The 56,285-nt window shown below is 54.7% G+C and carries 64 protein-coding genes (2 of these 64 running past the window's edge); 58 read left to right on the forward strand and 6 right to left on the reverse strand.

The window, feature by feature from the left end; genetic code table 11:
- Positions 1-311 carry the 3' end of a hypothetical protein gene (locus G3M56_RS08995; protein ID WP_164363372.1) on the forward strand. Its footprint begins 1,168 nt before the window's first position, so only the last 311 of its 1,479 coding nucleotides appear in the window; its start codon lies off the left edge, out of view; its stop codon occupies positions 309-311.
- A 174-nt stretch (positions 312-485) separates the two neighbouring features.
- On the opposite strand, the gene G3M56_RS09000 is transcribed toward G3M56_RS08995, so the two are convergent.
- The 5 genes from G3M56_RS09000 to G3M56_RS09020 form a co-directional block, all read right to left on the reverse strand.
- On the reverse strand, positions 486-1,004 hold the full coding sequence (locus G3M56_RS09000; RefSeq protein WP_164363370.1) for a hypothetical protein: 519 nt from the start codon (positions 1,002-1,004) through the stop codon (positions 486-488).
- Between the two features lie 212 nt (positions 1,005-1,216).
- Positions 1,217-2,650, reverse strand: a complete 1,434-nt coding sequence (locus G3M56_RS09005; RefSeq protein WP_235203340.1) for a glycoside hydrolase family 75 protein — start codon at positions 2,648-2,650, stop codon at positions 1,217-1,219.
- A gap of 117 nt (positions 2,651-2,767) precedes the next feature.
- Positions 2,768-3,586 (reverse strand): SDR family NAD(P)-dependent oxidoreductase, encoded by an 819-nt coding sequence (locus G3M56_RS09010; protein ID WP_235203341.1) that lies wholly within the window; start codon positions 3,584-3,586, stop codon positions 2,768-2,770.
- A 166-nt stretch (positions 3,587-3,752) separates the two neighbouring features.
- Positions 3,753-4,181, reverse strand: a complete 429-nt coding sequence (locus tag G3M56_RS09015; RefSeq protein WP_164363366.1) for a DUF6941 family protein — start codon at positions 4,179-4,181, stop codon at positions 3,753-3,755.
- 102 nt (positions 4,182-4,283) lie between these two features.
- Complete coding sequence (locus G3M56_RS09020; protein ID WP_164363364.1) at positions 4,284-6,470, reverse strand: peptidoglycan D,D-transpeptidase FtsI family protein; 2,187 nt, start codon at positions 6,468-6,470, stop codon at positions 4,284-4,286.
- 170 nt (positions 6,471-6,640) lie between these two features.
- On the opposite strand from G3M56_RS09020, the gene G3M56_RS09025 reads away from it, so the two are divergent.
- The 42 genes from G3M56_RS09025 to G3M56_RS09230 all read left to right on the forward strand — a co-directional run bounded on the left by G3M56_RS09025 (position 6,641) and on the right by G3M56_RS09230 (position 43,990).
- Positions 6,641-8,389 carry a Na/Pi cotransporter family protein gene (locus G3M56_RS09025; RefSeq protein ID WP_164363362.1) on the forward strand — a complete coding sequence of 583 codons (1,749 nt, stop codon included), beginning with the start codon at positions 6,641-6,643 and terminating at the stop codon, positions 8,387-8,389.
- Between the two features lie 194 nt (positions 8,390-8,583).
- A complete protein-coding gene (gene dapA, locus G3M56_RS09030) occupies positions 8,584-9,471 on the forward strand; it encodes a 4-hydroxy-tetrahydrodipicolinate synthase (protein ID WP_164363360.1) in 888 nt (295 codons plus the stop codon).
- 44 nt (positions 9,472-9,515) lie between these two features.
- The gene (dapB, locus tag G3M56_RS09035; RefSeq protein WP_164363358.1) at positions 9,516-10,250 is read left to right on the forward strand and encodes a 4-hydroxy-tetrahydrodipicolinate reductase; all 735 of its coding nucleotides are present in this window, start codon (positions 9,516-9,518) and stop codon (positions 10,248-10,250) included.
- 25 nt (positions 10,251-10,275) lie between these two features.
- Positions 10,276-10,788 carry a 2-amino-4-hydroxy-6-hydroxymethyldihydropteridine diphosphokinase gene (folK, locus tag G3M56_RS09040; RefSeq protein WP_164363355.1) on the forward strand — a complete coding sequence of 171 codons (513 nt, stop codon included), beginning with the start codon at positions 10,276-10,278 and terminating at the stop codon, positions 10,786-10,788.
- Between the two features lie 52 nt (positions 10,789-10,840).
- Entirely contained in the window at positions 10,841-11,626 is a 786-nt protein-coding gene (gene panB / locus G3M56_RS09045) for a 3-methyl-2-oxobutanoate hydroxymethyltransferase (RefSeq protein WP_164363353.1), read from the forward strand.
- A 62-nt stretch (positions 11,627-11,688) separates the two neighbouring features.
- Complete coding sequence (locus G3M56_RS09050; protein ID WP_235203343.1) at positions 11,689-12,663, forward strand: thiamine pyrophosphate-dependent dehydrogenase E1 component subunit alpha; 975 nt, start codon at positions 11,689-11,691, stop codon at positions 12,661-12,663.
- A gap of 54 nt (positions 12,664-12,717) precedes the next feature.
- A complete protein-coding gene (locus tag G3M56_RS09055; protein WP_164363351.1) occupies positions 12,718-13,683 on the forward strand; it encodes an alpha-ketoacid dehydrogenase subunit beta in 966 nt (321 codons plus the stop codon).
- Positions 13,684-13,707: 24 nt separating this feature from the next.
- The gene (locus G3M56_RS09060; RefSeq protein ID WP_164363349.1) at positions 13,708-14,976 is read left to right on the forward strand and encodes a dihydrolipoamide acetyltransferase family protein; all 1,269 of its coding nucleotides are present in this window, start codon (positions 13,708-13,710) and stop codon (positions 14,974-14,976) included.
- A gap of 157 nt (positions 14,977-15,133) precedes the next feature.
- Entirely contained in the window at positions 15,134-17,371 is a 2,238-nt protein-coding gene (locus G3M56_RS09065; protein WP_164363347.1) for a glycoside hydrolase family 95 protein, read from the forward strand.
- Between the two features lie 832 nt (positions 17,372-18,203).
- The gene (locus G3M56_RS09070) at positions 18,204-19,580 is read left to right on the forward strand and encodes an integron integrase (RefSeq protein ID WP_164363346.1); all 1,377 of its coding nucleotides are present in this window, start codon (positions 18,204-18,206) and stop codon (positions 19,578-19,580) included.
- A gap of 1,565 nt (positions 19,581-21,145) precedes the next feature.
- A complete protein-coding gene (locus G3M56_RS09075) occupies positions 21,146-21,622 on the forward strand; it encodes a hypothetical protein (RefSeq protein WP_164363344.1) in 477 nt (158 codons plus the stop codon).
- 115 nt (positions 21,623-21,737) lie between these two features.
- Positions 21,738-22,397, forward strand: coding sequence for a hypothetical protein (locus tag G3M56_RS09080; protein WP_164363342.1), 660 nt, complete (start codon positions 21,738-21,740; stop codon positions 22,395-22,397).
- A gap of 132 nt (positions 22,398-22,529) precedes the next feature.
- Positions 22,530-22,955 (forward strand): hypothetical protein, encoded by a 426-nt coding sequence (locus tag G3M56_RS09085; protein ID WP_164365771.1) that lies wholly within the window; start codon positions 22,530-22,532, stop codon positions 22,953-22,955.
- A gap of 140 nt (positions 22,956-23,095) precedes the next feature.
- On the forward strand, positions 23,096-23,515 hold the full coding sequence (locus tag G3M56_RS09090) for a hypothetical protein (protein ID WP_164365764.1): 420 nt from the start codon (positions 23,096-23,098) through the stop codon (positions 23,513-23,515).
- A 135-nt stretch (positions 23,516-23,650) separates the two neighbouring features.
- Entirely contained in the window at positions 23,651-24,145 is a 495-nt protein-coding gene (locus G3M56_RS09095) for a hypothetical protein (protein WP_235203344.1), read from the forward strand.
- 223 nt (positions 24,146-24,368) lie between these two features.
- Positions 24,369-24,602, forward strand: coding sequence for a hypothetical protein (locus G3M56_RS09100; protein ID WP_164365774.1), 234 nt, complete (start codon positions 24,369-24,371; stop codon positions 24,600-24,602).
- 59 nt (positions 24,603-24,661) lie between these two features.
- Positions 24,662-25,510, forward strand: coding sequence for a hypothetical protein (locus G3M56_RS09105; protein WP_164365719.1), 849 nt, complete (start codon positions 24,662-24,664; stop codon positions 25,508-25,510).
- Between the two features lie 1,753 nt (positions 25,511-27,263).
- Positions 27,264-27,632 carry a hypothetical protein gene (locus tag G3M56_RS09110; RefSeq protein ID WP_164365718.1) on the forward strand — a complete coding sequence of 123 codons (369 nt, stop codon included), beginning with the start codon at positions 27,264-27,266 and terminating at the stop codon, positions 27,630-27,632.
- Between the two features lie 439 nt (positions 27,633-28,071).
- Positions 28,072-28,632, forward strand: coding sequence for a hypothetical protein (locus G3M56_RS09115; RefSeq protein ID WP_164365717.1), 561 nt, complete (start codon positions 28,072-28,074; stop codon positions 28,630-28,632).
- 142 nt (positions 28,633-28,774) lie between these two features.
- Positions 28,775-29,377 (forward strand): hypothetical protein, encoded by a 603-nt coding sequence (locus tag G3M56_RS09120; RefSeq protein WP_164365716.1) that lies wholly within the window; start codon positions 28,775-28,777, stop codon positions 29,375-29,377.
- Positions 29,378-29,447: 70 nt separating this feature from the next.
- Positions 29,448-29,732: a DEAD/DEAH box helicase family protein gene (locus G3M56_RS09125; protein ID WP_235203345.1), complete on the forward strand. Its 285-nt coding sequence runs from the start codon at positions 29,448-29,450 to the stop codon at positions 29,730-29,732.
- Between the two features lie 145 nt (positions 29,733-29,877).
- Positions 29,878-30,522, forward strand: coding sequence for a HEPN domain-containing protein (locus G3M56_RS09130; RefSeq protein ID WP_164365714.1), 645 nt, complete (start codon positions 29,878-29,880; stop codon positions 30,520-30,522).
- Between the two features lie 132 nt (positions 30,523-30,654).
- Complete coding sequence (locus G3M56_RS09135; protein WP_164365713.1) at positions 30,655-31,164, forward strand: hypothetical protein; 510 nt, start codon at positions 30,655-30,657, stop codon at positions 31,162-31,164.
- Positions 31,165-32,548: 1,384 nt separating this feature from the next.
- Positions 32,549-33,013 (forward strand): WapI family immunity protein, encoded by a 465-nt coding sequence (locus tag G3M56_RS09140; RefSeq protein ID WP_164365712.1) that lies wholly within the window; start codon positions 32,549-32,551, stop codon positions 33,011-33,013.
- 52 nt (positions 33,014-33,065) lie between these two features.
- Positions 33,066-33,572, forward strand: coding sequence for a hypothetical protein (locus G3M56_RS09145; RefSeq protein ID WP_164365711.1), 507 nt, complete (start codon positions 33,066-33,068; stop codon positions 33,570-33,572).
- A gap of 98 nt (positions 33,573-33,670) precedes the next feature.
- Positions 33,671-34,132 (forward strand): DUF6869 domain-containing protein, encoded by a 462-nt coding sequence (locus G3M56_RS09150; RefSeq protein ID WP_164365710.1) that lies wholly within the window; start codon positions 33,671-33,673, stop codon positions 34,130-34,132.
- On the forward strand, positions 34,111-35,040 hold the full coding sequence (locus G3M56_RS09155; RefSeq protein ID WP_235203346.1) for a hypothetical protein: 930 nt from the start codon (positions 34,111-34,113) through the stop codon (positions 35,038-35,040). The genes G3M56_RS09150 and G3M56_RS09155 overlap by 22 nt, the downstream gene beginning before the upstream one ends.
- 132 nt (positions 35,041-35,172) lie before the next feature.
- Positions 35,173-35,598, forward strand: coding sequence for a hypothetical protein (locus G3M56_RS09160; protein WP_235203347.1), 426 nt, complete (start codon positions 35,173-35,175; stop codon positions 35,596-35,598).
- Between the two features lie 65 nt (positions 35,599-35,663).
- A complete protein-coding gene (locus tag G3M56_RS09165; RefSeq protein ID WP_235203348.1) occupies positions 35,664-36,155 on the forward strand; it encodes a hypothetical protein in 492 nt (163 codons plus the stop codon).
- 58 nt (positions 36,156-36,213) lie between these two features.
- Positions 36,214-36,525 (forward strand): hypothetical protein, encoded by a 312-nt coding sequence (locus G3M56_RS09170; RefSeq protein WP_164365766.1) that lies wholly within the window; start codon positions 36,214-36,216, stop codon positions 36,523-36,525.
- A 121-nt stretch (positions 36,526-36,646) separates the two neighbouring features.
- Positions 36,647-37,150 carry a hypothetical protein gene (locus tag G3M56_RS09175; protein WP_164365765.1) on the forward strand — a complete coding sequence of 168 codons (504 nt, stop codon included), beginning with the start codon at positions 36,647-36,649 and terminating at the stop codon, positions 37,148-37,150.
- 52 nt (positions 37,151-37,202) lie between these two features.
- Positions 37,203-37,697 (forward strand): hypothetical protein, encoded by a 495-nt coding sequence (locus G3M56_RS09180; protein ID WP_235203349.1) that lies wholly within the window; start codon positions 37,203-37,205, stop codon positions 37,695-37,697.
- Between the two features lie 56 nt (positions 37,698-37,753).
- Entirely contained in the window at positions 37,754-38,290 is a 537-nt protein-coding gene (locus tag G3M56_RS09185) for an SRPBCC family protein (protein ID WP_164365736.1), read from the forward strand.
- Positions 38,291-38,343: 53 nt separating this feature from the next.
- Positions 38,344-38,754, forward strand: a complete 411-nt coding sequence (locus G3M56_RS09190) for a hypothetical protein (RefSeq protein WP_164365735.1) — start codon at positions 38,344-38,346, stop codon at positions 38,752-38,754.
- A gap of 594 nt (positions 38,755-39,348) precedes the next feature.
- On the forward strand, positions 39,349-39,942 hold the full coding sequence (locus G3M56_RS09195) for a hypothetical protein (RefSeq protein WP_164365734.1): 594 nt from the start codon (positions 39,349-39,351) through the stop codon (positions 39,940-39,942).
- Positions 39,943-40,460: 518 nt separating this feature from the next.
- Positions 40,461-40,769, forward strand: coding sequence for a hypothetical protein (locus G3M56_RS09200; protein WP_164365733.1), 309 nt, complete (start codon positions 40,461-40,463; stop codon positions 40,767-40,769).
- A gap of 167 nt (positions 40,770-40,936) precedes the next feature.
- On the forward strand, positions 40,937-41,221 hold the full coding sequence (gene bamE / locus G3M56_RS09205; protein WP_164365732.1) for an outer membrane protein assembly factor BamE domain-containing protein: 285 nt from the start codon (positions 40,937-40,939) through the stop codon (positions 41,219-41,221).
- 119 nt (positions 41,222-41,340) lie between these two features.
- On the forward strand, positions 41,341-41,694 hold the full coding sequence (locus G3M56_RS09210) for a hypothetical protein (RefSeq protein WP_235203350.1): 354 nt from the start codon (positions 41,341-41,343) through the stop codon (positions 41,692-41,694).
- Positions 41,695-41,768: 74 nt separating this feature from the next.
- Positions 41,769-42,332, forward strand: coding sequence for a hypothetical protein (locus tag G3M56_RS09215; protein WP_235203352.1), 564 nt, complete (start codon positions 41,769-41,771; stop codon positions 42,330-42,332).
- Positions 42,333-42,384: 52 nt separating this feature from the next.
- Positions 42,385-42,924 carry a hypothetical protein gene (locus G3M56_RS09220; protein ID WP_164365731.1) on the forward strand — a complete coding sequence of 180 codons (540 nt, stop codon included), beginning with the start codon at positions 42,385-42,387 and terminating at the stop codon, positions 42,922-42,924.
- Positions 42,925-42,975: 51 nt separating this feature from the next.
- The gene (locus G3M56_RS09225; protein WP_164365730.1) at positions 42,976-43,440 is read left to right on the forward strand and encodes a hypothetical protein; all 465 of its coding nucleotides are present in this window, start codon (positions 42,976-42,978) and stop codon (positions 43,438-43,440) included.
- 52 nt (positions 43,441-43,492) lie between these two features.
- Positions 43,493-43,990 (forward strand): hypothetical protein, encoded by a 498-nt coding sequence (locus G3M56_RS09230; protein ID WP_164365729.1) that lies wholly within the window; start codon positions 43,493-43,495, stop codon positions 43,988-43,990.
- 211 nt (positions 43,991-44,201) lie between these two features.
- Here the strand turns inward: G3M56_RS09230 and G3M56_RS09235 are convergent, their stop codons facing one another.
- Complete coding sequence (locus tag G3M56_RS09235; protein ID WP_164365767.1) at positions 44,202-45,152, reverse strand: IS110 family RNA-guided transposase; 951 nt, start codon at positions 45,150-45,152, stop codon at positions 44,202-44,204.
- Between the two features lie 625 nt (positions 45,153-45,777).
- Here G3M56_RS09235 and G3M56_RS09240 point away from each other — a divergent pair.
- The 15 genes from G3M56_RS09240 to G3M56_RS09310 form a co-directional block, all read left to right on the forward strand.
- Positions 45,778-46,128, forward strand: coding sequence for a hypothetical protein (locus tag G3M56_RS09240; RefSeq protein WP_164362619.1), 351 nt, complete (start codon positions 45,778-45,780; stop codon positions 46,126-46,128).
- Positions 46,129-46,249: 121 nt separating this feature from the next.
- Positions 46,250-46,657, forward strand: a complete 408-nt coding sequence (locus G3M56_RS09245) for a hypothetical protein (protein ID WP_164362617.1) — start codon at positions 46,250-46,252, stop codon at positions 46,655-46,657.
- A gap of 78 nt (positions 46,658-46,735) precedes the next feature.
- Entirely contained in the window at positions 46,736-47,149 is a 414-nt protein-coding gene (locus tag G3M56_RS09250) for a hypothetical protein (RefSeq protein ID WP_164362616.1), read from the forward strand.
- A 101-nt stretch (positions 47,150-47,250) separates the two neighbouring features.
- Positions 47,251-47,748, forward strand: a complete 498-nt coding sequence (locus tag G3M56_RS09255) for a hypothetical protein (RefSeq protein WP_164362614.1) — start codon at positions 47,251-47,253, stop codon at positions 47,746-47,748.
- A 79-nt stretch (positions 47,749-47,827) separates the two neighbouring features.
- Complete coding sequence (locus G3M56_RS09260; protein ID WP_235203353.1) at positions 47,828-48,241, forward strand: hypothetical protein; 414 nt, start codon at positions 47,828-47,830, stop codon at positions 48,239-48,241.
- A gap of 51 nt (positions 48,242-48,292) precedes the next feature.
- Entirely contained in the window at positions 48,293-48,745 is a 453-nt protein-coding gene (locus G3M56_RS09265) for a hypothetical protein (RefSeq protein WP_164362611.1), read from the forward strand.
- A gap of 125 nt (positions 48,746-48,870) precedes the next feature.
- Positions 48,871-49,380 (forward strand): PDDEXK family nuclease, encoded by a 510-nt coding sequence (locus tag G3M56_RS09270; protein ID WP_235203354.1) that lies wholly within the window; start codon positions 48,871-48,873, stop codon positions 49,378-49,380.
- 149 nt (positions 49,381-49,529) lie between these two features.
- The gene (locus G3M56_RS09275) at positions 49,530-49,937 is read left to right on the forward strand and encodes an SMI1/KNR4 family protein (RefSeq protein WP_164362607.1); all 408 of its coding nucleotides are present in this window, start codon (positions 49,530-49,532) and stop codon (positions 49,935-49,937) included.
- Positions 49,938-50,064: 127 nt separating this feature from the next.
- Complete coding sequence (locus G3M56_RS09280; RefSeq protein ID WP_164362605.1) at positions 50,065-50,676, forward strand: hypothetical protein; 612 nt, start codon at positions 50,065-50,067, stop codon at positions 50,674-50,676.
- 51 nt (positions 50,677-50,727) lie between these two features.
- Positions 50,728-51,348 carry a hypothetical protein gene (locus tag G3M56_RS09285; protein ID WP_164362603.1) on the forward strand — a complete coding sequence of 207 codons (621 nt, stop codon included), beginning with the start codon at positions 50,728-50,730 and terminating at the stop codon, positions 51,346-51,348.
- 917 nt (positions 51,349-52,265) lie between these two features.
- Positions 52,266-52,796, forward strand: coding sequence for a hypothetical protein (locus tag G3M56_RS09290; RefSeq protein WP_164362601.1), 531 nt, complete (start codon positions 52,266-52,268; stop codon positions 52,794-52,796).
- A gap of 60 nt (positions 52,797-52,856) precedes the next feature.
- On the forward strand, positions 52,857-53,426 hold the full coding sequence (locus G3M56_RS09295; protein ID WP_164362599.1) for a hypothetical protein: 570 nt from the start codon (positions 52,857-52,859) through the stop codon (positions 53,424-53,426).
- Between the two features lie 1,534 nt (positions 53,427-54,960).
- Positions 54,961-55,332 carry a hypothetical protein gene (locus G3M56_RS09300; protein ID WP_164362597.1) on the forward strand — a complete coding sequence of 124 codons (372 nt, stop codon included), beginning with the start codon at positions 54,961-54,963 and terminating at the stop codon, positions 55,330-55,332.
- Between the two features lie 108 nt (positions 55,333-55,440).
- A complete protein-coding gene (locus G3M56_RS09305) occupies positions 55,441-55,830 on the forward strand; it encodes a hypothetical protein (RefSeq protein ID WP_164362595.1) in 390 nt (129 codons plus the stop codon).
- Positions 55,831-55,881: 51 nt separating this feature from the next.
- Positions 55,882-56,285, forward strand: the 5' portion of a protein-coding gene (locus G3M56_RS09310) for a hypothetical protein (protein WP_164362593.1). 232 nt of this gene lie beyond the right edge of the window; 404 of the gene's 636 nt are visible here — the first part of the coding sequence; it begins with the start codon at positions 55,882-55,884; the stop codon falls past the right edge of the window.

Consider the following 56,285-nt stretch of genomic DNA (forward strand, 5'->3'; position numbering starts at 1 on the left):
TACGTATCCGCAACCGAAGAGCAAGTCACTTGATGCTGGATCGCTCGACCTCCTGGGATGAAGCGCGAAAGATGCCACTCGATGTCACAGCCGGCTTCCCGGATGGCGCGTCGATGCGGTTTGAAGTCCGCGAGTTGAATGACAACATCATCACCGCGTTTTCCGAAAACTTTGGAACCGCTCCCATCCCGCTGCGGCAACTTCGCTCTATGCGGTTCCACCACATCGGTGAAGAGGAAGTCAGCCCCGAAATGGAGGCCGACCGCAGTGGAGCCAGTTCTCCCGAAGAAATCTACGATACTGGATGGTGACCCCAATTGGGAGCCTTTCCCTGAGGGGCGCTGTCTGCGACATCTGACGCGGCCGTGCTGCCCTTGGCAGCAATGCCTCACGTTGGTGGCTCTTCACCGCCTACTGCGCCGCACTATGGCAAATAAAAGCCCTGCAACACACCAGTGCTGCAGGGCTTCTTGATTGGAGTATTCCTAAAATTCCTCGGGCTTGAACCCTTCGTAGATCTCGATGTCCACTCGGTCTGACTCGAGAATCTCGACAATGCGCTCGCGCTCAGCTTCTACGGCTTCCTTCTTGTCCTCGGTGATACCCAATGGGCCGTTAAGCATCCCCAGTGAGACCATCATCATGGCAATCACAAATCCGGACACTCCACCGATCAAAGAGAAAACCCAGCCCGGCAGGCGGTTTGACTGAACGACGGGCTGCTCTGCAGTGATCGACGGGATCACCATGTGCGCGGTGACCGATGCGGTGTGGGTCGGAACAGGCGCTGAGATTGGCTGCGGAACCGTTGGCACAGCTCCCGTTTGATACGATGAAAATACGCGCTGCGTCGGACGGTCTTCCGGCTTCTCGCCAGCTGGTCGAAGACTGCGCACCTCGGGGCCCTTCTTTTTTGGAGGGGTCTCTGGTTCCGACTCGGGAGCGGGTTGCGACGCTTCGGATGGTTGCGGGTCAGAGCCCGGAATATTGAGTTGCGGAGGCATTGCTACAAGGGATTGATTGGTCGGAACCGAATACGTCAGGAGAGTCGCTGCGGATGCAACAGCTTATTACCAAACTCGATGTAGTGGAAATATTTTGTCCTGCCAAACCCTCTGTTATTCCCGCCTTCACTTCATAGCGACGAGTCGTAAAACCGCAAAGAGATCGTGAATTTACTCACCTTTGGACAACGCGAGAACACTTCCAGTCTAACCTAGTTGCTCTCCTCCGGAGCGACTGCTTCAGCGGCTTCGGGCGCAGGTGCCGCCAAGGCGTTCGCTGTATCTTCAGCCTCGGCTTTAGGTTTTTCATCTTTCGCGGCTAGAAGATCATCCCACTGGTGGATCGGGTACCCATCGGCAACTCCGCCCAAGTCGTCGATGTAGGACGAGACGGCTTGCCGCCACTTTTCGTAATCAGGTGCCGAAAATGGTCGCTCTGCGGTGCCTGGGAATACGAGGTAACTCACGCGCAGATCCGAGACCGGACGTCGATATGGGTTCGTTCGCTCGTCCAACTGCAACCCCATCCGCAGCGATGTCTCGCCCATCTTGTAATTTGGCCCAGCGTCCCCGACGATGGCTGGATACAGAACCCCATCCACGAATATCGCGGCATAATCCCCTATCCTCGGAGTGAACGGCCCGGCCTCAGCTGTCACCATGAATACCGGAAGCACCATGAATGGGTCGTATCGCGCAATCAAATAGCTACGGGACTCCAAGTCCTGCAGCAAACGTTTGCTGTAGTCGATGGTGTAGCGCAGTTTCCGATTCTCCTCTGCAGACAATCCCTTCACCGCGTAGCGTTGCTCGGCTTTTGCGAGACGCTTGCGGATACGGGGCATGAACGGATTCTCGTTACTTGTCGTCTTGCGCCAACCGTAACTCGTGGTCGGTTGGTAGTTGGCCGAACTAAAGACCTCATCGTCAATGTCTGTCAGTCGATCGCCGTCGGAACCATCACTCACCACGTCCATCTCCGCCTGCACCAAGAGCGCACGCCTGCCATTCTCCGGGTGCTTCAACTCAAGAATCGTTTGGCAATCGTAATAGTTATGGCGTGAGAGCATTCGCTCGAAGTCAAACAGCCGCTTCCGGATCGCAGCCTCTTTGTTGTTGTACAACTGATCGAAAAACGGAGAAACCTCGGCGCTTGGCAGCAGTTCCTTCAATCCTGGAATCGCGTCGAAAATGGACGAATGATCCCCGGCAATCACCTCAGCACTCGTTGCGGGAAGCGGCCGCTTCACCACCACGTTCATCTCCACACGGTACGCTCGTTTGTCCTCCCTGTTGTTTGCCGCATCGCCCTCCTCAATTGGCCTCAGCCCAACCTCGTAGCGCAGCTTGTTTGCCAGCATCCTAACATCCGCAGGTTGCTTGCGCCCTGGAAACTCGATTCTCCCGTCTACGGGTACTTCGACTTCGGTGATATCTTCCCTGACAATCAACCGCTCGGGGAAAACCGACTCTCCTCCGGTCTTAACGACCACCCTGTCCAGTCCCCGGGCAACCTTAGCTCCAAGCGGCGAGCGCAATGCGAGCAATCCCGCCGCAGTCGCGAGCCCCCCGCCAATAGCGAGAACCGTCAATGGTTTGACCCAGCGTGGGAACGTCTTGCGCGTATCGTTGTTCGGGCTGTCCATAGGTGCGACAAAGAAAGCGAAATTCGGCATCGCGGGCAACCGCGAATCATGAAAATGCCACCGCCTGTCTGACGGTGGCACCCTGCCGTTCATATCAACGAACTGTTAAACTGAAAATTAGACCATTTTCACCTGGCGCGGACGGAAGCCCATGATCAATCGGATCGCAGCCAACGGCAGGATTCCAAGTACCGCGGCGAGGCAGGCGACCTGGGTTCCGGGATAATGGCGCGCCCCGCCCTTGAGCATAGTTTGAATGGCTCCGTGCACCGCCTGCTCACGCTCAACGTAGAACCATGAGCGAGCCGGGAGTCCTGTTTCCTGCCCCGCCGATCGGCGAGCCACACTCCCGAATTCGGTTTCAATAGGCCCTGGGCACAAGGTAGTAACGTTCACATTGAACTCGCGCAATTCGATCCGCAGCGCCTCACTGAAACTACTCACATAAGCCTTGGTTGCAGCGTAGACTGCAAAGTCCGGAATCGGAATGTCCCCGCCCAGCGAACTCACGTTCAAGATCGACCCTCCACCAAGCGCCTTCATCACTGGAGCCAGCGCATGGCAAAGCTTTGTGAGCGCACGGATATTAACTTGGAGCATGGCGTCGATCCGACTCCACTCCGCTGTCGCGAATTCTCCATAATCCCCTAACCCGGCGTTGTTGATCAAAAGATCCGGGAAAAGCCCCTTCTCTTTGAGGGTGCGCAACAAAACCGTGAGACCTTCATCCGTGGAGAGATCCGTGACCACGGGCTCCACCCGCAGACCAAGGTGGTGCTCTTCAAGTTCTGCTTTCAGTTGATCAAGTCGCTCACCCCGACGGGCAACAAGCACCAGCGTGCCGCAGCGCACAGCAAGCTGGCGGGCGAACTCCTCACCGAGGCCGGCCGATGCCCCGGTAATCAAAGCGGTTTGGTAGACAATTTGAGTATCCATACTGAGTAAATTCGAGCCCTATCCATCCCCCATTACAGATAACCACCAGCCTGCGCAGCGCACATTCGGATCGATGATGTAGCCGGGGGTAATTGGAGCCGGGCGTAAAAAAGCGGGCAGTCCCTCAAACAAGGAACGCCCGCCAAATCTTTCAACGATGCCTCGATTACGCCTGTGGAGCGGCTTGCTGTGGCATCTGCGACTGGTTCACTTGAACCACGCGCAATGGGATCTCTTCGTAAAGGTCGCCGTCAACCATCAAACGAATGAGGTATTCACCTGGCTTAGGGAACTGAAGCCCCTGGATGTTAACGACCATGTTATTGCAGAGGAACGAGGTCTCATCCGGGATGCGGACTTCGAACTCACGCTCGGCCTTGCCACCCATTGGCTGGCCGTCGGCGTCGATGAATCCAAGCGAGACGGTGTGCTTGCCTTCGTCTTCAGCGGTGAAGCAGAAGCGGATCGCGATCGCGCACGACGGATGCGTTACTGGGAACTGAACCGCACCAAGGGTGTCGAGTGTACCAAGAATGCAGAGCTTGCCATTGTAGTCGGTGGCGGCGTCACAAAGTGTAGCGATTTGAATTTGCATGAGCACACGCATAGGAGAGCGCGCGATCCTTGGCAAGCCTTCATCGAGGGGAAATGTACGAATCTTGTGAATTCGTGAATTCCCTGCATTCAGCGAACCGGATCACAACTCTTCGCTATCCTGTAGCACCTGCTGGAGCAGTTCCATCCGCGCCCGTTCATCCTCAGATTGTTCCGCGGCATCCTGATCACTCTGGTTACGGTTCGATTGCTCGGCAGCGAGCGCCTCAGTGCGAGAGCGCTCGGCGGCAGCACGTTCGGATTCCTCCGCGAGCTTGGCGAGCAGTTCGCTCCGCTCCTTGGCGCGTTTGTCTCGCTCTTCTTTGACCTTCTTGTCGTAAATCGGGGAGAAAAACTGACTCACCAAGGGTGCGGCGTTTTTACCTCCGGCCACCTTTTCGCCCGGGCGCCCCTCGTAAAGCACAGCGAACGCATATTCCGGATCGTCCGCAGGCAGGAACCCGGCAAACCACGCCACGTTTTGTTTGACCGCGATCTTCCATTGCCCGGTACCCGTCTTTCCGGCCACCTTCACGCCGCTGTTCCCCGTGAGGCGCGCACGCTTTGCCGTGCCGTACCACTCATTCACCACGTCGCTCATTCCTTGCCGCACCGCGTTCAGCACTGAGGCGTCGGTATTCAAGCGCCTTGGAGAGCCGTACTTGGGCATGCGAACCAGGTTGTTGCGCACATCCTGAACCTGTTTGATCAGCTTTGCTTCCGGCAAATAAGACCCATTGCCAACCGCTGCCATGAACTGCGCCATCTGCACAGGAGTGGTCAAAAGCGCCCCCTGACCAATGGCCATGTTGGCAATATCGCCTCCCATGAACCTGCCGTTACGGTAGCGGTCGGCCCACAATTGATCCGGCACAAATCCAGGTGACTCACCTACCAACGGCAAGCCAACCTTACGCCCCAGGCCGAACCTCTGAGCCGTTTGGTAAATCGGCTCCGCCCCCGTCATGATGCCCACATGGTAGAACCAGGTGTTGGTCGAGCGCGCAATTGCCTTCGCGACATCCAGGTCCCCCTCTGGTTCCTTGTTCCAGTTCTTGAACACGCGGTTCCCGACCGCGTAGGTTGGTGGACCGGGGAACGTGCTGTGTGGATAGATCGAGCGGCTCTGCAGCGCTGCCAATGCCACCACGATCTTAAAGGTCGATGCCGGCGGATAGGCCGACTGATAAGCCCGGCACAAAAGCGGGTTCGCCTTGTCGTCGCGCAGTCTCTGGTACTTCTCCTGCGAGATTGTGGGGATCCAGTCGTTCGGGTTGTACGTCGGGTACGACGCCATGGTCAGGATCTCGCCGGTCTTGACGTCCATTACCACAATGGCACCACGGCGCACGTTGCGCGCCAAAATCTGCTCCGCACGCTTTTGCCACTCTAGATCAATGGTCAGCACCACGTTGTTGCCCGGCACAGGAACTTCAGTCAGCTCTCGGTTGGTTTGCTTGCCGTTCTCATCGAAAAGCACGTTCAAGACACCATCCTTGCCCTTCAGGTCGTTCTCCAGATTGAGCTCCAACCCGGCCTTGCCCTCAATCTGCTCCCACAATGGATCCCCCTCTTCCACCGGCCCATCGGGAAACCAGCCAACTCGCCCAGTGTAGCCCAGCATGTGCGCCGCGATGGTTTGGTGCGGATACTTGCGCATGTAAAACGGCTGAACGCTCAGACCATCCTCCTTCGCTGCAACCTTCTCAGCTTGGTCCAGGTTCAAAACCGGGCCAAAGGTCAAAGGAAGCCAGCGGCGGTTATTATAATGCTTGATGATCGCTTCATCTTCGAGCCCATCTCCGATGCTCGAATCCATCTTCAAAATGCGGGCGATCTCAGCGATGCGTTTGCGCGCAAACTCGACGATCTCCGCGTCAGATGGATCGTCGAGCTTGGGGAACTGAATCGCCGGAAGGTAGCGCACTTCATTAGTGGCGAGCGGTACCCCGTTGCGGTCCAGCAGCATGCCCCGCGGCGCGGGAATCTGCAGTAGAAAGGCGCGGGCATCCGAATTGGTCCGCCACGACGCTTGCTGCAACCGGCGCTTCTCCTGGCGCTTGCCCGAGATGACCGTCGGCTTTTCGTTCATCTGATCGGCAAGCGCTTCCATTTCGGACAAATCCGCTGCCGTCTCTTTGTCGGATGCCGTGGGGGCTGGGGCGGCCTCCTGAGCCATCCCCAAATGGTTGCATCCTGCGGCAAAAAGCAAGGCAAGCCCCACTCGGCTCGCTCTTAGAATCAATCGGTTTCTCGTCATCTCAATGATCTTCGAATCGTTACGCGGCATAGTGTAGCACGGCGCACGGACCGGCGATAAATCTATTCTGCCTAATTAGCCAACGGCGAGTTTCGGTTCTTGCGCTCGCTGGAAGCGTATGCAAACCGTTGGTTCACCGAATGTGACCGATTCGTTGCAGACTCGTCGTATTCGCGTGCTCCTTACCTACAGACTAGATCATGACTACACTACCGCTTGCAGTGTCCGCGTGGGACACGATCGCCGTCCTGCTCAAAGTTCTCGGTTCACTGGGCGTTTTCCTCTTCGGCATGAAAGTCATGTCCGAGGGAATTCAGAAGGTAGCGGGTGACAAAATGCGTGCCGCACTCGCGAGCATGACCTCCAACCGGTTCTCCGCCGCGTTGACCGGTTTGTTCACCACCGGTCTGGTGCAGTCCTCCTCCGCGACCACCGTGCTGGTGGTTTCTTTTGTCAACGCGGGGCTACTGACCTTGGTCGAGTCCATCGGCGTGATTATGGGCGCCAACCTGGGCACCACCCTCACCGCCTGGATCATTGCGGTCATTGGTAAGTTTAAAATCACCCAGGTCGCACTGCCCATCATCGGTATCGCGCTGCCTTTCTTCTTTGCCGGTAAGGGCAAGTGGAAGAACACCGGCGAGACTCTTATTGGTTTCGGTATTCTCTTCCTCGGTCTCGGGATGCTCAAGGACTCGGTTCCTGATTCATCCACCTTGAGCGATAGCAACGCCCTGCGTGAGTCCATCCTCTGGATCCAGAACATCGGCGGCTACCCGGCCATCCTCATGTTCCTGGTCATCGGCGTGGTTCTCACCCTGCTTCTCCAGTCCTCGTCGGCAGCCATGGCCATCACCATCATGATGGCGACCAAAGGCTGGCTCGGTGAAGGATCGGAAGCATTCCTTTACTCCGCAGCCATCGTGCTCGGTGAGAACATCGGCACCACCGTCACCGCGTGGCTCGCTGCGCTCCCTGCCAACGTCAACGCCAAGCGCGCCGCACGTGCCCACCTTCTCTTTAACGTGATCGGCGTCCTTTGGATGCTCGTTGTCTTCAAGATCTTCACTGAAGGTGTCTGGAGCATCACGGAGAACATGCCGGAATCATGGCGTGTGTCCTCCAAGCACCAGTCCGACATCGGATTCGCCGTGGCAATTTTCCACAGTGCGTTCAACCTCATCAACATCCTCCTCCTGATCTGGTTCGTCCCTCAGATCGCCCGCATCGTGGAGAAGTGGGTTAAGGACAAGAAGAAGACCGACGAGCAGCCTCGCCTGCGTTACATTTCCCAAACCCTCGTCGACCTTGGCGAACTCAACGTAGTTGAGGCCGAGGACGCCGTGCGCAAGATGTCCGTCAACACCAAGGAGATGTTCGATGGCTTCGTCGAGCTCTTCGAAAATCCGGGTGAAGACTTGTCGGAGAAAGTCGCAGCGCTCAAGCAGATGGAGGAGACCAGCGACGTGATGATGCACGACATCACCGAATATCTCGTTCGCTGCTCCGCTCGTGACGTTGGTAGCGCCAATGCGCACCACATCGCCCGCATGATCCGCCTGGTGGCGGAACTGGAAGAGTGCACCGACGGCATCTACCGCCTGGTCAAACTACTCCAGCGCAAGTACCGCAAGGGCCGTGAGTTCACAGATGGCCAGCGCGAGAGCATCAGCGAGTTGATCACCGCCACCCGCCGCACTCTGGAAATCGCGGACCAGTACCTTCTCGATGCCAACACCCCGCAGACCGCGGTGCACGAGGCGCACACCATGGAGAAGCAGACCGATCGCATGCGTAAGTCCTTCAACAAGCAGGCCATGAACCGCATGTCCGAAGGCGACGCGCGCGTTGAGATGCTGATGATCGATATCAACAACCAGCTCGAGTCTCTCGCCAACCACGCACTGAACGTGGTTCAGGTCAGCAGCGAGACCGATCACTTGGACTAACCATCCACCGACTTCCCATCACGCGGCGTCCGGCACCACCGGGCGCCGCGTTTCTTTTTCCTCGCCGAGAGCAAGTATCCTTGACCTCGGCGGCAATCTGCCGAACTTGGCAATCAGTGATGACAGGATTTCGATCGCTCTGCTAGAGTCTCGACCTGTTCTCTCCAATTCATCAGGAACTTCCCAAACCAGTTATGCTTCAGGGTCTTTTTACCGCACTTGTCACACCATTCGCCAACCGCCAACTCGATGAAGAGGCATTCCGTGCCTTGATTGACGCCCAGTTTGAAGCCGGCGTCGATGGTGTGGTGCCAGTCGGAACCACTGGTGAGTCGCCAACACTTTCCAACGAAGAACACCACCGCGCCATCGAGATCGCTGTGGAACAAACCGCAGGCCGTGGCGTGGTGATGGCAGGCACCGGATCGAACTCCACCCGCGAAGCCGTGGCCCTCACCCAGGAAGCCGAACGCGCCGGAGCCACCCACTCGCTGCAGGTTGCTCCATACTACAACAAGCCACCTCAGGAAGGTCTCTACCGTCACTTCCGCTCGATCGCTGAATCGACCGCTCTCGACATCGTGCTCTACTCGATCCCAGGCCGCTGCGGCGTGGCAATCGATGTCGACACTGTCGCCCGTCTGGCTGCGGACTGCCCGAACATCGTCGCAATCAAAGAAGCCGGTGGTCAGACCGAGCGCGTTCACCAACTCCGCACCTCCCTTCCTGATTCGTTCTCCATTCTTTCCGGCGACGACTCCCTGACAATGCCATTCATGGCGGCCGGCGCCAACGGCGTGATCTCGGTTGCCTCCAACCTGATTCCAGCCGAAATGGGTCAACTCGTGCGTCACATGCTCGCCGACGAGCTGAAAGAAGCACGCGACGTCCACTACAAGTACTACCCGCTCTTCCGCGCATTCTTGAAGCTTGCGACCAACCCGATTCCGATCAAGGAAGCCATGGCTATGGCTGGCAAGATCCCATCGTCCGCACTTCGCCTGCCACTGGTCGGACTCGAAGCCGACGACCGTGCCGCCCTGGAGAAAGCGCTCATCGAAAGCGGCATCCTCCAAGGCTAAGCCACGCCCCATCACACGCACCACTCACCTAACCACTCCCGATTATGGCTAACCTTCTCGTTACAGGACAATCCGGCCGCATGGGCCAAGCTGTCATCCGCTGCGCCCAGGACGAAGCGGAACTCACCACCACCGCCACCCACGACGTCGGACAGGACCTCGGTGAATCATTCTCCGGCGCCGACGTCGCCATCGACTTCACCCTGCCGTCTCTCACCGACGAACTCCTCAGGGTCGCACTCGAGCAAAAGAAGCCATTGGTGATCGGCACCACCGGCCACAGCGATGCTCAGCGCGCGCTGATTGCTGAAGCAGCCAAGCAAATCCCAATCGTCTGGGCGCCAAACTTCTCGGTCGGAGTGAACACGCTCTTCTGGCTCACCCAAAAGGCCACCCAGGTTCTCGGGGATGACTTCGACATGGAAGTAGTGGAAATGCACCACCGCCACAAGCGCGACGCGCCATCCGGCACCGCACGCCGCCTGGTGGAAATCCTCTGCGAAGAAGCGGATCGCGATTACGACACCGATTGCCGCCACGGCCGCGAAGGTGACACCGGAGCCCGCACCAAAAAAGAGATCGGCGTCCACGCTCTGCGCGGCGGCGACGTTGTCGGCGACCACACGGTCGTTTACGCCAACGACGGCGAGCGCGTGGAACTGACCCACAAGGCATCGTCCCGCGACACCTTCGCCAAGGGCGCGCTGCGTGCCGCTCGCTGGGTAGTCGACCAGCCAGTCGGCCTCTACGACATGCAGGACGTGCTCGGCTTGCGCTAATCGCCTCCAGCCTCAACCATCCGCCATGCGTGTCTTTATCGCCATGGGGTCGAACATCGCCCCACGCGCCGACTATCTGAGCCGCGCGCGTGATGCGATGCGCCGCTTGTCTGCAGATGGCGAGGTCCAATGCGCTCCGATCTTTTCCTCGGCCCCTGTGGATTGCCCACCCGAGGCCGGGGAGTTTCTCAACACCGCCGTCTCCATCCAATGGGAGGGCGGATCGTTGATGGATCTGCTCGATGAGTTGCAGGCAATTGAGAGAGAGTTCGGGCGCAACCGCGAAGTTGCGCTCCCTCCCAACTCACCACGCACCATCGACTTGGACATCCTTTTTACGGAACCTGCGTGCGTGGAATCAACACCTCGCCTGCAGCTCCCACACCCGCGCCTCCACCTGCGCCGCTTTGTGCTTGAGCCGCTTGCCGCCCTTGCGCCGGATTCCCATCCGTTAGCATCTCCAGCATCCACTAAGGATTTGCTCGAATCTCTTGATTCAAGTGAACCTCCGCTTAGCGTAACCGCGCCCCAATGGTAACTGCGAGCTCCGCGCGAGCCGTCCGTTTCATCACCTACTCTCCCGACGTCCCATGTCCGAGCCGAGCTCACCGACCCGCCCAGATCACTACCTCGCCGCACTCCAGCAGTCCGGCAATGTGATCTCCGCCCTCACCGCCTACGACTACCCGACCGCTCGCCTGCTCGATGAGGCGGGAATCGACATCCTGCTAGTCGGCGATTCCCTGGGTATGGTCGTCCTGGGCTACCAAGATACCGTGGACGTCACGCTCAATGACATGGTGCGCCATACCGGAGCGGTCGCACGCGGATCGAAGCGGGCGTTGATCGTTTCCGACCTACCTGCTGGCAGCTACGACGACGCAGGCACCGCCGTGGCATCCGGCCGTGAGCTGATGGACGCCGGCGCCCATTGCGTAAAGCTCGAAGGCGGTGAGGAAGTCGCACCTCAAATCGAAGCACTCATCGCTGCCGGCATCCCGGTGGTAGGTCACTTGGGTATGCTGCCCCAGCACGTGCGCGAAGAAGGCGGCTACAAAAAGAAAGGTCTCACCGAAGACGAAGCCCAGCGCATCATCAACGACGCCAAGCTGCTTGAGCAACTCGGCGTCTGCGCAATTGTGTTAGAGTCCGTCAAAGGAAACACCGCGGGCAGAGTGCGCGAAGCCATTACCATCCCTACCATCGGCATCGGCTCAGGCGAGGACTGCGATGGTCAGATCCGTGTTACCCACGACTTGACAGGTATGTTCCCATGGTTCCGTCCGGCATTCGCCGAACAGTATGCCGATATCGCTACGGATATTTCCAAATCCGCGACGAATTACATCGACGCCCTCGCAAAAATGCGCCCCTAATACGACCATTCACGCCATTTGGCGTGATTTCCCACCCTCCCCAGCACCCCATTCCTTCACCTGTGATTAACACACAAGACAGTTACCTTGACGTTTATCGCTCGATGCTCTTTGCCCGGCGCCTCGAGGAACGGATCGCATCTCTCTACCGCGCAGGGAAAATTGTCGGTGGTGTCTATCTGGGACGTGGCCAGGAGGCGGTTTCCGCCTCGCTCGGATATGCGCTCAAACGATCGCTCGGTGATGTATTTGCGCCGCTGATCCGTGACCAAGCGGGCCGCGTTGCCTTTGGTGAGGATCCGCTCGATTTCGCCCGCACCTATCTGGGTTCGGTCAAAGGCCCGATGCGCGGCCGTGATGGCAATATCCACCGCGGACGCCCAAGCGAGGGCATGCCCGCCATGATTTCCCACCTTGGGGCGTCTGTCTCGGTCATCAATGGCATGCTTTTTGCCAAGCGCTTGCGCGGCGACTCAGGCTTCGTCGGCGGTGCCACATCCGGTGAAGGAGCCACGTCTACCGGCGCGTTCCACGAGGGCTTGAACCAAGCCGCAGTGGAAAACTTGCCGCTGGTCGTCGTCGTTACGGACAACCAGTTCGCCTACTCCACCCCGAATGCCCGCCAGTTCGCGTGCGACTCACTCGTCGATCGCGCCGAGGGCTACGGCGTTGCCGGCCACACCTGCGTCGGCAACGACCTGAAAGAGTGCGTCGACACCATCTGCGAAGCGGTGGACAACGCACGCCGCGGACAGGGCCCTCAGTTAGTCGTTGCCCAGTCCTTGCGCCTCTGCGGCCACGGCGAGCATGACGACGCCTTCTACGTTCCTGACGAGATCCGCGAAACCGAGCTCGGGCAAGACTGCATCGACACCGGCCGCGATTTCCTCATCAGCCGTTCGCTGGCCACCGCGGAAGAACTCGACGCCATGGATGAAGAGCTGCGCTCCCGTGTACGCGAAGTCATGGCCACCGCCCAGCGCGACCCGCAGCCCGACCCATTCCGCGACGACTGGCGCACGTTCAGCCAGCTCTAAGCCCGATGCTGATTTACCAGCTCACAGATTTTCAACCACCAGCGAAGTACTGATTTGTCCATCTACTACATCGACGCCATCCGACTCGCCCTTGAAGAGGCTCTTGATAAAGACCCTTCTGTGTTCCTCTACGGCCAGGACATCGGCCGCTTTGGCGGAGCATTCAAGGCCACACAGGGCTTGAAGGAAAAGTTTCCTGACCGCGTGGTCGATGCCCCAATTTCCGAGGATGCCATTGCCGGCTTGGCCATTGGCGCAGCGATCGAGGGCATGCGCCCCGTGATTGAGATGCAGTTTGCCGACTTCTCGTCAATCGCATTCAACCAGATCGTCAACAACGCGGCCACGCATTACTTCAGGACTGGCGTTCCAGTGCCTTTGGTCATGCGTCTGCCGTCCGGCGGCACACCTGGCTCGGGGCCATTCCACTCGCAGAACCTGGAAGCGATCTACGGCCACTATCCGGGCCTAAAAGTGGTGGCACCTGCGTTCGTGTCGGACGCCTACTCGCTAATGCTCGAAGCCATTGCCTGCGACGATCCGGTGATTTTCTGCGAGCACAAGTTCCTCTACCGCTGGCTCAGTACCGAGCGCTTCCGTCCGCTCGACCTGCCAATCGGCAAAGGGCGCATAATCCGTGCCGGCAAACATGCCACCGTCGCGACCTACTCCGCCATGGTGCACGAGGCGCTCAAGGCCGCCGATGAACTGGCCAAGGATGGCTGGCAGATTGAAATCGTCGACCTACGCACCATCAAGCCGCTCGATACCGACACCGTTCTCGCATCGGTCGCACGTACCGGCCGCCTGCTTGCGGTTTCGGAAGATTTCCCATTCGGCTCGGTCGCCTCTGAAGTGGTCGCCAAAGTCGCGTCCTCCGGCTTCGACCTGCTCGACGCGCCGCCTATGCAGCACAATAGCAAGGACACGCCGATCCCATACCACCCGAACCTTTGGAGCGCCCACCGCCCCACCGCGGAGTCGATCAAAATCGCTCTGCTCGAATTGCTCAATTTCTGATCCACGGAACCTACCCCATCCATCATGCCTCGAGTCCCAATCACCATGCCCCAACTCGGCGAATCCATCGCCGAGGGAACCGTTGTCTCGGTACTCTTCGAAGCAGGATCCCCCGTCAAAGCCGACGTCGAGATCATCGAAGTGGAAACCCAGAAAGCCACCATGGGCATCACCGCGGTCTGCCCCGGCACCATCGCCGAAGTGCTCGCCGAGGAAGGCGAAACCTACCCGGTCGGCCACGTCCTGGGCTACCTCGAAGCGTCCGAGGAAGACATGGACGCTTACGGCCTGAGCCCAGCGCCTGAGCAAGCTCCCGCCGACGAGACTGACGAGGACGGTTCCGACGGCCCTAAGAACTCGCGTGACAACGACCGCGCCCACTTCGCCACCGATGGCGAAGCGGAAGGCGACGCCGAAGCCACCGCAGCCCGCGTTGGGGTCAGCCCGAATGTTCAAGGACTGCCAGTCCCGGCATCCGCAGCCGGTGCATCGTACATTTCACCACGCCTCCGCGCCCGCATGACAGATCTCGGCCTCACCGCCGCCGACCTCTCCGCCGTCGCCGGAACTGGTGGTGCCGGTCGCGTCACAGTCCAGGATTTGGAGCGCTTCCTCACCGACATCGAGCAGAAGAAGATCGCTAACGCCACACCAATGCGCGTAGCCGTCGCCGATTCGATGCGCCGCTCCTGGCAGCGCCCGCTGGCAACCGTCGGCATCCCCGTCGCTCTGGAAAACCTGCTCGCGCACCGCAAACAGCAAGACGCACCAAAGCCAGGGCCTGCACTTTACGCTCTGCGCGCACTGGCTCTCGCCCTCGCAGACCGCCAGGAGTACGGCGGGTTCTTGCTCGGCCGTCGCATCATCCTTCCCGATTCGATCGACATCGGCTTCGCCGTGGAAGTGCCTGACGGTGTGATGGTGCCGGTGCTGCGCAACGCAAACGAACGCAACCTGGCAGAACTCACCGCCGAGTACGGTGAGCTCGTCGAGAAAGCGCGCGCCAAGAGCCTCAGCGCCGACGAATCCAAGCCGGGCGTCGCCACAGTGACCAACTTCGGCACCTTCGGCATCGAGTGGGCCACACCAATCCCACTGCCTGAGCAAAACCTTGTGCTCGGCCTCGGCGCCGGAAGCAAGCGCCCGGTCTGGGACGACGAATCCGGATCATTCAAGCCGGTGGTCCAGGCAGAGCTCACACTCTCGTTCGACCACCGCGTGCTCGACGGTGGCCACGCAGGCCGACTCCTCCAGCGCATCGCTGAGTTGATGAACTCACCTGAGCAGCTGTAAGTTTTTCGCTCTGAGAGATCCTCTCCCTTTTATCCCCGCCACGGTCCATATCTCCGTGGCGGGGATTTTTTTTTGAACGAAATCCCCGCCGCTCCCGTACCTGCGCCAGATCAACCTTTCATACAGAAATCAAACACGTGACCCTCTACCTGCGATCATGAGATCTTCCGCCACCACTCTTACCGCCGGACTCCTGCTGGCCAACCTCACCATGGCCACTCAGGAATCGACGATCCTTTGGCACAACAAGCCCGCCGAAGTTTGGGAGCGCGACACCTTTCCCATCGGCAACGGTGCGCTTGGAGCAACTATTTTTGGAGCACCGGATCGGGCGGTCATGCAGTTCAACGTAGACTCCCTCTGGACCGGCGATGAAAACCCAAACGGTGCCTATACCTGGGCAGAAGAACAACCAGGCACCGGCTGCTTCGGGGCGTATCAGAACTTCGGCTCGCTAGTGTTCTCAGCCGCAGAACCTGCGCCGGAAGTCACCGATTACCGTCGCCAGTTGGACATTGCCCGGGCAATCCACACCACGACGTGGTCTTCGGGAGGCACGAATTTCACCCGCGAAGCCATCGCGTCGCACCCACATCAGGTCATCGTCTGGCGCATTTCCGCGAGCCGGCCAGGACAGATTAGCGGCACATTTTCTTTTGAAGGCGCACACCCCGGCGACAACGAAACAACAACTGCTGTCAGCAACGACACGATCGCACTGACCGGCTCTCTGCCCAACGGACTCGAATACGCAGCCCACGCGAAGATTATCCCGTCCGGTGGGCATGTAACCCGAGACGGCACCAGCATCCACGCCAGAGATTGCGATGAACTGCTCGTCCTGCTCGCTGCCGACACCAATTACACTATGGATGCGGGCAAGAGCTGGCGCGACGGCACTGCGACCGCGCGGGTGAAGCCGCGGATTGCCACTGCGGCCAGCCTCTCGTGGCAACAATTGCAGACAGCCCACGAAATGGACTATCGCAGCTATTTCGAGCGCGTCCGATTGGACCTCGGATCAAGCCCAGACGATGTGCGATCGTTGCCTCTCAACGAGCGCATCGCGCGCTACCGTTCTGACGCCAAGGACTTGCCTCGCCCCAGCCTCGACCCTGACCTCGAGGAGATGCTCTTCCACTATGGTCGCTATTTGCTGATCTCCAGTTCCCGCCCCGGCACCCTGCCGGCCAACCTTCAGGGAATCTGGAACAACTCAAACCAGCCCGCCTGGCACGCCGACTACCATTCCAACATCAACCTACAGATGTGCTACTGGCTGGCGGAAACCTCCAACCTGCCGGAGATGGCGCAGCCGCTCTTCGACCTCCTCATCAGCGGCGCTCCAGTCTACCGGAAAGATACCGCAGCTGCCTATGGTGCCGATACGCGAGGCTTCGTGACCCGCATGAGCATCAATCCATTCGGCGGCGGTGGATGGAACTGGAACATCGAAGGTACCGCCTGGCTCTCGCAACACTTCTGGGAGCACTATCAGTTCTCCCGCGATGAGCGATTCCTGCGTCAACGCGCGTGGCCATGGATGCGTGACGTCAGTTTGTTCTGGCTGGACCGCTTGAAACCGCTCCCTGACGGACAACTCGTCGTGCCCGATGCGTGGTCGCACGAGCATGGCCCGCATGAAGACGGCACCGCCCACGCCCAGCAACTGATGTGGGACCTTTTCACCAGCACCCTTCAAGCAGCAGAGATCCTCGGCGAGGACGATGCCTTGCAGCAGCGTTTGAAGACAACATTGGCCAAACTCTACGGCCCGAAAATCGGCAGTTGGGGCCAGCTGATGGAGTGGATGAACGAAAAGCCCGATCTGGAAAAAGGCCACCACCGCCACACCAGCCACCTCTTCGCCGTCTATCCCGGCGTCCAAATCAGCATGTCGAAAACACCCGAACTCGCAGAAGCCGCCCGCATCTCGCTCACCCAACGCGGCGAAGTGGGCGACAGCCGCCGCTCGTGGACCTGGGCATGGCGCACCGCGCTGTGGTCCCGCCTCGGCGAGTCGGAGCGCGCACACGGCTGCGTCGCCGGACTCCTCGCGCACAACACATTGGACAACCTGTGGACGTCCCACCCGCCATTCCAGATCGACGGCAACCTCGGAATCACCGCAGGCATGACCGAAATGTTCGTCCAAAGCCACGGCAGCGAGATCGCACTGCTGCCCGCCCTCCCGTCAGCCTACCTCACCGGATCGGTCCACGGCCTCCGCGCACGCGGCAATATCATCATCGATATCGAATGGACCAACGGCAACCTCACCGCCGCCAAACTCACATCCCCCATCGCCCAAACCATCCAACTCCGCCTCCCCAACCAATCCGCCCCCCGCACCATCGACCTCCCTGCCAACACCCCGGTGACTCTCACCTTCTAATCGCCCGAATCGAGGATCCCCCGCCGAACCGCCGGACTACACTCGCCCACCGCGCACCCGATGGTGGGTCGACATTCCTGTCGACATCCAACTAGGAGCGCAGCGACCACTCTCTCTCGCGCCCCCAACGGAATACTCACGCAGAGCCGCAAAGACGCTGAGGGATTGAGTTGATCTCTAACCGAAAACATCCCGCCGACTCCCCGCTTGATAACCGCTAAAAACACAAACAGCCACAAAAGGCTCCATCTCTAACCAACACCCATAGCCCCCTCGGACCGCCGGTCTCCCGTCCGGCCACCATCACTCGCTGGTGGGTCGACATTCCTGTCGACACCCCTCACCCACGGAGCGCAGCGACCACTCCCCCCATAACAACCTAAAACCTAACCCCTACGCAAAGACAGCACCTTCGCGCTCTTCCTATCCTTCGTGATCCCAATCGCATCGCCTCTGATCACATCTAAAGCCCACCAGATACTCTTGTTAGCTGCTATGATATTCCGGAGGCGCCGTCATCTACTCGAATGACGGCACCTCACAGACGACAGGAATGCATTCCAGCCAGCGCTGCGCTCCGCTCCACCCGCGTCGATGGAGCAACCTCACTCTTGAGGTTGAACGCATGGCTCCGCCACCTCCTTGCAGAGCCCACCACGGACCGCCGGTCTCCTTTCCGGCCACCAAAACCCAAGGAGCGCAGCGACCACTCCACCCATAACACCTAACCACATAACAACCTAAAACCGGCCAACGCCCCCAAACTCCCCACCTCCCGCCCTAAATCAGCAACCTGTTGACATTCACCCCCCAATCATGACACCGTGTTCACATGAACACACCTTCAGCAAACCTGAGGGAAAGGTTCATCGAACGCATCAAGGTTCTGAACTTCCCGGTAAAAACCCACCCCTACCTCACCCAATGGGCCAGATCGTGGCTCAAGGCCCGCGGACACCTCTCAATCGAGCGAACCAATGCCTATTTCGACGCCCTCTCCAGAACCTCGCGCCTGGCCGACTGGCAATTCCAGCAAGCCGTAACCGCCGCCCGCATCCTCGCCGAGGACCTTCTCAACCTCGACTGGAGCCGCCACTACGACTGGGAGGGACTCTGCCTCCAAGCTAGCGATCCATCTTCAGAGCACCCCCAGTTCCTGCGTCAATGCCACCCGGTCGAGGCCAACGCGCCCGCCACACCTCCACCCGCTCCCACCGCTCAGCCTCCCGACGGTTCCTCCGATCTCCTCGCCGACACCTTGGACCGCACCCGTCGCGCATTACGTCTCGCCGGACGCGCGATCACCACAGAGCGATCCTACTGCCAATGGGTCACCCGCTACGTACGCTTCACTGCCCATCAATCAGGGCAATCACCTGAAGACACTGGCCCTGCAAGCATCACCCCGTTTCTCAACCACTTGGCGGTCGAGCGTCACGTCTCACCAGCCACGCAGAAACAAGCACTCAACGCGTTGGTCTTCCTCCACAAGGCCGTCTTTGATCACGGGGAGTTCGTCATCGACACCCCAATCAGCCCGCGCCAAAACCGCCGCCCACCCACCGTTCTTTCCCGCTGCGAAGTCACCACACTCATCCAGCAACTCGCCCCTCCGTGGCAGCTCGCCGCCCAACTCATGTACGGAGCCGGCCTCCGGATCAGCGAAGCCATGTCCTTACGCATCAAAGACATCGACTTCAGCCAGCGGGTCATCCAGATCCACGATGCCAAAGGTGGCAAGCACCGAGTCGTCCCACTGCCCAGGAAAATCGCGCCCGAGCTTCAATCACTCATCGAAGAGCTCCGCCAACAACACCAGACCGACACCGCAGCTGGCTGTGCAAACGTCCATCTCCCCCCGGCACTCGCTCGCAAATATCCCAACGCGGCCAACGACTTCGCGTGGAGCTGGCTCTTCCCCGCGGCCAAACAATGCCCACACCCAAGATCCGGAGTATTCGCCCGCTTCCACCTCTTGGAAAAATCCATGCAGCGTCAACTCAAGCGTGTACTGAAGCAAACCTCCATCACCAAGCGGGTCACCTGCCACACCTTCCGCCATTCCTTCGCTACCCATCTGCTCGAAGCCAACACCGACATCCGAACCGTACAACAACTACTCGGCCACAGCGACGTCTCCACCACCATGATCTACCTCCACATCACCAAAAACCGTGGAGCCGGTGCCCCCAGCCCACTCGACTTCTAATCCCATGCACATACACAATCACCCATTCATACGCCCGCCCCCGGGCCAGACAAGCTTACCCCACCCGGCAGGATGAAATAACGCCGATCTGCCAAGGCCCGGGAGGCACTACGCCCGGTTCAGTGTGCCCACACCTCCTGATGCGTCGGCTGGCGATACGCGCCCTTGCATCGGCCCCAGCAATTTCCGCGTCATAACGCTTGCCCTCACTTTCCATCCCACATAACGTCTCCGCACTACCAAAGGCGGCAGCCTGCCCTCCTACCCAGAAAACTCGCCCCGCCAAAGGAAAACACTACCCCAGCGATATCCCCCCGGTATCACTACCCCTCCCATAATAAAACTGTTCGGCAAGAATATGCAAAAACTCGTGACCATATGCATGTGGGTCATGCATTGGGCTCTTCAGGGTCTAAAGCTCTGGCTCTTCGCGATTGTAGGCCTCATGGGAGCATTCATCGGGTATGTCCCGTTTGCGGTCATGGATGCCGCATTGAAGAGATTCGTGGAGCCGAGCCAAGTCACCAGAATCGCTTCGGATGTGTTCTCGGGATTGGGCCTGGTCGTAGCTTTGGCCGTAGGAACCGCCGCCCTTGCCAGCATGATCAATGATCATCCGCTCCAACCGTTTAGGCGGAAGCAGACGGGAGATGGCAAACCGACAAGCCGAACAAGGCGCAGCACCACAACCGCCTGACCCGCTCCGAGTCGGACTTTCACCGTGATTACCAACCTCAACCTACAGTCAACACGCGGCTGCCGTCAGGCGGTGCGTGTGCTCTGACGTTCTGTCTGGAAATAGATATTGAGGGCAGACGAGCAAAGTGATCGAAAGAGTATCCGGCTGTTGGCTCCGCACCACGATCTTCCCTTCAGTTTTGGAAGATAGCCGTGATGGAAGATCGCTCTGGGTTTGCACCGCCCGCCTGGCGCCAAAGCAGCGCTCCACGTGATAAAGATCGCCACCCTCGCTCGGACCAGATCTAGTCGGGGTCACTGGCAAGATCGCGCCCCGAAGCTTTGCAGCGCAGATGGGCGGCGGTTGGAGGCGAGCACGGAGCTAACCTCGGGACAGAACAAGTCGGCGCAGCCAACCGCGATAACGCTGGATGTTGTCCGCAAGATCTGTAGGCTATCCCCTATTGCCAGGCGCGGTTGTCTGGCCTTTAACGTTCTGTCTGAAAATAGATACTGAGGGCAGACGAGCACAGTAATCGAAAGAGGATCCGGCTGTCGGCTCCGCACCACGATCTTCCCTTCAGTTTCGAAGGATAGCCGTGATAGAGAATCGCTCTACGTTTGCACCGCCCGCCTGGCGCCAAAGCAGCGCCCCACTTGATAAGAATCGCCACCCGCGTCCGGACCAGATCGAGTCGGGGTCACTGCCGAGATCGCGCACCGAAGCCCTGCGGAGCAGATAGACGGCGGTTGGAGGCGGGCACGGAGCCAACCTGGGGACAGAACAAGTCGGCGCAGCCAACCGCGATAACGCTGGATGTTGTTCGCAAGATCTGTAGGCTATCCCCTATTGCCAGACGCGGTTGTCTGGCCTTTTACGTTAGCCCATGAAATTTGCACCACTTACGCTCGCGCTGCTCTTGAGCATTTTTGGATGCGGCCCTCAGTCAAATGATGCCGATGGGTTGGATTCCCAGCCTGCTATTCAACTGGTTCAAGAACACCTAAGAGCGATTCATATGGATGATAGGGTCGATGATCACTACTCTGGTGGCGACATCGGAAAATACCTCTCACAATTCGTATGGAGTGACGCTGCAATGATAATGGCTCGGGATCAATTCGACCCGTTTATCGAGTTTTTTGATTCACTTCGAGCGGCCGCGCGAAACCAGAATTTGACCGAGCATTCACCGATCGACAACTGGGAGATCGCCATGATTTTCCATGAGGCCTTCCCCGACGAAGACATCTACGGAGAAACCCAGTTTGGTGACATCGACAACACTCCATTACCACTCGACAAGTTCTACCGTATTCTCGAACAATACCGCAGTAGAGCCTCGAGAAATCCAAAAGGCTAACAAGCCAGCGCTGGCAACCGCGATAGGGCTGGTGGTTGTTCGCAAGACCTGTAGTTTATCAACAGTTGCTTGGCGCGGCTGCCAGGCTTTTAACGTTAGCCAAAGAAAAATGCGCATGCGATACGCCGTCATTCTGATCGCGCTCTTGATCACTGCGTGTGCGCCGGAGGACAACGAACAGGCCGACACCGAATCAACACCTATGGAATTCATCGAACCAGAACTGCTTGGAGACGTCACCCTATGGCTTTCGAAGTCCGGCGAACTGTATCGCGAGGACGAACTGACGGCTCTTTCGAAGACGATCACAGCAGATCAAGCCGTTGAGCTATACGGCTACCTCCGAGACAACGGTGAACGGTGGGAATCGGAGTGGAGGGCGTCCTTCATAGCGCTTTTTCCACAATCGGAAGGGAAGTTGCCCGAGATCGCCGAAGCAGATCGTTGGCAGACCGAGATTTTCCAAGTCATTGATGCCGGCAACCTGCAAGGTGTGAAAGACTTTATCCAGGAGACGGGAATTCTGGAGAACACCAAGTTTGATCCGGCCGAGACGTATCAAGAAGAGCAGTCAATGGGATTCACGGATAAGGTTGAGTATATCCCATTCGACTTTTTTCCCGTTCAGGTCGAGAACGAGGAAGGTGAGTATCCAGTTTCCTACGCTCGCGAGAAGGGGAAGACCGAGATCGCGGATTACCTCCAGTCCGTCATCGACGAACTCAGTCAACGATACCGAGATGCCTTCGACGCCGGACGCAAATCCAATGGCTAACAAGACGTCGCTCTCAACACCCGCCCCGTCGTGAGTCGAATCCGCTATGACCATTCAACCCTTAACCCAAAGTCGAACCCTCGCCCTCGGGCAGGTGTGAGAGGACTTTGACGTTGTGCCAAGAATATGAAGATGAGCGTACTGAGATCATTCTTCGACGGCATGTGCGATGCGCCGAACCTAGTCAAGGATCTTGAGGGTGGCGTCGAGCGAACTTCTCACGATGTGGTTTCCCACTATATCGACGACCTCGACACAAATTTCCCAGTTACGACCGAGCACTTAATGATGATCTGTGATGCCTTCACGACTGGCGATTTGACCGCTCAGATGATCCAGCAGATCGCGTTCGCCATGATGGCCGACGATTACCTCGAGTGGAACAACGAAACTTCCGACGGACAGCGAGTCGCAGAAGTGATCGGTTGGTGGGACTCCCCCGAAATTAACTACCCCATCACCGAATCGACCATCACGAAGTTCCGGCACTACTTGTGCACTGGGGAGAATCAGTTCACACGGGAGGATTTGGCCCCTAATCTATCGCGAAAGGGTTGATTCATTGAGTTAGAACGAAGCGACCTGGGCACAACAAGTCGGCGCAGCCAACCGCGATAACGCTGGTGATTGTCCGCAAGATCTGTAGGCTTTCACAGTTGCCAGGCGCGGTTGTCTGGCCTTTTACGTTCTGCCAAGATATGACGATCCACGAAATGCCGGTAAAGTGGGATGCGATTCAGTTTCTACCTGACGAGTCGGTATGGATGATTCCGAGATCGACGTATCAGGGTTATGAGATCGTAATTGCGGGACAACCCAACCAGCCTGATCCACAACTCTTGGAATTCGCGAAGCGGGTTATCGATGATCGAGAGCGATGGACATCCCTGTCTCGAGGCTTTCTTTGGGACTTTATGGATCGCTCTAAGTTCCCGCCGGCAGATGAAGATTGGTATGCGGACGCATTTCGCTTCGAGTCGCCAGACATCTTCACTATCGAATTCTCACACGTCGCTGATCCATACGGCCTTTGGATTGTCGAGTTGCATCAATCGCGCCTTCGAGAGGAAGATCCAGACTCTTACGCGGTTCAGGAGTTCCGGCGCCGAAATCACTAAAGGCAGAACAAGACGCTGGACACCAAGACCTGACCCGCCGCGCAGTAGAATTCGTCATGAGAGCTTCAACCGTTAATCCACAATCCACGCTCGCTCCCAGTTCAGGTCTGGGTCAGCTTTGACGTTCTACCAAAAATGAGGATCTCCACACCAATCATCTTGCTCTTGGTTGGAACCACCCCGCTCTATTCGGATGATATCTGCGATCCGTTCAAGGCGCACGATCCTCAAATGGTCTCCGACTGCCAAGCCTCCGATAAACTCACCTCGATCTTTACCTGCATATCCAGTGGGACGCTCCAAGGCAGCGAGATCAGTTCTCGATCCACCGCGATCATCAGCACGATTTCGAAGTTCCACGAAAAGAACCACCGCGTACCGCATACGCTTGCCGAACTACGATCATTCGCCAACTTGCATGGGTTTGACCTACTCGATCTGCAGCAACTTAGTCAGGTCGTGTTCGATGACGGCATGTTCCACTATTCGGCGACCTACGCGCGCGGGACATTAACACTCTCACATCTTCCGGATCGCCTTTGGTCCTCGGCACCTTTGGATATTCCTGAGGTAGAACAAGTCGGCGCAGCCAACCGCGATAACGCTGGATGTTGTCCGCAAGATCTGTAGGCTTTCACAGTTGCCAGGCGCAGTTGTCTGGCCTTTTACGTTCTGTCCAAAAATGAACACTGCAGTCCAAGCGGCCCCAATACTCGTTTATGTGGCGTTGGGGATTTGCTTCGCTGGAAGGTGGGTCGTGAAGCCGCCTCCCAGCATACGAAAGTATCCCCGAAAATTGAGAATCGCGGTACTCATTCTGGGATGTTGGATCGGAGCTTTCATTGCGTCCTCCATGTCGAACAAGATTGGATTGATCCTAGCCGGAAGCTTTGCTTACGACGTGGGAGCCGAGCCTCCGTATGGTGTGATGCATGACGGTGTTGGCAGCAATATCGTGAACCTGTTGTTTGGGTGGGCTGCCGGATTTCTGTTTTGGGGCATCGCAACGTTGATCTGGAAAAATCGTACAGAACAAGTCGGCGCAGCCAACCGCGATAACACTGGATGTTGTTCGCAAGATCTGTAGGCTTTCATCATTGCCAGGCGCGGTTGTCTGGCCTTTTACGTTCGACCAAAAAAATCTCCATGAAGCCGGTCAGTCTACGCCCAATTATTGGCCCTGAACTGCGAGAGCAGTTTGAGGAGTTTGGACGCCGGATGCGGGAGTGGAATGCGGAGCTTAACGAGAGCTTCACTCAAATCGCAGAAGGCTTTCAGCGAATACAGAAGGCCTTTCCCGAAGATATTCGGGTACTCTCGCAGAATGGTTGGTTCATTTCATTTTGGCACACCCCGATCACCGGACTCACTCCGGTTGCGCATCTATTTAGCAATGGCGATGCGGAACAAGGCCATGAAGCCATGTGCCGCCACTTTTCGGACGTGCTTGACGGGGTGGAAGAAGATCTTGTTAAGCGGAATCCGAGGCGGGCTGAAATCTTAACCAAGGCTTTCCGGGCCCATCGAGACCAAGATTATGAGCTCTCGGTTCCGGTGTTTCTAGCGCAAGCTGATGGAATAGCTAGTGAGATGCTTGGGGTTTCAGTTTACACGCGGCATAGCTCGAAACGAAAGAAGATGGCTGAGGCAATCGAGCAGCTTGACCCCAAAGGGCTTGAAGACCCAATGCTGAGACTAGTGATTGGCGACCTTCCTATTACAGCTTCGACGACCTCCGAGGAATACTCGGACAAGTCACTGAATCGCCACGCCATCATCCATGGTATCGATGTTTCATACGGCACGAAGTTGAATTCCTACAGGGCTCTCTCGTGGCTTCAGTATGCTTCTTACTTCGAGGAGGCTGCCCGATGGTCCGAGCGCAGATCCAACAAGGTCGAACAAGGCGTCGCACCACAATCCGCTACCCGCTCCGAGTCGAATTCGGAGGGTGACGCCAAACCTCAACCCGAGACGGAGGTCCGCTCCCGGTAGCGGATGTGTGGACTTCGACGTTGTGTATGAATAAATGAAGAAGGAGCGGCTATCGGGGTGTAACGAATACCGCAACGCGGAAGACGTGCTTGCTGGATTAGACTGCCTGGACGAAAAGGAGAAGCGACTGATCTGCCGCAAAGCGAACTCAGGGCGGTCTGCGGTGTTCTGCGGGGCCGCGTTGACCTTAGCAGGCCTGCTATATCTGTTCACCTACAGGGATAGCGTAGAAGCATGGCTCAACTTCGCCGAGATGGACCCGACCGAGAGAAGCGTCCTCCCCTATGGATCAATGGTTTACATAGGCGGGGTATTCCTTGGCTCGATTTGGACAGTGTTTGGTCTGCATACCATGCTGCAAGCCCGTTCCAATCGATCCGTTAAGTTGCTCCTAAAAGCATTAAGTACACAACAAGTCGGCGCAGCCAACCGCGATAACGCTGGATCTTGTTCGCAAGATCACTAGACTTTCACAGTTGCTAGGCGCGGTTGTCTGGCCTTTGACGTTCTGTCTGAAAATAGATATTGAGGACGGACGCGCAAAGTAATGGGAATCGCATACGGCTATCGGCTCCGCACCACGATCTCCCCTTCAGTTTCGAAGAATAGCCGTGATAGAAGATCGCTCTGGGTTTGCACCACCCGCCTGGCGCCACAGCACGGATCCACGTGATGAGGATCGCCTCTCGCGATCGGACCAGATCTAGTTGAGGTCACTGCCGATATCGCGCACCAAAGCTTTGCGGAGCAGATGGGCGGCGGTTGGAGGCGGGCACTGAGCAAGCCTCGGGACAGAACAAGCCGGCACAGCCAACCGCGATAACGCTGGATGTTGTCCGCAAGATCTGTAGGCTCTCCCCTATTGCCAGGCGCGGTTATCCGGCCTATTACGTTCAGCGAAGAAAATGGATCAACCTGAAGCGACACAAAAATGAACTGCCAAGTACAATCCGCAAAGATTATCGCCGGATCAATACTAACAGGAAGCGGCACCGTTGGCGTGGCTATCGTTCATCACGCTGCGATCACTTCCAATTTTTTTCATTCAGGAATCGCTGGCCCCGGAATCATTACACTGTTGGGCTTATTGTTGCTTCTGCTGGGGTGGAGGAACCAATCGTTAGCCGAATACGCACGACATATATTTAGTCGATTCAAGAGAGAGCCCAAAACGGAGAAAAGCCTGCCATTCAAAGCTGGCGATGAGGAGTCACAGCAAAATCCCCTTTGATCGGAACTCCCAAACGAAAATCAATTTGCTGAACAAGTCGGCGCAGCCAACCGCGGTAACGCTGGATGTTGTTCGCAAGATCACTAGACTTTCACCATTGTCAGGCGCGGTTGTCTGGCCTTTGACGTTCTGTCTGAAAATAGATACCGAGGGCAGACGAGTACAGTAATCGAAAGAGGATCCGGCTGTCGGCTCCGCACCACGCTCTTCCCTTCAGTTTTGGAGGATAGTCGTGATAGAAGATCGCTCTACGTTTGCACCACCCGCCTGTGCCTGAGCAGCGCCCCCCTTGATGAGGATCGCCTTCCGCATTCGGACCAGATCAGGTCGAGGTCACTGCCGAGATCGCGCGCCGAAGCTTTGCGGAGCAGATGGGCAGCGGTTGGAGGCGAGCACGGAGCAAGCCCCGAGACAGAACAAGTCGGCGCAGCCAACCGCGATAACGCTGGATGTTGTCCGCAGGATCTGTAGGCTTCCATCGTTGTCAGGCGCGGTTGTCTGGCCTTTTACGTTCTGCAAAAAATGACCGAAGCTCAGACATACGCGTGGATCTTCTACGCAGCATCGGCAGCAGCGGCCAATCAACCAGCAAAGCGCCGTGAGATCGAGGCAGTCGCGGATGGAATCAACCATGCAGTCCCAACGCACAAGGAGATGGAAGCCTCGTTCGCATGGGCTGAGTCGAAGGGCCTTCTCCAAAGAGACGGGAAGATGATTCAATTGACGGACGAAGGGCGGAAGTTTTCTTCGCAGTTCACCGAGAAGCCCGGGAGCACAATGAAGACCTGGGCCCGGATCACGGCCGCTATCGAGGGGATGGGGGTGGACAACACCACAAACCTAGACTGCAGAACAATGAAGGCAGAACAAGCCGGAGCACAGAACCCCTGACCCGCCGCGAGTTCAATTCGTCATGGCCATTCCAACCCCAACCCACAGTCGAAGCCGAGCCCCCGGTCAGGGGTCCTGTGTCCTTTGACGTTCGGCAGAAAATGACACGCTCAATCACAATCACCATAGTGATGCTTCTGATTGTAACCGCTGGAATACTGGTTGCTTGGGCGGGACTAAAGGAGGTGAAGATTACTTACAATGATGGCAGTCCAGTCGACGGTGTACTAGTGATTGTTGATCAGGCTGGTCAATCCGCCTCAGGAGATTTCGGAGCGAAGCATCAAATCATTGATGGATCTACGACGCTTGGATGGGGATTCTCAAATCGAGGGAAGAGTAACGAACTACTGTACCGAATCCTGATTGACGATACCGAAGCGCGAAGCGGACACTTCACTCTCCAAAGATTTGGGCCCAGCGATTTATCGATCGACTAATGTTGCAGGTAACCACGCCGAACAAGCCGGCGCAGCCAACCGCGATAACGCTGGATGTTGTCCGCAAGATCTGTAGGCTTTCATCGTTGCCAGGCGCGGTTGTCTGGCCTTTTACGTTCGACATGAATAAGACCTTTTGGGTAATCGCATTGCTTGTGATCGCAGCAGTAACGGCAGGCGTGTATCACAGGAAATCAACCACCGTGAGAAACGAGGATGCTCTGATCCATCAGCTTGGTGTAAGGGCCACCTACGGCATTTCGATATTTGATAGCGCACAAGATCCAGAGACCAAAAGCAAGGCCTACTCCATGATCTGCAGTGCCGCCGTGGATATGGTGGCCTATCACAAAGAAGGCTATATCAGCGATCAGGGTTTCGAGAGGAGCCGCCCCGCCCTAGATAAGATCGTCAACATGCTCCGGAAGCACCCAAGGATGTTCGAAGATGCATACGCGGATAAGGACTTCTTTAACTCGCTAAACACTACCCCGGAGCTCGATTCAAGCATCACAGAGTTCAACTCGAATTTGAAGGATGTATGGGAGGGCAACTACTGAGAAATCACATTGCGTCGAACAAGACGTGACTAGCAACAGGCTGCCCGCCGAGGCTCGAAGATTCGGCATAGCTAACCATTAACATTGAAACCAAAGTGCGCCCTCTGGCAGCCTGTGCCCGCACTTTACGTTCGCCCCAAAAATGAACCTTCTTGCAGACATCGAAATTGGGCGGATCATGAGCGCATCGTTGATCGCGATGGTAGTCCCGATTGTACTCGGCTTCCTTTATCGATCAGCTCAACGAGATTCACATCAGGCGGCCACAGAGAAGCGAGTCGATTATCCGAAGACGCTCAAGATATTCGTTTGGGCAGGATGGGGCTTCACGATTGCGATTGCCATCATTGCAGCCTTCACGGCTAGAGGACACGATTTTTGGCCCGCCGTCTTGTGTGTTCTACTTTTCGTTGGACTCACCCTATCTCTCCATCTGGAAGCCTATTTCGTGACGATCACCTGGGATGACAGAACCATCTATACCCGTTCTCCGTGGCGGCGCTACAGGATGATTCCGCTCTCCAGCGTCAGGCACTGTGATTTTTCGCAGACGCTGCAGTGGTATCGCATCCGTACCCAGGGCTACGGCATCGTCAGGTTGCACATATTTGCTCGGGGCATCCCGCAGCTTCTTGCTGCCCTACCGGTTCCGAATCCTGGGTATCCGCCGAAGCAACAAAATCAAGGCGAACAAGACGGCGCAGCCAACCGCGATAACGCTGGATGTTGTTCGCAAGATCTGTAGGCTTTCACAGTTGCCAGGCGCGGTTGTCTGGCCTTTTACGTTCGGCGGAGAAATCAGATCAACTCGCACCATGGAGAGCAAAAACAACCTAGAAAATCAGCTCGCGCGTTTGAAGACACTTCTATCGTTGATTCTAGCCGTGCTGCTTCTGAACATCGGTTACATTGCCACTCCGTTTGGTAAGACCCAGCTAGGTGAAGTCGTTGGTGTTTTGGCTCTGATTGCTTCTGCTATGATCATATTTGTCGTGGCGCTGCGAGCTTTGGCGATTGGGGTGAAGCAACTGAAGAAGATTGGTGATGAGGTCGAGGCAGCTCGTAGTGAAGAATACAAGAAAGAGGTCGAGGTAGAGTAGGATGAGCTTGCCCAAGGAACCGAAACTGGCCGAACAAGTCGGCGCAGCCAACCGCGATAACGCTGGATGTTGTTCGCAAGATCTGTAGGCTTCCATCATTGCTAGGCGCGGTTGTCTGGCCTTTAACGTTCGCTCTAAAAAAAGCATGCCCTCGAAAAGTCTCACTCAGTTCGAAAGCGTATTGAAAAGGGCGACCGACCTCCGGGACCTGGCAGAGTTTCTACTCTCCGACGAAGCCAAGCTGAAACTCGATGACGATGGCAAGTTTCATGGCTTCTCCGATATGGGACGAGCGTCGATCGTTTTGGCCGTGTCCGCTATGGATCAATACTTCACTAGGCGGTTCTGTGAGCTTCTTGTGCCGTTCCTGAAGAAGAATGGACCAACTGACGGCCTAATTGAGATCCTTGGCGAAGCTGGATTCGACACCAAGGAGGCTCTGGTCGCGATTGGAATGCGGCGTCCGTATCGTCGGATTCGAACTCTCGTCGAGAATCACCTTGAGAACTACACCACACAGAGATTTGAAGTTATCGACAACCTATTCCTCTCAATCGGCCTGAAGGATCTTTCTAATAACGCAGAGAAGAAGACGAAGAGAACTACCGTGATTTCATCGATCACGAAGCTTGTGCAAAGGCGGCATGCCATTGCTCATGCCGGTGACCTCAATAACCACGGGAAGCTCTGCCCAATTGACTTCAAGCAATTGAAGAAGCGCTTCAAAGACCTCAACGATTTCGTGACTGCGGCAGACCAAATCATCGAAAACCGCCTGAAAAAGAAATGAGCGAACAAGGCGTCGCTCTCAACACCTGCCCCGCCGCGAGTTCAATCCGCCATGACCATTCAACCTTCAACCCACAGTCGAAGCCTCGCCCAAGGGCAGGTGTGAGAGGACTTCGACGTTGGGGAAATGAAAATGAAAACTCTCATAGCTCTATTAATGCTCGTCGCCTTCAACAGCGCACTGGCTGACGAGTATCCAGCTTGGCCAGAGCTTGCGCCCTTATTTGGAAAAGAAAAAGACTCCATACAAGTGAAGGTGTTTGTCACAAAGTGGAAGCTAAAGGAACACACCAAAGGATCCTCGGGAGGCTTCACTCCAGAAAACCATTCTTATTCTCTTTTATATCGCCAGAACGAGATCGTGACCATCATCCTCAATGTATTACCACCTCCTGCTGGTTATGGTGAAGAATCTTGGACCGCGTATAAGCCGACGCTTCCTTTCGGTATAAAGCAGACCGACAAACCCGAAGAACTCACGGAGCGTTTCGGCGAACCAGTGTCGAAGATAGGCACGACTTGGGAGCACGATGGCTATCAGATTTGGGCACTGTTCAGGAAAGAAAACGGCGATCTATCTGAACTCTACATTTCCAAAATCTCAGAACCACAACCCCAACAAGGCGAGGGTGGCAACGGCTAACGCCGCGCCACCTCTTAACGTTAGGCGAAGAAAATGAAGGACTCCCGCACACCGTTCGATGACGCTTTGACAGCGTTTCGAAAGTTCGCTGCGGAGAATGAGCGACCGACCGACTTCGTTTGGATTTCTCAGGATCGCGTTTGTGTCCGGGGATGCCGAGTGTGGATTTTCCGGCCAGACGAGATCAATGGTGACGAGGGAGCAAAGGACTATTACGAGTCAGCCCGCAGAGGTGATTCGAGCATCAAGCTCCTAGGGATTTGTCCGCTGGGAGGTCGTTACCTTACATGCGTAGAGAGAATGCCATCTCCACCACATGACCCAAATCAGCTCTACATGTCCCTACATGAGAACCCTCGATACCGGATTGTTGTAGTTACGAACCGGATCTTGTGGAGCCTCCTTAAGCTAATTCCGTCCATCTCCAAGCGAAATCGCTATATCCGCGAGGGACTATCCCTGCATCGCACAATGAAAACCGCCTAACAAGACGTGGGTGGACAACTCGCTACCACGCCGTGAGTTGGAGATTGAACCGTGATTAGAACCCGTTATCCTGAGTCGAACTGGCGCTCCCGGTAGCGGGTGCCACCACTTCGACGTTCTGTCTGAAAATAGATATTGAGGACGGACGCGCAAGGTAATCGGAAGAGCATACGGCTATCGGCTCCGCACCACGATCTTCCCTTCAGTTTCGACGGACAGCCGTGATAGAATATCGCTCTGGGTTTGCACCACCCGCCTGGCGCCACAGCACGGATCCACGTGATGAGGATCGCCTCCCGCGATCGGACCAGATCTAGTTGAGGTCACTGCCGAGATCGCGCACCAAAGCTTTGCGGAGCAGATGGGCGGCGGTTGGAGGCGGGCACTGAGCAAGCCTCGGGACAGAACAAGCCGGCACAGCCAACCGCGATAACGCTGGATGTTGTCCGCAAGATCTGTAGGCTCTCCCCTATTGCCAGGCGCGGTTGTCTGGCCTTTAACGTTCTGTCTGGAAATAGATATTGAGGGTAGACGAGCAAAGTAATGGGACGAGGACACGGCTGTCGGCTCCGCACCACGATCTTCCCTTCAGTTTCGACGGATAGCCGTGATAGAAGATCGCTCTGGGTTTGCACCACCCGCCTGGCGCCCCAGCACGGCTCCACGTGATGAGGGGCGCCACCCGCGTTCGGACCAGATCTAGTTGATGTCACTGACGAGATCGCGCACCGAAGCTATGCGGAGCAGATCGGCGGAGCTTGGAGGCGGACACGGCGCAAGCCACGGGACAGAACAAGTCGGCACAGCCAACCGCGATAACGCTGGATGTTGTTCGCAAGATCACTAGACTTTCACAGTTGCCAGGCGCGGTTGTCTGGCCTTTTACGTTCGCTAAATAATGGTCGCTTCTACCAAAATCACCCTTATCTCCGATGACACGGCACATTTCAGCATCTCATCGCTGGAATACTTTAGTGACAGTTCAGGGTGGCGCGGGCTTCTCACGATGCGCTCGGGGTCGTTCGCGGTAATCGACCACACATTCTACTTTGACGATCTTCTGGAGTTTCGGGATCGGATTCGCAGCATCTACAAGAATCTTGACGGCACTGCGACTCTTCGACCGCGTTACGAATATGATTACATTGAGGTGACTGCTACCACCCGCGGTCACATCGCGATCAAAGGGCATTTCGAGTCTGGCACTCCCGAGACCAACAGAATTGATTTGGAGTTCATTCTTGATCAGACGTATTTACCGTCCTTGATTTCCAGCCTCGACCGAGCCATCGAGGAAACCCAAAGCGAACAAGTCGGTGCAGCCAACCGCGATAACGCTGGTGATTGTTCGCAAGATCTGTAGGTTTTCATCGATGCTAGGCGCGGTTGTCTGGCCTTTTACGTTCTGCTAAGAAATGGACTTCGACACTATAAGACCGATCCTCTCAGGCTTGATCGGTGCGACGATCGCCGGATGGCTTGCGATCAAGTTGGCGAAGCAACTCCCCCACGCAGAGAACCAAACCAAGCAGCGGAAATTAGCCAAGGATCATCGGCACGTGATATTGGCCGCAAACATTGGCGCAGGGATTGCGTTGGCTACAGGGCTTATTATCTACCTCGGAGGAATCTTGGACGATCGAGATTTGCGTGGACTCGGCCTGACCATGGGGCTAATGGCATTTCTTCCGTCCCTCGTGATTGTGATCGGTAATTTCCGTGGCGGCACCCAACAGATCAGCGACGGATTCATGGCATATTCACTCGCTCAAAAGACTCCGCCATTCCTGCTCTTTGCTCTAATGTTCTTGATGTTTTGTGGAGGGCTTTGGGCGACCTACGCTTTCATCCCAAAACAAGAAGCAGAACAAGGCGTGGGTGGCAATCCGCTACCCCGCCTTGAGTTGCAGATTGAACCGTGATTAGAACCCTTTACCCTGAGTCGGACTGGCGCTCCCGGTAGCGGGTGCCACCACTTCGACGTTGGGCAAAAAACGACTTCGCAATACCGCATCCCATTATGTCCCCGCGTGATTACACCGAAGCTGAACTTGTTGAAGCCTACCTCATCGCAAATGGGATGACAGGCGACGAATCATCTTCGTGGGCGAATGACGAATTGTTGGGTTTGGTGTGGCAGAATCCAGAGCGCGCTTGGCCGATCATATGTATGATTGTAGAGCGCAAACCACCAAAATGGATACTGGGTATCCTCGGTGCCGGGCCACTAGAAGACCTGTTAAGAGCGCATGGCTCCCGTTTTATTGATCGAATCGAAGAATTCGCACTACAGAATGAGCTTTTCCGCTGTGATGTTCTTGCATGCGTTTATCCCATTGCTTGCCATCCTGAGAGGGTTGCCGACAGGGTAAGAGCTGTTTACCACTTGGAATCCGAGAGACCCAAAACACAGGAACAAGAAGCCCAACAAGGCGGCGCAGCCAACCGAGATAACGCTGGATGTTGTCCGCAAGATCTGTAGGCTTTCATCGTTGCCAGACGCGGTTGTCTGGCCTTTTACGTTATGCCAAGAAAATGAAAATCACTTGCGATCTATACTCTGAGTGGATCAGTGCGATCCGCCAAGAATTCACGAAAGAGGGATTCGACTATTCAGGGTTGGGCGACCAAGATTGCGCAATTCAATGGCAGAGCTGGAATCGTCGCATTGTCCCGCCTGGATCACGAACGATTGAGAAGGCTGACACTTTTTCCTGCCCTGCCGAGCTTCAGGCAGGTTTGGACGGACTTGAGGAAGCCTTCACCAACGGCGACAACGTGAAGCCATGGCAATCGAAGCTTGTCGATAAGGTTTCCTACGAAGATGGGCTTTTGAACGACTACGGAGTCTTGCATTTTCATTTAGGCGACACCTTGGAAGGCAACGGGTATATGAAGCGCACAGGTCCGCTTCTTTTCGCCATAGTTCGAGACGCTGCTGTTTACGAGATCGGAGTTTATGGACATGGGGCTTGGTATGAGCTCGATATCTTGAACATCATCGACCGCAATTGGCCATTCCTCCTCGATCCCGTCACCATCAAGGCGATTGACACAGCATATTCACCGAAGACGAAGGAAGAGGTCAAGGCGTTGAGGGACGCGAACGTCTGCTCAATCATTTCATTAGACAGTGGACGGATTGTGATGCCTATCGGTGGAGGCGTGGCTACGGACGGCACCTCGAATGATGCAGTTCACTCTGCCGACTACTGGGCAAAGTTTCTATGCGATGCCGACAAATTGGTTATCGAGCACATTGAAGAGTGTATCCGGAAAGGGACTCTTCCTGCGAAGGATTACCAAGTGCATCTCCATGCAACGGCAACTGAGATCGCGGCCATTGTTGAGGATAAGTTGCGCATCATCGTATGGCGAAAACAGGCATAACAAGGCGTCGCTCTCAACACCTGCCCCGCCGCGAGTTCAACCCATCATGACTATTCAACCTTCAACCCACAGTCGAAGCATCGCCCTCGGGCAGGTGTGAGAGGACTTCGACGTTGTGCCAAGAATATGAAGATGAGCGTACTGAGATCATTCTTCGACGGCATGTGCGATGCGCCGAACCTAGTCAAGGATCTTGAGGGTGGCGTCGAGCGAACTTCTCACGATGTGGTTTCCCACTATATCGACGACCTCGACACAAATTTCCCAGTTACGACCGAGCACTTAATGATGATCTGTGATGCCTTCACGACTGGCGATTTGACCGCTCAGATGATCCAGCAGATCGCGTTCGCCATGATGGCCGACGATTACCTCGAGTGGAACAACGAAACTTCCGACGGACAGCGAGTCGCAGAAGTGATCGGTTGGTGGGACTCCCCCGAAATTAACTACCCCATCACCGAATCGACCATCACGAAGTTCCGGCACTACTTGTGCACTGGGGAGAGTCAGTTCACACGGGAGGATTTGGCCCCTGATCTATCGCGAAAGGGTTGATTCATTGAGTTAGAACGAAGCGACCTGGGCACAACAAGTCGGCGCAGCCAACCGCGATAACGCTGGTGATTGTCCGCAAGATCTGTAGGCTTTCACAGTTGCCAGGCGCGGTTGTCTGGCCTTTTACGTTCTGCCAAATATTAATGAAGGCGCTGGTTGTTACAACTTTGATCCTGCTGGGCGGGGTATGGATATTCTATGCAACGATCGTGCCATCTGTGATGCGAGTGCGAGCCATGAGCGATGCTATGGCTTTCCAAGCAGCTTTGCATCAATGGGCCTCTGAGAAGGTCGTGGACGGTAGGCTCAACGAAGATGATGTGAAGCAGATCTTTCCAGAGAGCTATTCACTAGGAATTGGCGGGGAGAACTCTGACCATGACTTCCTCGCAATGATCGAGCACATTGCAGAGTCCAGCGCCCCTCCCGTCTGGCCTGGAGCCATCATGTGTGCTGTTGGCATAGCCGCGGCATTTCGCCTCCCATCAACAGCAATCGCAGAACAAGTCGGCGCAGCCAACCGCGATAACGCTGGTGATTGTTCGCAAGATCTGTAGGCTTCCATCATTGCTAGGCGCGGTTTTCTGGCCTTTTACGTTCGCCCCAAAAAAACAGATGAGCGAGGCCACCATCACGAACGCCCTACTCCGGTGCACGAGGGAAGATAATCTCGCCAGCGAGGTATTCGAACTTGTGCGCGCCGATCTCGGACTTTGGGTTCTGGAACTTCCCGAAACTTTTCAGGAGATCGTCGAGGTTCTTACCGCACACAGCAACCTTCTCAGGACGCTCAAGGCTAACGGATCTGACTACACACTACATTTAGCAGCGACCGTGGACGAGATGCACAGGCTGGTAATTCCGAGTGACATGGCGGCACTTTCCGCCGACTGTGGCTTCTCAATTGAGCTGATCGCCACCCCCTGAAAAACAACGGCGAACAAGCCGGCGCAGCCAACCGCGATAACGCTGGATGTTGTCCGCAAGATCACTAGACTTTCACAGTTGCCAGGCGCGGTTGTCTGGCCTTTTACGTTCACCACAAATAATGAAATACTCTCGCTTGATCCCCCTGTTTGCCATCTGCTCTTTTAGTTCGATTTGCACCGCCAGCGAAGTGGCTCCAACAGGCCTGACGGTGGTCGTTTGTGATTCCTCCAACAAGGTCCTAGACACTGTCGTCGTCCCTGATGACGAAAAATCTGGGTCCGTGAAGTTCACACTGCCAGAAGGGGTAACCGAAATTCGAGTATTCGCACTGGGCAAGCGTCAACACAAAGATTTGCCCTCGGGGTACTTCATTAAAGGACGACCTGACAATGACGAATGGATGGGCCGGGGCTACGTTGAGGCTCACGTTGAGAAGGGTCTCCTGGTCGGTATTGACGGGAACGGAGTAGGACCTATTAAGTTCAGCGAGGAGTTGGAGAAGCAGATCTTAGCCGACATTAAGGCTGACAAGCCGGCTCCACTTACAACTATAAAATCCGACGGTGAACAAGACGGCGCAGCCAACCGCGATAACGCTGGTGATTGTTCGCAAGATCTGTAGGCTATCCCCTATTGTCAGGCGCGGTTGTCTGGCCTTTTACGTTCTACCAAAAATGAGGATCTCCATACCAATCATCTTGCTCTTGGTTGGAACCACCCCGCTCTATTCGGATGATATCTGCGATCCGTTCAAGGCGCACGATCCTCAAATGGTGTCCGACTGCCAAGCCTCCGATAAACTCACCTCGATCTTTACCTGCATATCCAGTGGGACGCTCCAAGGCAGCGAGATCAGTTCTCGATCCACCGCGATCATCAGCACGATTTCGAAGTTCCACGAAAAGAACCACCGCGTACCGCATACGCTTGCCGAACTACGATCATTCGCCAAGTTGCATGGGTTTGACCTACTCGATCTGCAGCGACTTAGTCAGGTCGTGTTCGATGACGGCATGTTCCACTATTCGGCGACCTACGCGCGCGGGACATTAACACTCTCACATCTTCCGGATCGCCTTTGGTCCTCGGCACCTTTGGATATTCCTGAGGTAGAACAAGTCGGCGCAGCCAACCGCGATAACGCTGGATGTTGTCCGCAAGATCTGTAGGCTTTCATCGTTGCCAGGCGCGGTTGTCTGGCCTTTGACGTTCTCCATAAAGGGATATGCCATTGATCGAGCTTGAGACGAAGATTTCCGCGCCGATTGATCGTGTGTTTGATCTTGCGCGCAGCATCGACGCACACATGGCCAGCACCGAAGGGTCGAATGAGAGAGCTGTAGAGGGTCGTACCTCAGGTTTGATTGGGGACGGTGAGACAGTGACATGGGAGGCAAGTCATTTTGGGATCAAGCAGAGGCTCTCCGTGCGCGTCACCAAGTTTGACCGGCCATACCTTTTTGGAGACGAGATGATCAGCGGCGCATTTGCTTCGATGTATCATACCCACAGATTCTCCCCGTCCGGTGACGGAACCGTGATGAAGGATGAGTTCCATTTCACTGCCCCCTTTGGGATCTTAGGTCGTTTGGCCGAGGGCCTATTTCTGACTGGTTACATGACGAGATTTCTTGCCAAGAGAGCTGCCCAACTGAAGACTATGGCAGAGTCGGAAGCGTGGCGTAGCTACCTAAAAAATACAGGAGAACAAGCCAGCGCTGGCAACCGCGATAAGGCTGGTGGTTGTTCGCAAGATCTGTAGTTTATCAGCTGTTGCTTGGCGCGGTTGCCAGGCTTTTAACGTTCTCCCAAAAAATGCCGTGGACATTCGACATCCGTGAAGTCTCCGCAGGATGCTACAAGGCCTTGGCGACCCGCGATTCAGGGCAGTCCATCGCGAAGGAAGGCTTCGTGAGCGTAATTGAGGAGCTACTTGCTGACGTTTATCGTGCGGAAGTCGATGCGGGCACCTTGGACTCGAAAGCTGCCTACGATATCACCTTGGATTTCTTGGGGACATCACGTTGGGAGGGGCGCTATCACGAGAAGATGTTTGGCTCATGGAGCATTTTAGACAGGCGCGACCAGAATAAGGCGATTCACTACGACGGAAGAGATTTCTATCTAATGGTGAGCAAGGACTCGAAGGGCTACTCGTGGCAGGGCGAGTTGAAGAAGCTGGCGAAGGGACGCTGCCACTATTTTCGCGAGGTCGTCTACCTATGAACAAAAACGGGGAGAACAAGCGGGTGCTACCAACAGGCTACCCGCCGCGAGTTGAAAGCGTAATGACAATCACAACCTCAACCTTGAAATCGAAGGGGCGCTGCCGGTAGCCTGCGGCAGACCCTTGACGTTATGCAGAAAATTAGAGCTCGTGAGTTTTCGTGGCGTCTAGGGCTCCCTCACAGATCCGCATCATAAAAATAATGAGAGACTATCTAATTTTGTCAGTTCGGCCAACCTCATCGAGGTTGCCATCTGGGACAGATTTGTTTTATGAGTGCCAAATCTGCAACGGGGTTGTTTCTAGCAGCCCTAAGCATCCAGCTTCGTGTGATTGTCGCAATATTTGTATAGATACGGATGCTGGGAGGCAGGCTTTTAGAGAGATTTTGAAGGTCAAAGTGTTCACTGAAAAATGAATTCCGAATCGCTCATTGCACAAATCCAGCTAAGAATGTATTCGGCATAACAAGGCGCAGCACCCGACCGCCTGATCTCACTGATGTTGGATCTCAAATGACCACTACAACCTTTAACCCTCAGTCTACGCGCGGCTGCCATCAGGCGGCTCATGTGCTATGACGTTCGCTAATAATGAGCACCTTGCCGAATGCAGTCCTCGCTCTTGCTGACGCTTTCAATGATATTCGGAGACCCAAAGGCGTTCCTTGCCTATGGGACATTAGCCCTGAGGAGCTGAGTGCATATCAGCATCATGAGTTTGATCACGGCGGCTGGGTTGCTGAGTACTTGTACTTTTTACCCCGCACCATGCATGCAGGCGTCATAGAAGACGATTGGTGGTTCATTCCTGAGGTTACGGGACAGAGGATTGCCGAAACTGATCCGGAGTCCTGGCCGTTGAGAAGAGCTGAAGCGCTTGATCACTTTTTGACCTCAGTATTTGAATCGTCACGCACGAGGGCGGACACGGGGAGCACCATCGATTCTTGGATCTGCGCAATCGCCCTAATGGGAAAGGATGTTCGACCGTTCCTCGCAAAGGTGGAGGAATCGCATGATCTTATTTTGAAGTACTATGCGGAGAACGCCGACAACTTGAACCAAACAAGTCTATCTAACGCATTTTGGAAGTCGTCACCCGATAAAGGCCGACAGGTCGTAGACTGGTTTTTATCCAAAAACGTGCGTGACCTCATTGAAAGGTCGTACGGCATTCGGCTTTGAAATCCCTGAGCGAACAAGTCGGCGCAGCCAACCGCGATAACGCTGGATGTTGTTCGCAAGATCTGTAGGCTTTCATCGTTGCCAGGCGCGGTTGTCTGGCCTTTTACGTTGTGCCAGATAAATGAATCTCCTTCACATCATTGCGGCAGTCTCGATAGTTTTCGGAATTGCAATGATCATGTTCAGCAGAGTAATCGGATCTGCATTTTGCGCTCTAGGCAGATTCGTGTTCTTCATTTTCAGGGCTATTCCCCCACTTTGGAGTCTGGTGACAGAGGTGTATGACCCAGTAAAAGCTCCAAAGCGCATCAAAGTGCTTGGAGCAGTTTTCGTTGCCCAGTCAGGCGTCTTGATTCTTTTGGCTTCCCTCTTACCTCAATGACCTCGTGCCTACGGAACCACAAGAAGCACAACAAGTCGGCGCAGCCAACCGCGATAACGCTGGATGTTGTCGGCAAGATCACTAGACTTTCATCGTTGCCAGGCGCGGTTGTCCGGCCTTTAACGTTGTGCAGAATATGAACGAGCAGCCCATGCCCCAATCGATCTCAGGCAGCGGTCTTCTCGTGCTGACGATCTGCGCTTTTGTGATGCTCTTTGGATCAGTTTTCTTCGCGGTCAGCAATGGATACCCGGGCCACCCAACTGCACAGATCAGCAGTCTCGGTCTGATCGTCAATTTGCCTGCATCCGTTATCGCTTGGATTGCCTTCGCTCGGGGCACCCGGCGGGGACTTCTTCAGATGGGGCTTGCGATTGCACTCCTTACCGCGATCCACTACTTACTGATCAGCAATCTATGGACGGTGGCGTTCCATGGTGGCTGACTCCTTCCCGCACCGTAGGAAAACCAATGCACAACAAGGCGGCGCTCCTAACACCTGCCCCGCCGCGAGTTCAATTTTCCATGGCCATTCCACCCTCAACCCGCAGTCGAAGCCTCGCCCCCGGGCAGGTGTAGGAGGCCTTCGACGTTCGGCCAAAAACTCTCGCGATGAAGCGATTCGTAATAATCCTCGCACTGCTGGTAGGACTCGGTTGCTTTACTGCTTTCTTCCTTACCGGCGAGGCCGCCAGCGAAGACAATTTCAACAAGGTCGCCGAAGGGATGACTCAAGCCGAGGTCCGCGAATTGCTTGGAGAGCCAGATGACACTTGGGGTGGTTCACCCGATCGGACGACATATTACTACGGTGGATTTCGTCGTTTAAGGTGGTGCACGATGGAGGTGTTTTTCGACGAGAACGGGAGGGTGGTGAGCAAGTTTCACGACCACTAACAAAACAAGCCGAACAAGTCGGCGCAGCCAACCGCGATAACGCTGGTGATTGTTCGCAAGATCTGTAGGCTTTCATCGTTGCCAGTCGCGGTTGTCTGGCCTTTTACGTTGTGTAGGAAATGAAATCTTTTGCGAAGTTCATTGGTGCCTCCTTCATCGTGATGGTTTGCGCTTCCTTCGGATTTGGAGTAGCCCAGTGGCTCGCTACTCCAACACTCTTCACCCCTCTATTCCTAATGCCAGCCGCTTTTGTTTTCGCTTGGTTCAACCAATCGAAGTTTGATTGGGTTAAGACGACTCTGTTCCTTCTTTTACTGGGCGCGTCGATCTGGAGTGTTCGCGCTCTTGTCCCTGCTCCGGAAGGGGCGAACTTTGCCTTCATAGGCCCGGTTGTTTTGATCGTGTTCTTGCCGCGACTTGAACGAATATACGATCGCCTACGAGAGAGGAAGCTGCACAACGAGACTGTGTAGGTAGGTCCCACTCAGCAACAACCATTGACATCGAGCCGAGAAGTCGAAGCACGTTCTTCAGGGTTTGGTCGAACATGGCAATGGAACTTCAATTACACAACAAGTCGGCGCAGCCAACCGCGATAACGCTGGATGTTGTTCGCAAGATCTGTAGGCTTTCATCGTTGCCAGGCGCGGTTGTCTGGCCTTTTACGTTCTGCACAAGAATGAACAAACATATTAAGATCGTCTCTTGCGGATGGCTAATCCTCCCCAGCTTGTATCTTGTTCTTTGGTTTAAGCACCAACTCGATGTAGGGTTTGATCGCTACCTAGGCTGGAACGAGAATTCTGGGTCTCTCTTCTGGTCTGGGCTGTTGGGCTTCGCTGCATTCGCGGCCTCAAGTGGGAGTTCACTTGGGCTCAAAGGGCTAGGTATTGCAGCGATGACCGTTCTCAGCTTACTCATATTTGAAGCCAGCTCTTCCTCTTTAAGTGCCGCCATCTTAAGGAGTCCAATTGGGCTTTCCATCTATATACTTTTACTCGTTTTTTGTTTGTATAGCATAATTGCCATAAGGTTCGCTCTGAGAAAGAAGGCAGAACAAGTCGGCGCAGCCAACCGCGATAAGGCTGGTGATTGTTCGCAGGATCTGTAGGCTTTCACAGTTGCTAGGCGCGGTTGTCTGGCCTTTAACGTTCTCTCTGAAAATGCCTTACTCCAAACAGTTGGTCAGCTTGCTCTGTGTGGTGCTTTTCGCTACCCCGCTCCATGCGGCTGACAGCAAGCCCCTTGATGATACGGTTGCTGCAGGCATCGTATTCAAGATCGGATACTTATTGGGAATGGAGGGCTCCTGGAGCAGAGTGGACACACACACACCCGAAAGCTTCAAGGACGCCATGTCCCTGATTTCTAAAGATTTGAGCCAGTTCTCAGATACAGAAAGAGGCATCTTGCTAAAGAAAGAGGGGGAGCAGTTGATTAGCTTTCTTACAAAATGCGTCACTTTGGGCGTGACTGCTCAGGGAGACGCCAAGCCTAATGGCGAGAGTGAAGCGTTTTATCGAAAACTAGATTTGGATCCGAACAATCCAGACCCAACAAAGCTAGCCCAGATTTTGACGACTCGACTCGCAGCCTACGCGAACCTCTCGGCCACACCTGCATGGGTTTACGATCCAACCAAGAGAGAACAAGTCGGCGCAGCCAACCGCGATAACGCTGGATGTTGTCCGCAAGATCACTAGACTTTCTCAGTTGCCAGGCGCGTTTGTCTGGCCTTTTACGTTCTGCAAGAAATGAATAGATCCGCGACCAACGCCCTGTTTGCCATTCGCAATCTAGCAACACTTCTTGCGGCTCGATCGGAAGACACAACGACCCTCCGAAGGATCATCGATTTCACCAATGACCGTGGCCGATGGCAGAAGGCTCACGGATTATTAGACCAGATTCGGAGTAAGACATCCAAGGCTTTGTCGCGCGGTGACAAGAAGCTTGAAGCTCAATACAGATTTGAGGAAGTCTGCGTGAAGACACTCTACAACTTTGGACGGTATTCTGCACCTTTCGATCCCGACTCGCCGTATTGGATCATCCCCAATGCGCTTCGTGCCGGTGAGTTGTTGGGATTTACGACCACAGAGATTTTGGATCAGATCAAGGTTGACGATGAGACCAGCGAATCCACCAAGAATATCCAAGCAGAACAAGTCGGCACAGCCAACCGCGATAACGCTGGATGTTGTCCGCAAGATCTGTAGGCTTTCACAGTTGTCAGGCGCGGTTACCAGGCCTTTTACGTTATGCCAAGAAATGCTCGACGAGCTGCAATATGATCTGACACGAAGGCAACGGCTCATTCCCCATCTTCGGGCTTGGGGCGTAGCTCAGCTCTTCGTGATCGTCGGGCTAGTCGGGGCTGTCGCTGCTGCATTCGAGGGTTCATGGGTGTTTGCGGTGCTGATCGGCTTGCTGGTTCTTTGCTTCGGTCGCGGATACATCATCGGACTTCTAAACGTGATCTTCGTGGGGTCGCAGCACATGGATATCCGCATCGAGGACAACGGACTGGGATACATGGCAGGGAAGGAGCGGTGGTATATTTTCCTCGATGGACTGACCGCGGTTCGAGACCTGGAGCGAAGTGTATGGACGATTCAACACTGGAATGGAACGGTCGTTAATATTCCCAAGAGTGAACTGTCGGAGGATACGCTCGCCTTTCTTCGAGATTGGGTTCGCCGCGCCAATGACTACAGAGATCAGCATGGAATACGGAGTCCCTACCCAACGAAAACAACGAAGGCATAACAAGGCGTCGCTCTCAACACCTGCCCCGCCGCGAGTTCAAATCGCCATGACCATTCAACCATCAACTCAGAGTCGAAGCCTCGCCCCCGGGCAGGTGTGAGAGGAGTTCGACGTTCTCTCTGAAATGATGACAAAAGCAAAAGCAGATGCTGTGGCAGCAATTCGCAAGTTGGCGGCTGCAGCACGGACATTGCCTTCAGCAACTCTGTTTCTAATTTTGTTTTATCGGCTCGAAATTGGGGTCGGAAAGAAGGCGGTTTACGAGTCTGACAAGCTTTCGGATCACGGCGGTGATGGCGACATGATGAGGTTTTCCTTTGGCGATCAGACGGCCATAAAATTCCTTCAAAATCGGGTTGTGGTTCGTGGCGCATAGAGCAGGCATGTAGAGGCTGCGCCGGAGTAAATGCCTTCCTCCGCGGACGTGCCTCTTGCCGCTATGAGTGCCGGTGTCTTTGTTGAATGGCGCAACTCCAACTAAAGCCGAAGCCTGGTTGTCGGTGATTGCGCCCAGTTCTGGCATTTCAGACAAGAAGACCGTGGATGCAGCCAGACCAAGTCCTTTGATCGACTCGATTTTGCGCTTCTTCTCACGCAGCACGGCGTCTTTCGCAATGAGTGTGTCGAGTTGCTTTTGGCAACGAGCAATCGCTCGCTCAAGGCTTTGGATTTGGGTCTTGAGCTCCTTCTTCACAAAGCTGTCGGTGACCTTTTGAAGGGCCGTTTTCTGAGCTGCAGCTTGGCGGGTGAAACGATCCTTAATCCTGGCGATCGCTGACATCTTCTCCTGCAGAGCTGTAGGTTTTACGCGGGATGCCGGGGTGATCGACTCTCCGAAGCGAGACAAGACCGTGGCATCCATCGCGTCAGTTTTCGCTGAGATTCCCATGGCCTCGGCAAATGCTCGTGCTCGCTTTGGATTAACCAGGCTGATGGGAATGTTTAGCTCCAATGCTTGAGCGAGGAGGCACTTTTCATAGCCACCGGTAGGCTCACAGATGATGTGGATTTCGTCCTGTTGTTTGGATAGCTTGAGGAGCTCCGATTTTACCTTTGATGGAGTGTTGGGAACGGTCCAGGAGCGCTTTGTTTTGGGGTGATAAAAGTCGAGTTTATCTTTGCTGACATCGACGCCGATATAGTGTTTGTTCTGAGTGTTCATCTGTATTTCAACCTTGGATCTACGAGCTCTCGGGCTCTTGCAACTCTACGAACTGCAGATGGATTTGAGGGAAACAGGCCTCCTTGCTGAAAGACGAGTTCAAGGACTCGAGGAGGAACGGAGTGACTGTTTCAGCGATCGAGGTGGGGGTGGCCACCCCCACCTTGATCAACCTCCGGTTTCGTATGAAACCGATGGAGCTAGGAATAGCTCAAATTGACCAACCAAGGGGGAACGCCAGATTGGATCCGCCGTGTAGTTACAGCCGTCGAGGCAGAAACGCCCGATACTAAGGAAGTCTCAGACTCAATTCGAAGTCTTGGGATTTTTTTGAATCGCGGAGAGTGGGACAGAATTCTGGTGGAGAAAGGAGGGCTAAACTATTTGGATCTCGCTCATGCAAGTCTAGCACTGCTGACCTACTGCGAGAGTCTAGACTTGGAACCGAACGATCGAATGGGAGTAGAAATTGAGCTGGGGCGATTGCGCCATTCACTGCGATCACACGAAATGAGAGAACAAGTCGGCGCAGCCAACCGCGATAACGCTGGTGATTGTTCGCAGGATCTGTAGCCTATCCACAGTTTCCAAGCGCGGTTGTCTGGCCTTTAACGTTCGGCAAAAAATGAAACTTACCCTTCCCCTTCCACTGGCAATTTGTTGCGTAGCATTGGGATGGATCGGAGGTTGCCTCTTCAACCCCTACGAGACTACTCGAGAACGGCTGATCGAATCGTGGAGACTAATTGAGCCAGGAATGCCGGTCGATGAAGTTGACTCGATTCTAGGTCTCCCAATGTATGATTTCAGCGCCGGTAGTGGTCGGCCTGGTTGGGTTGCGGAGGTGCTGCCCGAGGAGATCATGAAGGGCCACAGAATTCGCGCTTACTACATTGATGGATTTGGCCCACAATATCTGTTGGTGGCGTTTGATGCTAGCGACCATGTTGCCTTTGTGGGCAGCACCCACACATGAAAACTTACAAGCCGAACAAGTCGGCGCAGCCAACCGCGATAACGCTGGATGTTGTCCGCAAGATCTGTAGGCTTTCATCGTTGCCAGGCGCGGTTGTCTGGCCTTTAACGATCTCCATAGAATGAAATCTCGAATCTTCCAGCTGCTTCTCTATATGATTGCCTTGATCGGAATCTCTTTTGCAGAAGATGAAGTTTTAACGACAAAGAATAAATTTTCTGAGGTACATAAAGAGCTACTGAGTAGCAGACTTGCTTTCTCTACAAAGCAAAACCTAATCTACCTCTCGGTAAAGGAGAAGGCAAACCTTCCACTTGAATACATCGACGGTAAAGGCTTCGAAGCTTCTGATGGAATTCTAACTCTGAACAGTAACTTTATTTGGCCAGGTTGCGGCTATGACCGATCAAGCTACACTATTAGCAAGATAACAGCTGAGTTTATCGTAATTGATTACGTCCAAGGAACGCCAGAGCAAGATGGATACAGAGATTCTGGACAATTCAAAATCCGCTATAACGACCAATGAAACGGAGATCAAGACAGTGGTGGCAATGTCTACTACGCTGCGCTGCGTAGCCATGCCACACTTCGACGTTCGGCAAATATGAGCACCATCCGAATCGCTTGTTTCCTTTGCGTCATCTCCGTTTGCTCATGTTCTCGTAAAGACGGGCGTTCGTCGGACATTGAGTTGCTCACTAGCCAGGAGATTTCTTCAACTAGTTTCGTCAGCAGCAGTCGCGAGGCCGGCTGGACACTCTACGGAAGCGATATTGAAGATTGGTCAGTCTTCTATCACTCGAAGAAGATCCAATGCAACGAAGGCGACACGATAACCGCTAGCTTTAATCTTGATGGAAGGCGCTACGAGAAGGATCTGACTGATGAATCTTTTGCCATCTTGGGGCGGCTTATAGGCTCTGAGGAGCTATCCGTCGCAATCTTCCGAAGAGAGAGAGATCCTCAGCCGAATTCGAAATCCTCTGCGCCGAACAAGGCGCAGCACCCGACCGCCTGACATCACTGATGTTGGACTTCACATGACCACTACAACCTTTATCCCAAAGTCAACGCTGGGCTGCCATCAGGCGGCTCGTGTGCTATAACGTTCTCCTAATAATGAAGCGCACACGCTACGGTTTACTAAGCCTTGCTTTCATCGTCATCGTCGCTAGTGCCGCATTCTTAGTCTTCCGGACCGTAAGACAATCGGTTGCTAGCGAAGGTTACGATACAAACGAAGCAGCATGGAATTATCTCATCCGTCGCGGAGAGATTCGATTTCAATTGGCAGATGGATGCGTAATAAAAGGTATCCAGACAGGTAACACCCAAGGGACGATAGCCAACTCCAATGAAGCATACTTGCGATTAGGATACGGCGCATTCACTACAACGATCGAGTATGCAGATGCTAGCGGGGCACCTCAGTTGATCACCATCCGAACAGATAAATTTAACAATTGGAACCGCGTGCTCTATGTGCAAGATAACCACGGAAACTTCACAAGAATTGACAACGGCGTTGTCCAAGATCCTGACTCGATCAACATAAAACAAGGAGAACAAGTCGGCGCACGCCAACCCGCTACCCGCTCCGAGTCGAAATCTGAATGACAATTACAACTTTTAACCCTGAAGTCATAGTGCGCCCTCGGTAGCGGGTGGGCGGCCTATGACGTTCTGCCAAATATTAATGAAGGCGCTGGTTGTTACAACTTTTATCCTGCTGGGCGGGGTATGGATATTCTATGCAACGATCGTGCCATCTGTGATGCGAGTGCGAGCCATGAGCGATGCTATGGCTTTCCAAGCAGCTTTGCATCGATGGGCCTCTGAGAAGGTCGTGGACGGTAGGCTCAACGAAGATGATGTGAAGCAGATCTTTCCAGAGAGCTATTCACTAGGAATTGGCGGGGAGAACTCTGACCATGACTTCCTCGCAATGATCGAGCACATTGCAGAGTCCAGCGCCCCTCCCGTCTGGCCTGGAGCCATCATGTGTGCTGTTGGCATAGCCGCGGCATTTCGCCTCCCATCAACAGCAATCGCAGAACAAGTCGGCGCAGCCAACCGCGATAAGGCTGGTGGTTGTTCGCAAGATCACTAGACTTTCACTGTTGTCAGGCGCGGTTGTCTGGCCTTTTACGTTAGCCTAAAAATGGAGCGCGATACAATCATCCGAAAGCCGAATGGCGGTGGCGTTGCTATTCTTCATATGCGTGAGATGAACTCTCCTTCGTGGGCTCACATCAGGCAAGACTACTGGATTCCCGCAAACGACCTCAGTATCTTGGGGTTTGATGACCGCATCGAAGGGCGCTTCTTTACCGACCGATACATAACCTCTGCAGACGGGCGATATCTACTGATTGAGGAGATGGAGTTCGATGGAACCCAAGAGTCCGTGGATAGTCATTCAAGCCGCATTATCATCATCGATACACAGACGGCAAGCGAGGCTGTTGTGGGACGCATTGATGACGGTTTCTGCTTCCCGAAGAGAATCGATGGCGATACCATCTTTTACAGCAAGAGGCGGAGAGCTGAGAACGGTGTATACCATGAGTTTGAGCGTGATATCGAAAGCCTAACATGGACAAAACAAGGCTAACAAGTCGCGGCACCCAACCCCTGACCCGCCGAGAGTCGCAGTTTTCAGATGAATATAAACCTCAACCCACAGTCTACGCACGCCCCATGGTCAGGGGTTGGTGCGCTATGACGTTAGCGCAAAGAATGGAACGGAAAATCACGGTTAAGCCGACTACCTTTCGCGGCGTGCAAATGCGCTCAAAGACAGAGGCGACGGTCGCTGCATGGTTTGAGCAGCAGGGTTGGGAGTGGATTTACGAGCCTGAATCCCTTCTCGATGGTATTCAATACACGCCAGACTTCTATCTTCCCCAGATCGATACTCTTGTGGAGGTGAAGCCAGTTCTCTTCATGAAAGAAGTTGAGCGTGCTATCCCAATCGTTGAGAAACTCAAAAAGACATTTGCCGTGATTTCAGTTGGCCACGCGAACACTGTGGTTGTGGTCGATCTTTTTGGTCTCTTGGATCCATGCGATCCCTTCAACCACGGAGAAAAAGAATTTTGGGGATGGCATTCCGAAGCGCCAGATGAAGATCAGCGCACCATTTACGTGGACGACAATCAACAGAGATTTCCGATGAACTATATCTACATGGGTGCTGGATGCAATCTTCGGTGGAAGTTTGGAAGAGAGTGCCCATGCACGAACTGACATGCCGAACGAAGCGCTAACAAGGCATCGCAGATCAACGCCCTGCCCGCCGCGAGTCGAAAGCCTCATGAACTATCCAACCTTCAATCCGAATTCAAGGCTCGCCCCCGGCAGGGCGTGACTGGACTTCGACGTTAGCTCAAAGAATCATGCCGTTCCCCGTCGATCCAAAGTTCATCGATCAGGCCGAAGCGAAGCTGGGCGTGAAGTTCCCTGATTCGTTCCGCGCAGGAATGGCTGAATTGAACGGCGGCGAAATTGAGACGAATGAAGACTTGTGGCAGCTCCATCCGTTTTTCGACACGTCAGACAAGAAGCGACTGAAGAGAACCGCCAATGACATCGTTCGCGAGACGGCATCTGCAAAGGGTTGGACTGGATTTCCTGAGGGAGCGGTGGCGATTGCCTCAGGCCAGTGCGGAGACATTGCTATCCTCATCCGCGAGGAGCGCGAACCCACGCGATTGAGAGACACTGTTTTGCACTGGGATCATGAGACGGGAGCGACCAAGATTCTGGCACCCACAACCGAAATCTGGCTAAACACAAGGAGCTAACAAGGTGTCGCTCTCAACACCTGCCCCGCTGCGAGTTCAATCCGTCATGACCATTTCACCCTCAACCCACAGTCGAAGCCTCGCTCCCGGGCAGGTGTGAGAGGACTTCGACGTTGGGCCAAGTAATATGAACTCCATCAAGTGCCTTATCATCTGCCTTTCGGTGATCCATCAGGACTACGCTCAAGCCGTAGAGACTAGTCGCCCACCTGCCACAACTTACTTGGAAATAACAGTTCCTTCGCTGACAGGTGAGGAAATAATCGATGCGGTTCGCGAGGACAATGACCCGAAGCTTCTGTCCTCGATAGGACGAGGTGCCGCCAGGGATGGGCAAATGCGGTTCCCGCTGGTCTGGCACGAACAAGTCACACTCGGCAACCAAAGTCATACCGTCTGCTTATTCGATAGCCCTTTCCGCGTGATGCCCGGCCACAATCCAAGAGTTCTAGTTCTCATAGATCACAACCAAAAAATCGTCACGTGGAACCAATTCACATGTGAACCAGCATTTAGATACGGCTTAATTACACAAGTAGCTTCAGACACCGCCCCTTATTTGATCACGATAAACCCTTCCTCGAGATTCGGCGGCGAACCTTGGTTTGAACGCTATAAGTTGGAGACCGCAAAGATCACAAAAGTCAGTGAAGGCTACGACCCTCGCATAATAAATCAGGCCCAACAAGACGGCGCAGCCAACCGCGATAACGCTGGATGTTGTTCGCAAGATCTGTAGGCTTTCATCGTTGCCAGTCGCGGTTGTCTGGCCTTTTACGTTCTGCAAAAAATGAAATGCCTCGCACTACTTTTGGTTATCGCAAGCTCATCTGCTGGACAGCAGTTCGGCGATGACAATCAGTCGGGCGATTGGCTGCCGATACCCGATGGATACGTTTGGCCATCCTCAGTCGACAATCCACCAGAGTTCGAAACGGTGGTGAGGAAGTTCGCGGAGCTGCCGAAGGTATTGCGCGAAAGCATCAGAAGATATTGGCCCGAGGACGAAGATCCAGTGCAAGTGGGCATCGCTGAGATCGACCTGAACGGAGACGGGAAGCCCGAACTTTTTGTCGAAGTCCCAGCGTATAGTGGCACCGGGGGAAGCTTTTACGAGATGCTCTCCATGATCGACGGCAAGACGTATAAGGGCATCGGTGGGATTCAGGGCTGGGGATTCCAGTTCGTAACGCGGAAGAACGGATGGCTCCAGATCGAGGGAATGAGCCGCGGCGGGGGAGGGAATTACACTCGGTATTTGATGACCTTTGCCGATCAGGGCTATGAGATCAGTCGGAACGAAGGACACGATTTCAACTCCAGTAAGGTCACCATTCGCGAAACCAAGGCAGAACAATCCGGCGCTGCACAACCCGCTACCGCTCCGGAGTCAAGGTCACCCGACAACTAGAGACTTAAACCTTAGCCGAAGCCTCGCCCCCAGTAGCGGGTTGGCAGGCCTTAGGCGTTCAGATAAAAATGAGATTTCTCCTCCCAATCCTAGCCCCATTGGCTCTCGTCGCGCTCCTATCTAGTTGCACCTCGATAAACGAAAATTTAGGGGCAATAACGACCAAAGACCTCAACGAAGCGGATTTCGTTAGAGACGTTCTCAAGCAGAATCCAGATTCCAAGGGAAAGTTTAGAGTGGAGCCAGGAAGTGAGATTACCACTGTGTTCATCTCGAGCCCCGCACGACCGGTCGACGAGAGTGCACTACGAGCGTCAATGAGGCAGATCAAAGGTGCAATCAGAGACACTTACGGAACAACTCCGAACACGCTGCGGTTCGTCTTTAGTGAAACGACTATCGAAGAATAGGATTCTGAACAAGTCGGCGCAGCCAACCGCGATAACGCTGGTGATTGTTCGCAAGATCTGTAGGCTTTCACAGTTGCCAGGCGCGGTTGTCTGGCCTTTTACGTTCTGTCTGAAAATAGATACTGAGGGCAGACGAGCACAGTAATCGAAAGAGGATCCGGCTGTCGGCTCCGCACCACGCTCTTCCCTTCAGTTTTGGAGGATAGTCGTGATAGAAGATCGCTCTACGTTTGCACCACCCGCCTGCGCCTGAGCAACGCCCCACTCGATGAGGATCGCCACCCGCATTCGGACCAGATCAAGTCGGGGTCACTGACGAGATCGCGCACCGAAGCTTTGCTGAGCAGATGGGCGGCGGTTGGAGGCGGGCACGGAGCAAGCCTCAGGACAGAACAAGTCGGCACAGCCAACCGCGATAACGCTGGATGTTGTCCGCAAGATCTGTAGGATCTCCCCTATTGTCAGGCGCGGTTGTCTAGCCTTTAACGTTCTGCAAATAATTAGAAGATGAAACGAACGTTGCATCACTTACTAGCCGGAATCCTCTCGGTGAGCGTGGCACACGCTGCGGAGCTCAAAGAGATTGCAGAGAAGTTTGTTAGCGCCTGGGTTGCTGGTGATTACGCCAAGCTCGACGAAGTCTATCTTGAGAGCCCTACCAGAGAACGAGCTGATGAGGCATTCGCTGAGGCATTACCACAGATCAAAGCGGGCAAGCTTACAGTTGCCCATGTAGACAAGGAGCTCGTGATCGGTGATTTAGGCGTAACCTTGATGCGAATTGATTTCGAAGGTCATCCCGTAGCCAACTTCAAGCCGATCATCTGTGTTCGAACCGAAGCAGGGTGGCGCCTATTTCCATGGGCATCTCAATCCGACTTAAAAGTTCTTATGGATCAGCGAACGCCAGACGAGCAGATTCACCTAAGATTGTTCAATACTTGGGCAAACCTTGTCGAAGAACAGATCGAAAAAGAAGCAGAACAAGCCGGCGCAGCCAACCGCGATAACACTGGTGGTTGTTCGCAAGATCACTAGACTTTCACAGTTGCCAGGCGCGGTTGTCTGGCCTTTTACGTTCTGTAGAAGATCCCCCCGATGAAACGACTCTTTGTCCTAGCGGTCAGCCTTTCTGCTATTGTTAGCTGTAGCGCCCAAGAGGAGCGCCTAGTAGTTGCGGAAATCCCTAACTTCACCGAGCTTGAGAGCTGGGTAAATTTCGTGAAGAGAGATGATTTCACTCTTCTCAAGTCGTTTGATCGAAAGGGGTACTTTGTCGGTGTATTCAAAGACTCTCGCGGAGATCTCGCTATTTGCACATATTGGAAAGACAATAGCAACCCTAAGCCTCATGACGGTTCTTGCTATGATGTGCAAGACTTGTATGGAAACAGCCTACACGACACCGACTCTGATCGTAATCCTAGCATATACCGCGTGCTGGTCATCGAGGATCCTCAACAGGAGATTAACTGGATAGACGGCACCCTCTTCCCTCTGACCAAAGACGCTCCTGATCGCGCGCGGTTGATCTTCAGAGTAAGCAAATCCGGAGGAACTTGGTCCAACATCCTCGACGAAGTCATCGAGCTAACTCAGGAAAAATCTTCAGAACAAGTCGGCGCAGCCAACCGCGATAACGCTGGTGATTGTTCGCAAGATCTGTAGGCTTTCACAGTTGCCAGGCGCGGTTGTCTGGCCTTTTACGTTCGCTAGAGAATGAAGATATACTCGTTCCTCAATTCTATCCCAGGGATGGAAGATCTAAACAAACAGGAGAGGATGTCAGTATGGCGGTCATCTTACTTCTCGCTGTTTAAGACGTGGCGAACGTATCTCGTGATATGCACAGGCGTTTTGTTCGGGCTACTCTTGACGCTTCTCCTGCCCAGTTCATTAGCTCCATTCAGTGCAGGTTTAGGAGCAGGGTTGCCAATATTTATTCTTGAGCAGCTAGCATGCAGAAAATGTGTATTTGAGGTGCAAGAATATAAGAAGCGGAAAAAGGACTGGTCTCCCTTACCTAATTCAAACAGAAGCGAACAAGACGCTGGTGGCAAGGGCGACTAGCGTCTCTTCCTCGCTTCGCTCTGGAAAGATTGACCCCGCCCTGCCACCGCTTTAACGTTGTGTAGAACAATGAAATCTTTTGCGAAGTTCATTGGTGCCTCCTTCATCGTGATGGTTTGCGCTTCCTTAGGATTTGGAGTAGCCCAGTGGCTCGCTACTCCAACACTCTTCACCCCTCTATGCCTAATGCCAGCCGCTTTTGTTTTCTCTTGGTTCAACCAATCGAAGTTTGATTGGGTTAAGACGACCCTGTTCCTTCTTTTACTGGGCGCGTCGATCTGGAGTGTTCGTGCTCTTGTCCCTGCTCCGGAAGGGGTGAACTTTGCCTTCATAGGCCCGGTTGTTTTGATCGTGTTCTTGCCGCGACTTGAACGAATATACGATCGCCTACGAGAGAGGAAGTTGCACAACGAGACTGTGTAGGCAGGTCCGACTCAGCAACAACCATTGACATCGAACCGAGAAGTCGAAGCACGTTCTTCAGGGTTTGGTCGAACATGGCAATGGAACTTCAATTACACAACAAGTCGGCGCAGCCAACCGCGATAACGCTGGATGTTGTCCGCAAGATCACTAGACTTTCACAGTTGCCAGGCGCGGTTGTCTGGCCTTTTACGTTCGCTAAGAAATAGACTCCATGAAAAGCTCACAGATTCTCGCAGCCACAGGGCTAATTCTGTGCCTTATGTTCACGGGTTGCCACGGGGACATCAAGGAAGTGTGGGCAGGCGGATCAGGTCGAGTTCCAGAATCGGTGCCCGCGCTTACAGGATTTTCCATCACTCCGAGCGAAGCGCAATCTATCGCGGAGAAGGAGTTCGGAATGAGGAAGACGGTGCAGCACATCTATGCTGATTCACGCTTCTACTACATTGTTGACGGGCTCTTTGGATCTAGCCGCTCCAAGGCTGCAAAGACTGGAGTTCGGATCGATGGGAAGACCGGCGAATGCGTTCGGTTCGATCGCTCCTGACACTACCTCCGAGACAAAAACCAAAGCGAACAAGCCGCAGCACCCAACCGCCTGACCCGCCCCGAGTCGAATTCTTCCCGTGATTAGAACCTTTAACCCACAGTCAACGCGCGGCTGCCGTCAGGCGGTTGGTGTGCTTTGACGTTCGGCAGAAATGACATGACCACCGAGAAGATCATCATGGTTCGCGGAGCGCGCGTCGTGCCGGTTGCTCTTCTGATCGCGGCAATATTGTTGAGTGCTTCGCGTTCGCCGTGGTGGCTTCTTTCGATTCCGTTCATATGGATCGGATGGATTTGCGCGGCTCCAAACCTGAATCTCGCAAACGGACTTCTCGCCTACTTGTCGATGATTTGCGGATTCGTTCTGATGCTGTTCCACGAGCCTTCGGGTGCAGCAATCGCAGGTGGGGCAGCAGCCAGCTTCTACCTCTGTGCCCTTGAGATGCGGGTCACTGCGAAGCCCTACAATCCCACCGATTTCCCCGAAACAAAAGACAAGCCGAACAAGCCGCAGCACCCAACCGCCTGACCCGCTTCGAGTCGAATTTTCACCGTGATTACCAACCCTCACCCACAGTCAATCCGCGGCTGCCGTCAGGCGGTTGGTGTGCTATGACGTTGGGTGAAAAATTAAGAAATGCTTTTCCGTGCAATCATACTATTAACTGCGTTCGCTGCCGGGTGCACTGATCAGAAATTTGACGATTGGCGAGGTAGTTGCAATTTCAATGGGGTCGAAATTGTTCTGCCGGACAATGGCCTTGGAAGTACGGGGGTTAGCCCAAAGCATTTTGAATATCGTTGGCACGATAAAACACTAACGGTCAAAGATCTTGGTGATGGAACCGTATCAGTTTCCACCCCATTGGTGAACGATGAGATAGTTAGTAAAGAGCTTGTTATTGTGATTGATGCTGAAGGCGAAATTTCAACACAGAAGCCAAAGCTCAAGAACGAGAACCTGAAAACCCAACAAGTCGGCGCAGCCAACAGCGATAAGGCTGGTGACTGTTCGGAAGATCTGTAGACTCTCCCCTATTGCCTGGCCTAGTTGTCAGGTCTTTGATGTTCGACGGAAATGAAGATCCTCTCCCTCCTGCTCCTGTTTGTAATTGGCTCGTTGCACAGTTTGGCGAACCAAGCAGACCGTGTGCGAGATATCTCTAAAGCGCTGCACTCAAGTAAGGTTCCTGAATTGGTGCTGGAGAAGTCGACATTCGAGGATGCTCTCGCTTTAGTTCGTGCTGAATGGAATAGACAGCACCCAACCCTGGATTTTCCAGTGGCACTTGCCGAATACGAGAGAGACCGCGGGCATCCTGATTTGATCACGGTGTCGCTTCGTGATGTGCTATTCATCGATGCATTGAGATCCCTGGGAGTTGTGGCTAACCGTCGCCTCACAGAGAAAAGCGAACTACTGACGTTTAGCGACTACGGTCTGATTGTTGAGCATTGGATCACAAAGAGTTACCGCGTAAC

Origin of the sequence: Sulfuriroseicoccus oceanibius, assembly GCF_010681825.2 — a bacterium.
GTDB lineage: Bacteria > Verrucomicrobiota > Verrucomicrobiia > Verrucomicrobiales > SLCJ01 > Sulfuriroseicoccus > Sulfuriroseicoccus oceanibius.

What these genes read in the sequence shown, in the direction of transcription:
- G3M56_RS09000 (WP_164363370.1), bottom strand. Translation starts at nt 1,004, where the DNA reads ATGCCTCCGCAACTCAATATTCCGGGCTCTGACCCGCAACCATCCGAA.
- G3M56_RS09005 (WP_235203340.1), bottom strand. Translation starts at nt 2,650, where the DNA reads ATGGACAGCCCGAACAACGATACGCGCAAGACGTTCCCACGCTGGGTC.
- G3M56_RS09010 (WP_235203341.1), bottom strand. Translation starts at nt 3,586, where the DNA reads ATGGATACTCAAATTGTCTACCAAACCGCTTTGATTACCGGGGCATCG.
- G3M56_RS09015 (WP_164363366.1), bottom strand. Translation starts at nt 4,181, where the DNA reads ATGCAAATTCAAATCGCTACACTTTGTGACGCCGCCACCGACTACAAT.
- G3M56_RS09020 (WP_164363364.1), bottom strand. Translation starts at nt 6,470, where the DNA reads ATGCCGCGTAACGATTCGAAGATCATTGAGATGACGAGAAACCGATTG.
- G3M56_RS09025 (WP_164363362.1), top strand. Translation starts at nt 6,641, where the DNA reads ATGACTACACTACCGCTTGCAGTGTCCGCGTGGGACACGATCGCCGTC.
- dapA (WP_164363360.1), top strand. Translation starts at nt 8,584, where the DNA reads ATGCTTCAGGGTCTTTTTACCGCACTTGTCACACCATTCGCCAACCGC.
- dapB (WP_164363358.1), top strand. Translation starts at nt 9,516, where the DNA reads ATGGCTAACCTTCTCGTTACAGGACAATCCGGCCGCATGGGCCAAGCT.
- folK (WP_164363355.1), top strand. Translation starts at nt 10,276, where the DNA reads ATGCGTGTCTTTATCGCCATGGGGTCGAACATCGCCCCACGCGCCGAC.
- panB (WP_164363353.1), top strand. Translation starts at nt 10,841, where the DNA reads ATGTCCGAGCCGAGCTCACCGACCCGCCCAGATCACTACCTCGCCGCA.
- G3M56_RS09060 (WP_164363349.1), top strand. Translation starts at nt 13,708, where the DNA reads ATGCCTCGAGTCCCAATCACCATGCCCCAACTCGGCGAATCCATCGCC.
- G3M56_RS09065 (WP_164363347.1), top strand. Translation starts at nt 15,134, where the DNA reads ATGAGATCTTCCGCCACCACTCTTACCGCCGGACTCCTGCTGGCCAAC.
- G3M56_RS09070 (WP_164363346.1), top strand. Translation starts at nt 18,204, where the DNA reads ATGAACACACCTTCAGCAAACCTGAGGGAAAGGTTCATCGAACGCATC.
- G3M56_RS09075 (WP_164363344.1), top strand. Translation starts at nt 21,146, where the DNA reads ATGAAATTTGCACCACTTACGCTCGCGCTGCTCTTGAGCATTTTTGGA.
- G3M56_RS09080 (WP_164363342.1), top strand. Translation starts at nt 21,738, where the DNA reads ATGCGATACGCCGTCATTCTGATCGCGCTCTTGATCACTGCGTGTGCG.
- G3M56_RS09085 (WP_164365771.1), top strand. Translation starts at nt 22,530, where the DNA reads ATGAGCGTACTGAGATCATTCTTCGACGGCATGTGCGATGCGCCGAAC.
- G3M56_RS09090 (WP_164365764.1), top strand. Translation starts at nt 23,096, where the DNA reads ATGACGATCCACGAAATGCCGGTAAAGTGGGATGCGATTCAGTTTCTA.
- G3M56_RS09095 (WP_235203344.1), top strand. Translation starts at nt 23,651, where the DNA reads ATGAGGATCTCCACACCAATCATCTTGCTCTTGGTTGGAACCACCCCG.
- G3M56_RS09100 (WP_164365774.1), top strand. Translation starts at nt 24,369, where the DNA reads ATGTCGAACAAGATTGGATTGATCCTAGCCGGAAGCTTTGCTTACGAC.
- G3M56_RS09105 (WP_164365719.1), top strand. Translation starts at nt 24,662, where the DNA reads ATGAAGCCGGTCAGTCTACGCCCAATTATTGGCCCTGAACTGCGAGAG.
- G3M56_RS09110 (WP_164365718.1), top strand. Translation starts at nt 27,264, where the DNA reads ATGACCGAAGCTCAGACATACGCGTGGATCTTCTACGCAGCATCGGCA.
- G3M56_RS09115 (WP_164365717.1), top strand. Translation starts at nt 28,072, where the DNA reads ATGTTGCAGGTAACCACGCCGAACAAGCCGGCGCAGCCAACCGCGATA.
- G3M56_RS09120 (WP_164365716.1), top strand. Translation starts at nt 28,775, where the DNA reads ATGAACCTTCTTGCAGACATCGAAATTGGGCGGATCATGAGCGCATCG.
- G3M56_RS09125 (WP_235203345.1), top strand. Translation starts at nt 29,448, where the DNA reads ATGGAGAGCAAAAACAACCTAGAAAATCAGCTCGCGCGTTTGAAGACA.
- G3M56_RS09130 (WP_164365714.1), top strand. Translation starts at nt 29,878, where the DNA reads ATGCCCTCGAAAAGTCTCACTCAGTTCGAAAGCGTATTGAAAAGGGCG.
- G3M56_RS09135 (WP_164365713.1), top strand. Translation starts at nt 30,655, where the DNA reads ATGAAAACTCTCATAGCTCTATTAATGCTCGTCGCCTTCAACAGCGCA.
- G3M56_RS09140 (WP_164365712.1), top strand. Translation starts at nt 32,549, where the DNA reads ATGGTCGCTTCTACCAAAATCACCCTTATCTCCGATGACACGGCACAT.
- G3M56_RS09145 (WP_164365711.1), top strand. Translation starts at nt 33,066, where the DNA reads ATGGACTTCGACACTATAAGACCGATCCTCTCAGGCTTGATCGGTGCG.
- G3M56_RS09150 (WP_164365710.1), top strand. Translation starts at nt 33,671, where the DNA reads ATGTCCCCGCGTGATTACACCGAAGCTGAACTTGTTGAAGCCTACCTC.
- G3M56_RS09155 (WP_235203346.1), top strand. Translation starts at nt 34,111, where the DNA reads ATGTTGTCCGCAAGATCTGTAGGCTTTCATCGTTGCCAGACGCGGTTG.
- G3M56_RS09160 (WP_235203347.1), top strand. Translation starts at nt 35,173, where the DNA reads ATGAGCGTACTGAGATCATTCTTCGACGGCATGTGCGATGCGCCGAAC.
- G3M56_RS09170 (WP_164365766.1), top strand. Translation starts at nt 36,214, where the DNA reads ATGAGCGAGGCCACCATCACGAACGCCCTACTCCGGTGCACGAGGGAA.
- G3M56_RS09175 (WP_164365765.1), top strand. Translation starts at nt 36,647, where the DNA reads ATGAAATACTCTCGCTTGATCCCCCTGTTTGCCATCTGCTCTTTTAGT.
- G3M56_RS09180 (WP_235203349.1), top strand. Translation starts at nt 37,203, where the DNA reads ATGAGGATCTCCATACCAATCATCTTGCTCTTGGTTGGAACCACCCCG.
- G3M56_RS09185 (WP_164365736.1), top strand. Translation starts at nt 37,754, where the DNA reads ATGCCATTGATCGAGCTTGAGACGAAGATTTCCGCGCCGATTGATCGT.
- G3M56_RS09190 (WP_164365735.1), top strand. Translation starts at nt 38,344, where the DNA reads ATGCCGTGGACATTCGACATCCGTGAAGTCTCCGCAGGATGCTACAAG.
- G3M56_RS09195 (WP_164365734.1), top strand. Translation starts at nt 39,349, where the DNA reads ATGAGCACCTTGCCGAATGCAGTCCTCGCTCTTGCTGACGCTTTCAAT.
- G3M56_RS09200 (WP_164365733.1), top strand. Translation starts at nt 40,461, where the DNA reads ATGAACGAGCAGCCCATGCCCCAATCGATCTCAGGCAGCGGTCTTCTC.
- bamE (WP_164365732.1), top strand. Translation starts at nt 40,937, where the DNA reads ATGAAGCGATTCGTAATAATCCTCGCACTGCTGGTAGGACTCGGTTGC.
- G3M56_RS09210 (WP_235203350.1), top strand. Translation starts at nt 41,341, where the DNA reads ATGAAATCTTTTGCGAAGTTCATTGGTGCCTCCTTCATCGTGATGGTT.
- G3M56_RS09215 (WP_235203352.1), top strand. Translation starts at nt 41,769, where the DNA reads ATGGCAATGGAACTTCAATTACACAACAAGTCGGCGCAGCCAACCGCG.
- G3M56_RS09220 (WP_164365731.1), top strand. Translation starts at nt 42,385, where the DNA reads ATGCCTTACTCCAAACAGTTGGTCAGCTTGCTCTGTGTGGTGCTTTTC.
- G3M56_RS09225 (WP_164365730.1), top strand. Translation starts at nt 42,976, where the DNA reads ATGAATAGATCCGCGACCAACGCCCTGTTTGCCATTCGCAATCTAGCA.
- G3M56_RS09230 (WP_164365729.1), top strand. Translation starts at nt 43,493, where the DNA reads ATGCTCGACGAGCTGCAATATGATCTGACACGAAGGCAACGGCTCATT.
- G3M56_RS09235 (WP_164365767.1), bottom strand. Translation starts at nt 45,152, where the DNA reads ATGAACACTCAGAACAAACACTATATCGGCGTCGATGTCAGCAAAGAT.
- G3M56_RS09240 (WP_164362619.1), top strand. Translation starts at nt 45,778, where the DNA reads ATGAAACTTACCCTTCCCCTTCCACTGGCAATTTGTTGCGTAGCATTG.
- G3M56_RS09245 (WP_164362617.1), top strand. Translation starts at nt 46,250, where the DNA reads ATGAAATCTCGAATCTTCCAGCTGCTTCTCTATATGATTGCCTTGATC.
- G3M56_RS09250 (WP_164362616.1), top strand. Translation starts at nt 46,736, where the DNA reads ATGAGCACCATCCGAATCGCTTGTTTCCTTTGCGTCATCTCCGTTTGC.
- G3M56_RS09255 (WP_164362614.1), top strand. Translation starts at nt 47,251, where the DNA reads ATGAAGCGCACACGCTACGGTTTACTAAGCCTTGCTTTCATCGTCATC.
- G3M56_RS09260 (WP_235203353.1), top strand. Translation starts at nt 47,828, where the DNA reads ATGAAGGCGCTGGTTGTTACAACTTTTATCCTGCTGGGCGGGGTATGG.
- G3M56_RS09265 (WP_164362611.1), top strand. Translation starts at nt 48,293, where the DNA reads ATGGAGCGCGATACAATCATCCGAAAGCCGAATGGCGGTGGCGTTGCT.
- G3M56_RS09270 (WP_235203354.1), top strand. Translation starts at nt 48,871, where the DNA reads ATGGAACGGAAAATCACGGTTAAGCCGACTACCTTTCGCGGCGTGCAA.
- G3M56_RS09275 (WP_164362607.1), top strand. Translation starts at nt 49,530, where the DNA reads ATGCCGTTCCCCGTCGATCCAAAGTTCATCGATCAGGCCGAAGCGAAG.
- G3M56_RS09280 (WP_164362605.1), top strand. Translation starts at nt 50,065, where the DNA reads ATGAACTCCATCAAGTGCCTTATCATCTGCCTTTCGGTGATCCATCAG.
- G3M56_RS09285 (WP_164362603.1), top strand. Translation starts at nt 50,728, where the DNA reads ATGAAATGCCTCGCACTACTTTTGGTTATCGCAAGCTCATCTGCTGGA.
- G3M56_RS09290 (WP_164362601.1), top strand. Translation starts at nt 52,266, where the DNA reads ATGAAACGAACGTTGCATCACTTACTAGCCGGAATCCTCTCGGTGAGC.
- G3M56_RS09295 (WP_164362599.1), top strand. Translation starts at nt 52,857, where the DNA reads ATGAAACGACTCTTTGTCCTAGCGGTCAGCCTTTCTGCTATTGTTAGC.
- G3M56_RS09300 (WP_164362597.1), top strand. Translation starts at nt 54,961, where the DNA reads ATGACCACCGAGAAGATCATCATGGTTCGCGGAGCGCGCGTCGTGCCG.
- G3M56_RS09305 (WP_164362595.1), top strand. Translation starts at nt 55,441, where the DNA reads ATGCTTTTCCGTGCAATCATACTATTAACTGCGTTCGCTGCCGGGTGC.